The 55175-nt window shown below is 68.2% G+C and carries 55 protein-coding genes (2 of these 55 only partly in view); 20 read left to right on the top strand and 35 right to left on the bottom strand.

The genetic code is table 11. The annotated features are described in order from the left end of the window. Nucleotides 1-135: the 3' end of a LysE family translocator gene (locus ACGLHS_RS20465; protein ID WP_394482703.1), read on the top strand. It extends 498 nt beyond the left edge of the window; 135 of the gene's 633 nt are visible here — the last part of the coding sequence; its start codon lies off the left edge, out of view; it ends in the stop codon at nt 133-135. 9 nt (nt 136-144) lie between these two features. Here the strand turns inward: ACGLHS_RS20465 and recG are convergent, their stop codons facing one another. From recG to ACGLHS_RS20480, 3 genes are read right to left on the bottom strand one after another with little or no spacing between them, the layout of a single operon-like run. Next, nucleotides 145-2286 (bottom strand): ATP-dependent DNA helicase RecG, encoded by a 2142-nt coding sequence (gene recG / locus ACGLHS_RS20470; RefSeq protein WP_394482705.1) that lies wholly within the window; start codon nt 2284-2286, stop codon nt 145-147. A gap of 11 nt (nt 2287-2297) precedes the next feature. Next, a complete protein-coding gene (locus ACGLHS_RS20475) occupies nt 2298-3791 on the bottom strand; it encodes a TIGR01777 family oxidoreductase (RefSeq protein WP_394482707.1) in 1494 nt (497 codons plus the stop codon). Next, complete coding sequence (locus ACGLHS_RS20480) at nt 3788-4462, bottom strand: DUF4166 domain-containing protein (RefSeq protein ID WP_394482709.1); 675 nt, start codon at nt 4460-4462, stop codon at nt 3788-3790. The genes ACGLHS_RS20475 and ACGLHS_RS20480 overlap by 4 nt, the downstream gene beginning before the upstream one ends. A 147-nt stretch (nt 4463-4609) precedes the next feature. Here ACGLHS_RS20480 and queA point away from each other — a divergent pair, with 147 nt between their 5' ends. Beyond that, entirely contained in the window at nt 4610-5653 is a 1044-nt protein-coding gene (queA, locus tag ACGLHS_RS20485; RefSeq protein WP_394482711.1) for a tRNA preQ1(34) S-adenosylmethionine ribosyltransferase-isomerase QueA, read from the top strand. Nucleotides 5654-5658: 5 nt separating this feature from the next. Continuing rightward, nucleotides 5659-6831 carry a tRNA guanosine(34) transglycosylase Tgt gene (gene tgt, locus ACGLHS_RS20490; protein WP_394482713.1) on the top strand — a complete coding sequence of 391 codons (1173 nt, stop codon included), beginning with the start codon at nt 5659-5661 and terminating at the stop codon, nt 6829-6831. On the opposite strand, the gene ACGLHS_RS20495 is transcribed toward tgt, so the two are convergent. Further along, nucleotides 6828-7205 (bottom strand): hypothetical protein, encoded by a 378-nt coding sequence (locus tag ACGLHS_RS20495; RefSeq protein ID WP_394482715.1) that lies wholly within the window; start codon nt 7203-7205, stop codon nt 6828-6830. The genes tgt and ACGLHS_RS20495 overlap by 4 nt on opposite strands. Before the next feature lie 136 nt (nt 7206-7341). Here ACGLHS_RS20495 and ACGLHS_RS20500 point away from each other — a divergent pair, with 136 nt between their 5' ends. Next, nucleotides 7342-8124, top strand: coding sequence for an SDR family NAD(P)-dependent oxidoreductase (locus ACGLHS_RS20500; protein WP_394482717.1), 783 nt, complete (start codon nt 7342-7344; stop codon nt 8122-8124). Between the two features lie 93 nt (nt 8125-8217). Here the strand turns inward: ACGLHS_RS20500 and ACGLHS_RS20505 are convergent, their stop codons facing one another. The 6 genes from ACGLHS_RS20505 to ACGLHS_RS20530 all read right to left on the bottom strand — a co-directional run bounded on the left by ACGLHS_RS20505 (nt 8218) and on the right by ACGLHS_RS20530 (nt 14167). Continuing rightward, nucleotides 8218-8604 (bottom strand): DUF3597 domain-containing protein, encoded by a 387-nt coding sequence (locus ACGLHS_RS20505; protein ID WP_093242810.1) that lies wholly within the window; start codon nt 8602-8604, stop codon nt 8218-8220. Between the two features lie 193 nt (nt 8605-8797). After that, complete coding sequence (locus ACGLHS_RS20510) at nt 8798-9862, bottom strand: serine endopeptidase (protein ID WP_394482720.1); 1065 nt, start codon at nt 9860-9862, stop codon at nt 8798-8800. 19 nt (nt 9863-9881) lie between these two features. Continuing rightward, nucleotides 9882-10679, bottom strand: coding sequence for a DUF2145 domain-containing protein (locus ACGLHS_RS20515; protein WP_394482722.1), 798 nt, complete (start codon nt 10677-10679; stop codon nt 9882-9884). Next, entirely contained in the window at nt 10676-11191 is a 516-nt protein-coding gene (locus tag ACGLHS_RS20520; protein WP_394482724.1) for a hypothetical protein, read from the bottom strand. The genes ACGLHS_RS20515 and ACGLHS_RS20520 overlap by 4 nt, the downstream gene beginning before the upstream one ends. A gap of 151 nt (nt 11192-11342) precedes the next feature. Beyond that, nucleotides 11343-13298: an MFS transporter gene (locus tag ACGLHS_RS20525; RefSeq protein WP_394482726.1), complete on the bottom strand. Its 1956-nt coding sequence runs from the start codon at nt 13296-13298 to the stop codon at nt 11343-11345. Between the two features lie 14 nt (nt 13299-13312). Beyond that, nucleotides 13313-14167, bottom strand: a complete 855-nt coding sequence (locus tag ACGLHS_RS20530; RefSeq protein ID WP_093242802.1) for a hypothetical protein — start codon at nt 14165-14167, stop codon at nt 13313-13315. A 142-nt stretch (nt 14168-14309) separates the two neighbouring features. Between ACGLHS_RS20530 and ACGLHS_RS20535 the strand changes: the two genes are divergently transcribed. Next, the gene (locus ACGLHS_RS20535; RefSeq protein ID WP_093242799.1) at nt 14310-15044 is read left to right on the top strand and encodes a helix-turn-helix transcriptional regulator; all 735 of its coding nucleotides are present in this window, start codon (nt 14310-14312) and stop codon (nt 15042-15044) included. Nucleotides 15045-15151: 107 nt separating this feature from the next. Here ACGLHS_RS20535 and pyrF read toward each other — a convergent pair whose 3' ends face one another. The 5 genes from pyrF to ACGLHS_RS20560 all read right to left on the bottom strand — a co-directional run bounded on the left by pyrF (nt 15152) and on the right by ACGLHS_RS20560 (nt 18953). Continuing rightward, nucleotides 15152-15973, bottom strand: coding sequence for an orotidine-5'-phosphate decarboxylase (gene pyrF / locus ACGLHS_RS20540; protein WP_394482729.1), 822 nt, complete (start codon nt 15971-15973; stop codon nt 15152-15154). 32 nt (nt 15974-16005) lie between these two features. Further along, on the bottom strand, nt 16006-16806 hold the full coding sequence (locus tag ACGLHS_RS20545; protein WP_394482731.1) for a uracil-DNA glycosylase family protein: 801 nt from the start codon (nt 16804-16806) through the stop codon (nt 16006-16008). Further along, nucleotides 16803-17345, bottom strand: a complete 543-nt coding sequence (gene rimI / locus ACGLHS_RS20550; RefSeq protein ID WP_394482733.1) for a ribosomal protein S18-alanine N-acetyltransferase — start codon at nt 17343-17345, stop codon at nt 16803-16805. The genes ACGLHS_RS20545 and rimI overlap by 4 nt, the downstream gene beginning before the upstream one ends. Beyond that, nucleotides 17342-18070 (bottom strand): tRNA (adenosine(37)-N6)-threonylcarbamoyltransferase complex dimerization subunit type 1 TsaB, encoded by a 729-nt coding sequence (gene tsaB, locus ACGLHS_RS20555; RefSeq protein WP_394482735.1) that lies wholly within the window; start codon nt 18068-18070, stop codon nt 17342-17344. The genes rimI and tsaB overlap by 4 nt, the downstream gene beginning before the upstream one ends. A 115-nt stretch (nt 18071-18185) precedes the next feature. Further along, a complete protein-coding gene (locus tag ACGLHS_RS20560; RefSeq protein WP_394482737.1) occupies nt 18186-18953 on the bottom strand; it encodes a DeoR/GlpR family DNA-binding transcription regulator in 768 nt (255 codons plus the stop codon). 80 nt (nt 18954-19033) lie between these two features. Here ACGLHS_RS20560 and ACGLHS_RS20565 point away from each other — a divergent pair, with 80 nt between their 5' ends. The 3 genes from ACGLHS_RS20565 to ACGLHS_RS20575 all read left to right on the top strand — a co-directional run bounded on the left by ACGLHS_RS20565 (nt 19034) and on the right by ACGLHS_RS20575 (nt 22798). Continuing rightward, on the top strand, nt 19034-19621 hold the full coding sequence (locus ACGLHS_RS20565) for a GDP-mannose pyrophosphatase (RefSeq protein WP_093242788.1): 588 nt from the start codon (nt 19034-19036) through the stop codon (nt 19619-19621). A 7-nt stretch (nt 19622-19628) separates the two neighbouring features. Further along, the gene (gene dacB / locus ACGLHS_RS20570) at nt 19629-21059 is read left to right on the top strand and encodes a D-alanyl-D-alanine carboxypeptidase/D-alanyl-D-alanine-endopeptidase (RefSeq protein ID WP_394482740.1); all 1431 of its coding nucleotides are present in this window, start codon (nt 19629-19631) and stop codon (nt 21057-21059) included. A 137-nt stretch (nt 21060-21196) separates the two neighbouring features. Further along, complete coding sequence (locus ACGLHS_RS20575; protein ID WP_394482742.1) at nt 21197-22798, top strand: alpha/beta hydrolase family protein; 1602 nt, start codon at nt 21197-21199, stop codon at nt 22796-22798. On the opposite strand, the gene ACGLHS_RS20580 is transcribed toward ACGLHS_RS20575, so the two are convergent. Genes ACGLHS_RS20580 through purE form a run of 3 tightly spaced genes read right to left on the bottom strand, consistent with a single transcriptional unit; the run spans nt 22799 to nt 25535 of the window. Then, the gene (locus ACGLHS_RS20580) at nt 22799-23800 is read right to left on the bottom strand and encodes an L-threonylcarbamoyladenylate synthase (protein ID WP_394482744.1); all 1002 of its coding nucleotides are present in this window, start codon (nt 23798-23800) and stop codon (nt 22799-22801) included. Further along, on the bottom strand, nt 23797-24987 hold the full coding sequence (locus ACGLHS_RS20585) for a 5-(carboxyamino)imidazole ribonucleotide synthase (RefSeq protein ID WP_394482746.1): 1191 nt from the start codon (nt 24985-24987) through the stop codon (nt 23797-23799). The genes ACGLHS_RS20580 and ACGLHS_RS20585 overlap by 4 nt, the downstream gene beginning before the upstream one ends. Continuing rightward, entirely contained in the window at nt 24984-25535 is a 552-nt protein-coding gene (purE, locus tag ACGLHS_RS20590) for a 5-(carboxyamino)imidazole ribonucleotide mutase (protein WP_394482748.1), read from the bottom strand. Before purE ends, ACGLHS_RS20585 begins: the two co-directional genes overlap by 4 nt. Before the next feature lie 36 nt (nt 25536-25571). Between purE and ACGLHS_RS20595 the strand changes: the two genes are divergently transcribed. Beyond that, the gene (locus ACGLHS_RS20595; RefSeq protein ID WP_394482750.1) at nt 25572-26492 is read left to right on the top strand and encodes a tetratricopeptide repeat protein; all 921 of its coding nucleotides are present in this window, start codon (nt 25572-25574) and stop codon (nt 26490-26492) included. Between the two features lie 172 nt (nt 26493-26664). Beyond that, the gene (locus tag ACGLHS_RS20600; RefSeq protein WP_394482752.1) at nt 26665-27102 is read left to right on the top strand and encodes an META domain-containing protein; all 438 of its coding nucleotides are present in this window, start codon (nt 26665-26667) and stop codon (nt 27100-27102) included. Nucleotides 27103-27136: 34 nt separating this feature from the next. Here ACGLHS_RS20600 and ACGLHS_RS20605 read toward each other — a convergent pair whose 3' ends face one another. The 4 genes from ACGLHS_RS20605 to ACGLHS_RS20620 all read right to left on the bottom strand — a co-directional run bounded on the left by ACGLHS_RS20605 (nt 27137) and on the right by ACGLHS_RS20620 (nt 30728). After that, nucleotides 27137-28042 carry a phosphoribosylaminoimidazolesuccinocarboxamide synthase gene (locus tag ACGLHS_RS20605; protein ID WP_394482754.1) on the bottom strand — a complete coding sequence of 302 codons (906 nt, stop codon included), beginning with the start codon at nt 28040-28042 and terminating at the stop codon, nt 27137-27139. A 104-nt stretch (nt 28043-28146) separates the two neighbouring features. Further along, on the bottom strand, nt 28147-29211 hold the full coding sequence (fba, locus tag ACGLHS_RS20610; RefSeq protein WP_093242768.1) for a class II fructose-bisphosphate aldolase: 1065 nt from the start codon (nt 29209-29211) through the stop codon (nt 28147-28149). Nucleotides 29212-29277: 66 nt separating this feature from the next. After that, nucleotides 29278-30207 (bottom strand): alpha/beta hydrolase, encoded by a 930-nt coding sequence (locus ACGLHS_RS20615; RefSeq protein ID WP_394482757.1) that lies wholly within the window; start codon nt 30205-30207, stop codon nt 29278-29280. Nucleotides 30208-30242: 35 nt separating this feature from the next. After that, complete coding sequence (locus ACGLHS_RS20620) at nt 30243-30728, bottom strand: Lrp/AsnC family transcriptional regulator (protein ID WP_093242762.1); 486 nt, start codon at nt 30726-30728, stop codon at nt 30243-30245. 135 nt (nt 30729-30863) lie between these two features. Between ACGLHS_RS20620 and ACGLHS_RS20625 the strand changes: the two genes are divergently transcribed. After that, on the top strand, nt 30864-31880 hold the full coding sequence (locus tag ACGLHS_RS20625) for a 1-aminocyclopropane-1-carboxylate deaminase (protein ID WP_394482760.1): 1017 nt from the start codon (nt 30864-30866) through the stop codon (nt 31878-31880). A 57-nt stretch (nt 31881-31937) separates the two neighbouring features. Here ACGLHS_RS20625 and pyk read toward each other — a convergent pair whose 3' ends face one another. The 3 genes from pyk to ACGLHS_RS20640 all read right to left on the bottom strand — a co-directional run bounded on the left by pyk (nt 31938) and on the right by ACGLHS_RS20640 (nt 35943). Next, a complete protein-coding gene (gene pyk, locus ACGLHS_RS20630) occupies nt 31938-33386 on the bottom strand; it encodes a pyruvate kinase (RefSeq protein WP_093242758.1) in 1449 nt (482 codons plus the stop codon). A 102-nt stretch (nt 33387-33488) separates the two neighbouring features. Further along, nucleotides 33489-34682 (bottom strand): phosphoglycerate kinase, encoded by a 1194-nt coding sequence (locus ACGLHS_RS20635; protein WP_394482763.1) that lies wholly within the window; start codon nt 34680-34682, stop codon nt 33489-33491. Between the two features lie 355 nt (nt 34683-35037). Beyond that, nucleotides 35038-35943 carry a LysR family transcriptional regulator gene (locus ACGLHS_RS20640; protein ID WP_394482765.1) on the bottom strand — a complete coding sequence of 302 codons (906 nt, stop codon included), beginning with the start codon at nt 35941-35943 and terminating at the stop codon, nt 35038-35040. 85 nt (nt 35944-36028) lie between these two features. Between ACGLHS_RS20640 and ACGLHS_RS20645 the strand changes: the two genes are divergently transcribed. Genes ACGLHS_RS20645 through ACGLHS_RS20670 form a run of 6 tightly spaced genes read left to right on the top strand, consistent with a single transcriptional unit; the run spans nt 36029 to nt 41552 of the window. Then, a complete protein-coding gene (locus ACGLHS_RS20645; protein WP_394482767.1) occupies nt 36029-36583 on the top strand; it encodes a VOC family protein in 555 nt (184 codons plus the stop codon). Next, complete coding sequence (locus tag ACGLHS_RS20650; protein ID WP_394482769.1) at nt 36576-37697, top strand: alpha/beta hydrolase family protein; 1122 nt, start codon at nt 36576-36578, stop codon at nt 37695-37697. The genes ACGLHS_RS20645 and ACGLHS_RS20650 overlap by 8 nt, the downstream gene beginning before the upstream one ends. 7 nt (nt 37698-37704) lie before the next feature. Next, nucleotides 37705-39357 (top strand): FAD-dependent monooxygenase, encoded by a 1653-nt coding sequence (locus ACGLHS_RS20655; protein WP_394482771.1) that lies wholly within the window; start codon nt 37705-37707, stop codon nt 39355-39357. Then, the gene (locus ACGLHS_RS20660) at nt 39354-39560 is read left to right on the top strand and encodes a DUF2783 domain-containing protein (RefSeq protein WP_394482773.1); all 207 of its coding nucleotides are present in this window, start codon (nt 39354-39356) and stop codon (nt 39558-39560) included. The genes ACGLHS_RS20655 and ACGLHS_RS20660 overlap by 4 nt, the downstream gene beginning before the upstream one ends. Continuing rightward, a complete protein-coding gene (locus tag ACGLHS_RS20665) occupies nt 39557-40534 on the top strand; it encodes an MBL fold metallo-hydrolase (protein WP_394482775.1) in 978 nt (325 codons plus the stop codon). Before ACGLHS_RS20660 ends, ACGLHS_RS20665 begins: the two co-directional genes overlap by 4 nt. Nucleotides 40535-40577: 43 nt before the next feature. Next, nucleotides 40578-41552, top strand: coding sequence for a Bug family tripartite tricarboxylate transporter substrate binding protein (locus ACGLHS_RS20670; protein WP_394483526.1), 975 nt, complete (start codon nt 40578-40580; stop codon nt 41550-41552). A gap of 4 nt (nt 41553-41556) precedes the next feature. Here ACGLHS_RS20670 and ACGLHS_RS20675 read toward each other — a convergent pair whose 3' ends face one another. The 5 genes from ACGLHS_RS20675 to def are packed head-to-tail and all read right to left on the bottom strand — an operon-like array spanning nt 41557 to nt 44615. Continuing rightward, nucleotides 41557-41895, bottom strand: a complete 339-nt coding sequence (locus ACGLHS_RS20675) for an AzlD domain-containing protein (protein WP_093242741.1) — start codon at nt 41893-41895, stop codon at nt 41557-41559. Further along, complete coding sequence (locus tag ACGLHS_RS20680) at nt 41892-42632, bottom strand: AzlC family ABC transporter permease (RefSeq protein WP_394482778.1); 741 nt, start codon at nt 42630-42632, stop codon at nt 41892-41894. The genes ACGLHS_RS20675 and ACGLHS_RS20680 overlap by 4 nt, the downstream gene beginning before the upstream one ends. Then, nucleotides 42632-43588, bottom strand: coding sequence for a methionyl-tRNA formyltransferase (gene fmt / locus ACGLHS_RS20685; RefSeq protein WP_394482780.1), 957 nt, complete (start codon nt 43586-43588; stop codon nt 42632-42634). The genes ACGLHS_RS20680 and fmt overlap by 1 nt, the downstream gene beginning before the upstream one ends. Next, nucleotides 43585-44091, bottom strand: a complete 507-nt coding sequence (locus ACGLHS_RS20690) for a hypothetical protein (protein ID WP_394483528.1) — start codon at nt 44089-44091, stop codon at nt 43585-43587. Before ACGLHS_RS20690 ends, fmt begins: the two co-directional genes overlap by 4 nt. Before the next feature lie 5 nt (nt 44092-44096). Next, on the bottom strand, nt 44097-44615 hold the full coding sequence (def, locus tag ACGLHS_RS20695) for a peptide deformylase (protein WP_093242733.1): 519 nt from the start codon (nt 44613-44615) through the stop codon (nt 44097-44099). Nucleotides 44616-44774: 159 nt separating this feature from the next. Between def and ACGLHS_RS20700 the strand changes: the two genes are divergently transcribed. Genes ACGLHS_RS20700 through ACGLHS_RS20710 form a run of 3 tightly spaced genes read left to right on the top strand, consistent with a single transcriptional unit; the run spans nt 44775 to nt 47745 of the window. After that, nucleotides 44775-45992, top strand: coding sequence for a LysM peptidoglycan-binding domain-containing protein (locus tag ACGLHS_RS20700; protein WP_093242731.1), 1218 nt, complete (start codon nt 44775-44777; stop codon nt 45990-45992). Nucleotides 45993-46022: 30 nt separating this feature from the next. Beyond that, nucleotides 46023-47180 (top strand): DNA-processing protein DprA, encoded by a 1158-nt coding sequence (gene dprA, locus ACGLHS_RS20705; protein WP_394482783.1) that lies wholly within the window; start codon nt 46023-46025, stop codon nt 47178-47180. 46 nt (nt 47181-47226) lie between these two features. After that, nucleotides 47227-47745 carry a DUF494 family protein gene (locus ACGLHS_RS20710; RefSeq protein ID WP_093242728.1) on the top strand — a complete coding sequence of 173 codons (519 nt, stop codon included), beginning with the start codon at nt 47227-47229 and terminating at the stop codon, nt 47743-47745. 110 nt (nt 47746-47855) lie between these two features. Here ACGLHS_RS20710 and ACGLHS_RS20715 read toward each other — a convergent pair whose 3' ends face one another. From ACGLHS_RS20715 to ACGLHS_RS20735, 5 genes are all read right to left on the bottom strand, one after another. After that, nucleotides 47856-50279: a DUF1631 family protein gene (locus tag ACGLHS_RS20715; protein ID WP_394482786.1), complete on the bottom strand. Its 2424-nt coding sequence runs from the start codon at nt 50277-50279 to the stop codon at nt 47856-47858. A gap of 159 nt (nt 50280-50438) precedes the next feature. Continuing rightward, nucleotides 50439-51389, bottom strand: a complete 951-nt coding sequence (gene secF / locus ACGLHS_RS20720; protein WP_093242724.1) for a protein translocase subunit SecF — start codon at nt 51387-51389, stop codon at nt 50439-50441. 18 nt (nt 51390-51407) lie between these two features. Further along, complete coding sequence (gene secD, locus ACGLHS_RS20725; RefSeq protein ID WP_093242722.1) at nt 51408-53291, bottom strand: protein translocase subunit SecD; 1884 nt, start codon at nt 53289-53291, stop codon at nt 51408-51410. 90 nt (nt 53292-53381) lie between these two features. Then, nucleotides 53382-53714, bottom strand: a complete 333-nt coding sequence (yajC, locus tag ACGLHS_RS20730; protein ID WP_093242720.1) for a preprotein translocase subunit YajC — start codon at nt 53712-53714, stop codon at nt 53382-53384. Nucleotides 53715-53997: 283 nt separating this feature from the next. Continuing rightward, nucleotides 53998-55175, bottom strand: partial view of an indolepyruvate ferredoxin oxidoreductase family protein gene (locus ACGLHS_RS20735; RefSeq protein ID WP_093242718.1) — the final stretch only. Its footprint extends 2431 nt past the window's final position; only the last 1178 of its 3609 coding nucleotides appear in the window; the start codon falls outside the window, past its right edge; the stop codon is at nt 53998-54000.

Here is a 55175-nt window from a genome sequence, read left to right on the forward strand (position 1 = left end):
TATGCGCTGCTCGGCGCGCGCATGCGCCGCATGGCCAACGGCAGCCGCGCGATGCGCTGGTTCAACCGCGTCAGCGGCAGCATGATGGTCGGCTTCGGGCTGATCCTGGCGTTCACGCGCCGCCCGGCCGGCTGACGACTGCCCTCAGGCCTTGAGGTACTCGGCCTTGGTGCCGAGCCAGCGGTCGATGTGGCGCTGGGCCAGGTCGGGGTGCTTCTTGAGCATCACGGGTGCCAGTTCGCGCGCCCAGTCGAGCAGCAGCGTGTCGGTCGTCAGGTCGGCAAAGCGCAGCAGCGGCGCCCCCGACTGGCGGGCACCGAGAAACTCGCCGGGCCCGCGAATCTCCAGGTCGCGCCGCGCGATCTCGAAGCCGTCGCCGGTCTCGGCCATCGCCTTGAGGCGCGCGCGTGCCGCCTCGCCCACGCGCCCGCTGTCGCCCGGCGCATAGAGCAGCACGCAGGCCGAGGCCGCCGCGCCACGGCCGACACGCCCGCGCAGCTGGTGCAACTGCGAGAGGCCGAAGCGCTCGGCGTGCTCGATCACCATCAGCGAGGCGTTGGGCACGTCGACGCCCACTTCGATCACCGTGGTGCTCACCAGCACCTGGATTTCATTCGCGGTAAAGGCCGCCATCACCGCCTGCTTCTCGGCCGTGGGCATGCGCGAATGCAGCAGGCCGACATGCACGGCATCGCCCAGCGTGTCGGCCAGTTCGTCGCGCGTCTCGGTGGCATTGCGCAGGTCGACCGCCTCGCTTTCCTCGATCAGCGGGCAGACCCAGTAGACCTGCCGGCCCTGCGAGATCTGCGCCTGGATGCGGTCGATCACCTCGTCGCGCCGATGGTCGGCCACCAGCTTGGTGACGATGGGCGTGCGGCCCGGCGGCAGCTCGTCGAGCGTGGACACGTCGAGGTCGGCGTAGTAGCTCATCGCCAGCGTGCGCGGGATGGGCGTGGCGCTCATCATCAGCAGGTGTGGTTCGAGATGACCGCCGGCCTTGCCTCGAAGCGCCAGGCGCTGCGCGACGCCGAAGCGATGCTGCTCGTCGATGATCGCCAGCGCGAGGTTCTTGAAGCGCACCTTCTCGGAGATGACCGCGTGCGTGCCGATGACCAGCGCGGCCTCGCCGCTTTCGACGGCGGCCGACATCGCATCGCGCTCCTTCTTCTTCTGGCTGCCCGTGAGCCACGCCACGCGCAGGCCACGCGCGGCCAGCAGCGGATCGAGCCAGCCGACCAGCTTGCCGAAATGCTGGGCCGCGAGAATTTCGGTCGGCGCCATCAGCGCGCACTGAAAGCCCGCGTCGATGGCGCGTGCTGCCGCCAGCGCGGCCACCACGGTCTTGCCCGAGCCCACGTCGCCCTGCAGCAGCCGGTGCATCGGGATTTCGCGGCCGAGGTCGCGCGTGATCTCTTCGCCCACGCGTTGCTGCGCGCCAGTCAAGCCGAAGGGCAGCACCGCGAGCAACTGCGCATGCAGCGAACTCGCCACCGGCTCGGCGGACGCAGGCAACACGGGCGCGCGCTGCGCCGCGCGTTCCAGCCGGGCTTGCAGCTGCGAGAGCTGTTGCGCCAGCAGCTCTTCGGCCTTGATGCGCTGCCACGCCGGATGGCTGTGGTCTTCGAGCGTGGCCATCGCCACGTCGGGCGTGGGGTAGTGCAGGAAGGTGAGCGAGGCGCGCAGGTCCCACGCGCCGCGCAGGCCGATCTGCACGGGGATCGTTTCGTCGAGCACGGCGCGCGCAAGGCCCGAGCGCACCTCGCGCCGCAGCACCGGTTGCGCCAGGCCCGCGACGGTCGAGTAGACCGGCGTGAGCGCGTTGGGCAGCGCAGTGCCCGCCGCCTTCACCGTGGGATGCATGATCTGCCGCCCCACGAAGCCGCCGCGCATCTCGCCGCGCACGCGCACCCGCGCGCCGACCGCGAGCTGCTTTTGCTGCGAGGGATAGAAATTGAAGAAGCGCAGCTGGCAGGTGTCGCTGCCGTCGTCGATGGTCGCGATGAGCTGGCGGCGCGGGCGGTACACCACCTCGCATTCGGTGACCACACCCTCGACCTGCGCCATGTCGCCGTCGCGCGTGTCGGCCAGCCGCACGATGCGCGTCTCGTCCTCGTAGCGCATCGGCAGGTAGAGCGCGAAGTCGATGTCGCGCACCAGCCCGAGCTTGCGCAATGCGCGCTGCACCAGGCTCAGGCCGGTGCCGGGTGGTTGCGGCGGCAGCGCTGCAGCTGGCGTTGCAGGGGCTGCGCCAGCTGCGGGTGGGGACGGGGCTTTCTTGGGCGGCACTGGCAGGGTTTCTAGCGCGGGCGGCAAAGGTCCGTCAAGGCGCTGCGCGCATCGGGGAACGCGAAGCGGAACCCGGTCTGCAGCAGGCGCGCGGGCACCGCGCGCTGCCCTTCGAGCAGCAGGTCGGCCTGCTCGCCCAGCAGCAGCTTGACCGGCGCGGCGGGCGTCGGCATCCAGCAGGGGCGGTGCATCACGCTGGCGGCGACGCGGGTGAATTCTTCCTGCGTGAGCGCACCGGGCGCGGTGAAGTTGAAGACCTGCGCGGCCGCACCGTCGCCGGCCTGTTCGGTCAGCGTCCACACATGCGCCATCGCGCGAATCACGTCATGCACGTGCACCCACGACAACCACTGCCGCCCGCTGCCCAGGCGACCGCCCATGCCGAGCGCCACGGGCAGCAGCAGTTGCGGCAGCGAACCCTGGTGGCCCAGCACGAAGCCGAAGCGCATGCAGGCCACGTGCACACCGTGCGCCACGGCGCCATGGGCCGCCTGTTCCCAGCCCTGGCACAGCGTCGACATGAAGATGTCCTGCGGCGGCGCGTCTTCCGCCAGCTCGGCGGTGTCGCCCTGCGGCTGCACGCCGTAGTAGCCGATGGCCGAGCCCGAGAGCAGCAGCCATGGCTTGCGCGGCCGCGTGGCGATCCATGCGACCAGCGTGTTCGTCAGGCCCGCGCGGCTTTGCATCAACTGGCGCTGGCGCCGCTCGCTCCAGCGCTGGCCGAGGATGCGCGCGCCGGCCAGGTTGATGACCACATCGACATCGTCCGTCGCCGGGATCTGTTCGAGCGCCTGCACGCAGCGCACCGCGCCACCGAAGCCCCAGGCGGCCGAGCGCGCATCGCGCGTCCACACCGTGACCGCATGGCCGTCGGCCACAAGATGGCGCACCAGGAGCTGGCCGATGAAGCCGGTGCCGCCCGTCACCAGCACGCGCTGCGGCTTGCCGCCGAAGCGCAACGGCGCATCGACCGCGCGCTGTTCTTCCTGCGCGGTGCGGCGGAACAGCGCACGCGCCGCCAGCCCGTCGCGCAACCCCGAGATGCCCACGCCCACGCCGCACAGCGCAAGGAAGGCACCGAGCCAGCCTTGCGGCTGCCACACCAGCGCCGTCGGCTGCGCGGCCCAGTCCACCGCGTTCATGGCGAGCAGCGCGATGAACGCGCCGGCATTGATGGCCAGCACCGTGTGCGTGACGCGCTCGGTGGGCGGCAGCAGGCGGCTGCCGTCTTCCACCACGAAGTCCCACAGCGTGAGCACGATCTCGACGCCGAACACCGCGAGCAGCACCCAGGCCCACGCGCCGTGCCAGGCCCACGACGACAGCCCGATGAACATGGCGCAGTAGATCGACGAGCGCACCGCATGGATGGACAGCTCGCGCCGCGCGGTGTTGCGCTGCGCCAGCGCCTCGGTGCCTTCGTGGTGATAGAGCGTGTCGAACGCGCCCATCAGCCCCTGCGCGGCCATGAGCTGCAGCGCCAGCAGGTGGGTGTCGATCGTCATGCGGCCACCGCCTTCGGCTCGGCGACTTCCTCGAACACGCCGACCTGGGTGAAGGTGGTGCCCATCAGCCAGTGCCGGATCTCGATGCGGATGTTGAAGCGCTCCGGCGTCTCGTTGTGGTGCCACAGGAAGGTCTTGCCGGGCGTGAACAGGCCAGGCAGCGGAATGCGCCAGCCCAGCACGTCCCAGAAGTAGCCGTCGCTCTGAAAGTGCAGGCTGCCGCTGGGTTCCACGCTCAGCACCAGCTTCATGCCCAGGCCCATGCCGACGTACTCCAGCACCTCGCCGCGCTCGCTCTCGCGCATGAAGCTGGTGAACTGGATCGGCTTGCGGCCATGCAGGCGGTAGATGCGCTGCTTGTAGATGGCCGGGTCCTGCGGCTTGGCATAGACCTGGATCTCCACCGGGAAGTTGGCGTCGCTGTAGGGAATGAGCGCGCCCTGGATCATCGGCTGCGTCAGGTGCCCCAGCAGCTTGCCGAAGCGCGAGCAGCGCAACTCGCTGAGCGCGCCGAGGTAGTGCAGCGCCTTGCCCGGCAGCGGGTTCTTGTCGAAGCGCCGGCGGATGTCGGGGTGCAGGCCCTGCCACTTGCTCCCCAGGATCTTCTTGAAGAGCTCGCCTTCGGAGGGGCCGGGCTGGGGTGCGATGCGCGCGGCATGTGAATCAGGCATCCGTCGATTCTGCCTTGGCAACACGGCCGCGATACCCCCGTGTCGATGCCCTGTTTTCCGGCCATGGGACAATCCCGCCCGCTTCCGGTTTTCTCTGTCCCTTTCCCCACGCCTCCTTGGCACGGGCCCGTCCGGCCCTCAAGCACCATGCGCGCCTTCACGCTTTCCGATTTCGATTTCGCCCTGCCACCCGAACTGGTGGCGCAACACCCGGCCACCGAACGCACATCCTCCCGTCTGCTCGACGGCACAGGCGACGCCCCGGTCGACCGCATCTTCAAGAACTTGCCCTCGCTGCTGCGCGCGGGCGACCTGCTGGTCTTCAACGACACGCGCGTGGTCAAGGCGCGCCTGTTCGGCGAGAAGCCGACCGGCGGCAAGCTCGAGCTGCTGGTCGAGCGCGTGCTGCAGGGCCAGGAGGTGGTGGCGCACATGAAGGTGAGCAAGAAGCCGCCGGTGGGCACCACGCTGCAGATGGTCGGCGGCTTTCGCGCCACGCTGCTGGGCCGCTGGCCCGAGGAAGACGGCGCGCTGTTCCGCTTCGGCTTCGAGAGCGACGCCGGCGAAGACCCGTATGCGCTGATGTCCCGCTGCGGCCACGTGCCGCTGCCGCCCTACATCACGCACACCGACTCGGCCGACGACGAGAGCCGCTACCAGACCGTGTTCGCGCGCGTGCCCGGCGCGGTGGCCGCACCGACCGCCGCACTTCATTTCGACGAAGGCCTGCTGGCCGAACTCGAAGCGCGCGGCGTGCAGCGCGCCAGCGTCACGCTGCACGTGGGCGCGGGCACCTTCCAGCCGGTGAAGACCGAAAACATCGCCGAGCACACGATGCACGCCGAGCGTTACGAAGTGCCCGAGGCCACGCAGCGCGCGATTGCCGAGTGCAAGGCGCGCGGCGGCCGCGTGGTCGCGGTGGGCACGACCACGGTGCGCACGCTCGAATCGTGGGCCAAGAGCGGCGAGGCCACGGGCGACACGCGCATCTTCATCACGCCGGGCTTTGCGTTCGAGCACATCGACCTGCTGGTGACCAACTTCCATTTGCCCAAGAGCACGCTGATGATGCTGGTCTCGGCCTTCGCGGGCTACGAGCGCGTGATGGCGCTGTATGCCCACGCCATCGCCCATCAATACCGCTTCTTCAGCTACGGCGACGCCATGCTGCTCGCACGGACCAAGGACTGAACGACATGCTGAACTTCGACCTCCTCAAGACCGACCCCGACAGCCACGCGCGACGCGGCACGCTCACGCTCAACCACGGCAAGGTGCAGACGCCGATCTTCATGCCCGTGGGCACCTACGGCACCGTCAAGGGCGTGATGCCTCGCAGCCTCGAAGAGATGGGCGCGCAGATCATCCTGGGCAACACCTTCCACCTGTGGATGCGCCCCGGCCTCGACGTGATGGCCAGCTTCGGCGGGCTGCACCAGTTCGAGAAGTGGGACAAGCCCATCCTCACCGACTCGGGCGGCTTCCAGGTGTGGTCGCTGGGCGCGATGCGCAAGATCAGCGAAGAGGGCGTGAAGTTCGCGTCGCCCGTCAACGGCGACAAGCTGTTCCTCACGCCCGAGGTGTCGATGCAGATCCAGACGGTGCTCAACAGCGACATCGTCATGCAGTTCGACGAGTGCACGCCCTACGACACCAACGGCCACATCACGACCGAGGCCGAGGCACGCAGCTCGATGGAGCTGAGCCTGCGCTGGGCCAAGCGCTGCCAGACGGAATTCGCGCGGCTCGAAAACCCGAACGCGCTGTTCGGCATCGTGCAGGGCGGCATGTTCGAGAACCTGCGCGAAGAGTCGCTCGCCGCGCTGGTCGACATGGACTTCCCCGGCTACGCCATCGGTGGCGTGAGCGTGGGCGAGCCGAAAGAAGAGATGCTGCACATCATGGGCCACACGCCGCACCGGCTGCCCGCGAACAAGCCGCGCTACCTGATGGGCGTGGGCACGCCCGAAGACCTGGTGCAGGGCGTGGCCGACGGGGTGGACATGTTCGACTGCGTGATGCCCACGCGCAATGCGCGCAACGGCACGATGTTCACGCGCTTCGGCGACCTGAAGATGCGCAACGCGCGCCACAAGACCGACCCGCAGCCGGTGGACCCGAGCTGCACCTGCCACGCCTGCGCGGGCACCTCGGGCGTGAGCTGGAACGACGGCGGGCGCGAAGGCTTCAGCCGCGCCTACCTGCATCACCTGGACCGTTGCGGCGAAATGCTCGGGCCGATGCTGTGCACCATCCACAACCTGCACTACTACCTGAACCTGATGCGCGAGATCCGCGAGTCGCTCGATGCGGGCACGTTCACGGAATTCCGCGCACGCTTCAAGGCCGAGCGCGCGCGCGGCGTCTAGGGTTTTGCGGCGGCGCCCGGCGGCTTGACCGGCAGCGGGGTCGCATAGGGTTCGAGGCGCAACAGCTCGTTCTTGAAGATCACGACCTGCTTGAGCGGCGCCTGTACCAGCGCCCCGCCCGCGTCGTGCTGCGACGCGTACTGCCAGAGCGTGAGCTGCCCCTTGTCGGCCAGCATCGCGGCCAGGCGCTGCACGGGCGGCGTCGTGCCCGCGCCGAGCTGGGCCGATTCGATGCCCACGACGATGTCGTCGCGCGGCGAAACCGCCTTGAAGAGCAGCACCGGCGCCGATGCCTGCGCACGCACCCGCCGCGCCACGAAGGCGGCGGGGAGAAACAAGAGGCCGAAGGTGGCGCGGCGGCGGAAGGGGTCCATGACGACGTAGCGTAGCCCTGCCGGGCCCGCCTGCCCACAGGCCGGAAGCCATACGCCGGTCGGCGGGCCCATTCACGCCGGAAGCGGATATCCGGTACGCTCGCCGACTGCCTTTGTCGCTGTTGTCTTCATCCTCATGACCAACGCTTCTCCCTCCACGGCCTACACCGCCCGCTACCCTTCCCTGGCGGGCCGCACCGTCTTCATTTCCGGTGGGGCCAGCGGCATCGGCGAGGCGCTGGTGCGGGCCTTCCACGCGCAGGGCGCGAAGGTCGGCTTCTGCGATCTCGACACCGCCGCCGGCACGGCGCTCGCGGCCCAGTTGCAGGGCGAGCATCCGGCGCTGTTCCTAGCCTGCGACGTGACCGACACGCAGGCACTGGCCGCCGCCATCGCCGCGGTGCGCGCGCGCTTCGGGCCCATCGGCGTGCTGCTGAACAACGCGGCCAACGACCGTCGCCACGAGATGGCCGACGTCACGAGTGAAGATTTCGACCGCCTCGTGGCCGTCAACTTCAAGCACCAGTTCTTTGCGGCGCAGGCCGTGGCCGACGACATGCGCGCGCTGGGCGGCGGCTCGATCATCAACTTCGGCTCGATCAGCTGGATGATCAAGGGCCGGGGCTACCCGGTCTACCAGGCCTGCAAGGCGGCGGCGCGCGGCCTCACGCGTTCGCTGGCGCGCGACCTGGGCAAGCAGAATATCCGCGTCAATTCGGTGGTGCCGGGCTGGGTGATGACGGAGCGGCAGATCAAGCTGTGGGTGAAGCCCGAATCGGGCGCCGAGATCGATGCGGCCCAGTGCCTGCCGGGCCGGGTGATGGCCGAGGACATCGCGGCGATGGCGCTGTTCCTCGCCGCCGACGATTCGCGCATGTGCACCGCGCAGGACTACGTGGTGGACGCGGGCTGGACCTGAAGCCTTCGCCTTCCTTTCTCCTCTTCTTCGAGGCAGAAAGCAAAAAAGCCCGGCATGGCCGGGCTTTTTTGTGGGCGCGGTCCGGAGACCGGATCAGTCGCGCAGTTCGGCTGGCAGCGTGCCGCCATTGGCGGCGATGCGGCTCATCACCTGCTTGTGCAGGCCGATGTTCCATTCGGCCGAACCCGGCTCGCCGTCGCTGAAGAGAATTTCGCCGGCCAGTTCCTTGCGCGCGGCAAGGCTGCTGTCCAGGCCCAGCAACTTGAGCAGGTCGACGATCGAGGTGCGCCAGTTCAGGTCGGCAGCACCAGGCATCGCGTCCAGGATGGCAGGCACGTCGCCCAGCGGGATCGAGGGCGGCGGTGCCGCAACGGCCGGTGCGCCTGATGCGTCCGGTACAGCCGCCGGCGGTGCGGCGACGACTTCAGCGGCGTTGGCCGACGGAAAAATCTTGGAAAAAATCTTGCCGAAAAAGCTCATGGAAGGAGGTCCTCGTCGTGTGTGGTGGGGGCCGGGCGCCGCATGAAAGTGAACGCCGGCTGCGTGCGAAATGCAGCGCAGGCCAAGGTTCTAACACTTTGCGGCGACAGCTTCACCAAAGATGGCCACACAGCGTGCGAAATACCCCGCTTGCACTAGAGAGATGCGAGAGATGCGGTGCCTCGGCGCCCCCTCAGGCCGGCGCCGTGGCGTCACCGGACCCCGCATGCGCCGAGGTGCCGCAGGCATGGCAGAACTTCGAGAAGGCGCTCTTGCGTGTCTCGCACTGGCCGCAGTGGTCGAACAGGCCGATGCCGCAGTGCGGGCAGAAGTCGATCTCGTCGTTCTTCAGGTCCACCGGCCGCTCGCAGCCGGGGCACACGCTCTTGCCGAGCCGCGCCAGCGCGACGTCGTAGCTCAGCTCCTCGCGGCGCACCTGGTCGGGCTGCTGCTCGGCCAGCTTCTGGCGCGCCAGGTAGGCATTGAGCGCGACGATGGCATAGCGCCCCACCAGCACCGTGAGCACGATGCCCACCACGTAGCGCACATAGCCGCCGTAGCTCGGCAGGTAGGGCACCAGCTCGACGAAGAAGGCGAACAGCGCGAAGAAGATGAAGCCCCACACGAAGGGCCAGTAGGTGCTCTTGCGCTTCTTCGCGAACAGCCAGCCCGCCACCACCAGCAACGGCAGCGTGAGCGCAAGGCGATAGAGGAACACGCGCAGCTCCACGCGGCGGTATTCGGCATCGAGCTTGACCTGCGCGTCGCGCTCCAGCACCGACATGGCTTCGCGCGCACGCTGCTCCGCCTGACGCGCGTCCAGCACGATCTGGCGCTGCGCGTTGACCTGGCGCTGCACCTCGTCTTCCTTCTGCTTGAACGCATCGAGCGCCTTGGTGCGCGCGACCAGCTCCGTGTCCTGGTCGGGCTGCGCGGTGGCGCGGCGGGTGGCGATCCAGTTGCCGAAGGTCTCGCGCGCATTGGCGCTGGCCTGTTGCGCGGCATTGAGCTGCAGCTGGATCTGGTCGAGGTCGCGCGAAGCCTGCAGCTCGGCCGCCTCCGAGGCCTTGATCGTGTCGCGCAGCGGCGCGGCCGCGGGCTTGTCGATGAAGTCCTCGAGCTGGCGCATGCGTTCGACCTGCGGCAGGTCGTTCACGACCGTGCTGCCCAGCCCGATGAGAAAGCTCGCGAACACCAGCGCCACGAGCCAGAGGCCGCGGCGGAACCATTTTTCGGAAAGGCGCAGGGATTTGCTCATTTCATTTCTTCCTTGTTTTTCATTGCAGCCTGAGCTGTACCGGTGCCGCGCCCAGCCCCGCGCGCGGCAGCCATGCGAACACCGAATCGACCGTCACCGTCTCGATGCGGTCCGAAAAGCGCTTGTCGTTCGGATGGTCGTCGAAGGCGATGTTGGCCGAAGTCACGCGCCCGCCCAGGCGGGTCAGCGGGCCGAGCTTGAGCGTGGTCGGCTCGTAGCCCTTGAACTGCATCCAGGCCTGCGCCTGCGCGCGGTTGCCGATGGTGGCGGGCTCCATGGCCGCGGCCAGGGTCTCGACGGCCCACTGGTTCGACTGCTGGTACTTCTGGCCCCAGGCGTAGCTCACGAGGCTGTAGGGCGCGACGTTCATGCGCGTGATGCGCGCGGGCGACTCGCCGAGCGCGGCCATCAGCTGTGCCTGCACCTGCGGCGTGGGCACGACCCAGGCGGCCTCGTAGCGCCACAGGTCGTCGAGGAAGAACTCGCCGAGCCCCTGCCGGTAGACCGAGGCCACCGCCGTGCCGCATTCATTGAGCTTGTGCACCACGCGCCACGGGCCTTCGTCGGTCTTGTAGGCGATGCCCAGGTGCGAATAGCGCAGGCCGTACTTGCTCAGGTCCTGCCCGGCACGCGCAAGGATCACCACGCGGGCGCCGCTGGCGTCGAGCGCCTGCGAGGTGCGCTCGGCCAGTTCCATGCCCTTGACGATCAGCGCGGGCGTCGGCTTGACCTGCTCGCACGAACGGCCGGCGTGGGCCTGCAGCGGCAAGGCCAGCGCGAGCGCCAACAGCGCGGGAACGACGGCGGCGAGTTTCACGACAGCCTCTCGTTGTGAAGCAGCGTGCGGCCAACGGCGTTGGGCACGAAGGCCAGCACCTCGCCGGCGGCCGACAGCACGACACCGGTGCCGATCACGCTGACCAGCACGCTGGTGCCCACGGCCTTCGACACGCCATCGGCGGCGCGGCCGGCCACCTTGATGCTGGCGCGGGCGCCGTCGGAGGCGCGTTCGAGCACGTACACCGTGCCATCGGCCGAGGCCTCGACCGCCATCACCGTGAGCGTCGAGCCACCCACCGACAGCGCCGCAGGCACCTCGACCACGGCGTTGGCCGAAGCCCCGACCGCCGAGGCGCCGACCAGCACCGAGGCCACGGGCATCAGCGACAGCGCGGCGGAGGCGTCGCTCTGTGCCCGCGCCTGCAGGGGCAGCGTGGCGCCCGCGAAGACGGTGCAGGCGGCCAGCACGGCTGCGGCCATCGACTTGCGGAATTTCCAGGACCGCGCATCGCGGTGAATGGAAACGGTCGAGGAGGAGAAGGTTTGCATGAAGGCCTCGCGGCGCAGTGAAGGTGGGCGAATGATGGTTCGCTTCCGCACCGCGAGGCTCGAATGCTTCAACCAGTCCTGACTTGTGGCGCCACGGGTATCTGCATTCGATACTTCTCGGTGCGAGCCGCACCGGGAAGAGAGGCGCGCGTCAGGTGCCGAGCAGGCCGCTCACGCGCTGGCGCAGCGACTCGGGCTGCACCTCGGCCGGCGGCACGGCATGGCCAACGTTCAGGCCCACGCGGCTGAAGAAGCCGCGGCGAAAGGGCTTGGCCATCGCGACCTGTTCGCCGCCGCGCAGCTCGATGCGGCTGAAGTACGAGCCCCACAGGTTGGTCAGCGCCATCGGGATCACCGGCGGCTCGATGCCCTCGGCGCGTGCGCTCTCCACGATCTTCATCACGCCGCCCTTGAAGGGCTGCAGCGCGCCGTCGCGGGTGATCGAACCCTCGGGGAAGATAGCGAGCAGGTCGCCCTCGCGCAGCACGTCGAGTGCCTTGGCAAAGGCCGCTTCGTAGGCCGCCGGGTCTTCCTTCTGCGGCGCGATCGGAATCGCCTTGGCCAGCTTGAACAGCCAGCCCAGCACCGGCACCTTGAAGATCCGGTGGTCCATGATGAAGCGGATCGGGCGCGGGCTGGCCGCCATCAGCAGCACCGCGTCGATGAAGCTCACGTGGTTGCACACCAGCACGGCGGCGCCCTCGGTCGGGATGTGCTCGTCGCCCTTGATGTCGAAGCGGTAGACGAAGCGCGACAGCACCCAGGCCACGAAGCGCAGCATGTACTCGGGCACCAGCATGAAGATGTAGAACGCCACCACCGCGTTGGCGATGCCGGTGAACAAAAAGATCTGCGGAATGCTGAAGCCCGCGCCGAGCAGCGCGCCCGCCAGGATCGAGCTGCCGATCATGAACAGCGCATTGAGGATGTTGTTCGCCGCGATGATGCGCGCGCGGTGCGTGGGCTGGCTGCGCAGCTGGATCAGCGCATACATGGGCACGCTGTACAGGCCCGCGAATAGCGACAGCAGCGCCAGGTCGGCCATCACGCGCCAGTGGGCGCTCTGATGCACGAAGGTGCCGATGCCCATCTCCGCCACCTTCGGCAGGCCGCGCGAGGCAAAGTACAGGTCGATGGCGAACACGCTCATGCCGATGGCGCCCAGCGGCACCAGGCCGATCTCGACCTGCCGGCGGCTCAGCGTCTCGCACAGCAGCGAGCCGACGCCGATACCCACCGAGAACACCACCAGCAGCAGCGACGCCACCTGCTCGTCGCCGTGCAGCACTTCCTTGGCGAAGCTGGGGAACTGGCTCAGGAACACCGCGCCGAAGAACCACATCCACGAAATGCCCAGCAGCGAGCGGAACACCACGACGTTCTCGTGCGCCAGCTTCAGGTTGCGCCAGGTTTCGCTGAAGGGGTTCCAGTTGATGACCAGGCCGGGGTCGGTGGCCGGGGCCGGCGGAATCGCCTGTGCCACGCCGCGCCCCACCAGCGCCAGCAGCACGCAGGCCACCGCCACGCTTGTATGGCCGATCTGCGGCACCGCCACCAGCAGGCCGCCCGCCACCTGCCCCAGCAGGATGGCGACGAAGGTGCCCATCTCGACCATGCCGTTGCCGCCCGTGAGCTCGCGTGCGTCGAGCACCTGCGGCAGGTAGGCGAACTTGACCGGCCCGAACAGCGTGGAGTGCAGCCCCATGAGGAACACGCAGCCCAGCAGGATCACCGCGTCGGCCCGCACGAAGCCCCAGGCCGCGAGCAGCATGATGACGATCTCGAGATTCTTGACGAAGCGGATCATCTTCGTCTTGTCGAACTTGTCGGTGAGCTGGCCCGAGGTGGCCGAGAACAGCAGGAACGGCAGGATGAACAGCGCACCGATCACCAGGCCCGCCATGGCCGGCGGCATCCAGCTCAGCTGCAGCTGGTAGGTCACCATGACGGTGAAGGCGAACTTGAAGAGGTTGTCGTTCGCCGCGCCCGAGAACTGGGTCCAGAAGAAGGGCGCGAAGCGCCGCTGCTTGAGGAGGGCGAACTGGTTGGCGTGGGCGTTCGCTTCGTGGACCACGGGGGTGGCTGCGGCAGCGGCGGGGGTTGTCATTCGAAGAATTCTCCTCAGGCCGCCATCGCGGCTGCGGCTGGATTGTGCCGCAGCGCCGCCTGCCAGCGCATCTCGAGCTTGTGCAGGGCCCACAAGACCGGCAGGCCCGCCAGCGCGGCCGTGATGTGCTTGAGCGTGTGGCCCGAAATCGTGTGCTGCGTGAACGCGTAGATCTGGTGGTCGGTCAGCTCGAAGACCTTGGCCAGCACGTAGAAGCCGATCACCCAGCCGAGCTTCAGTCCCACCCCGCCGCGCATCGGCGTGGACAGCGCCATCGTGACCACCAGCGCCATGCCGCCGAACTGCACCAGCGCCCAGGGCAGGACGTTGCCGGTTTCCTGGAACACCTCGGCCGCCAGCAGGCCGGCCGTCAGCACGAACCAGGCGACGGGCCAGCCGGCGCGCTGGCTGACGCGTTCGCACACCGCCACACCCATCAGCCCCGCGAAGGCCACCGCCATGCCGGCGCGGTCGGCCGCGAGCCGGGGCGCGTCGGGCACGAGGTGATAGAAGGCCGAGCCGGCGGCGGTGGCAATCAGCCCCGCGAAGAACAGCCAGGCGCAGTCGAGCGAGTTGTCGGGCGGGTCGCTGGCGGGCGGTGCCAGCGGAAACACCGACAGCGCCTGCTGGTGCGAGCGGTCGATGCGGTTCAGCCGGTACAGGCCCCAGAAGCCGACCAGCACGAAGGGCAGGTTGCTCAGCACGTCCATGGCGTTGGGCAGGCCATGCCAGGCGCGGTCGTCGGCGAACACCGAGGCGATGGCGACGTCGGCCGCCGGCAGGGCGGGGCCGAAGACGGCGATCAGCGTGAGCAGAGCGAAGGTGAAAAGCAGCCCGCGTTCGCGGCGGCTGAGGGAGGGCAGAAGCATGGCGTTCCTCGGTGGTGGGTGACGAGCGGCGGAATTTAGTGGCCGGCCTCCCCATGGGCATCGAAAATCGATACGAGGTACCAATTCACTCCTTTCGGTATCCGCTTTCGATACTCCTTCGCGCCCGTGTACGCTTCAAACCATGAGCACCACCGTCGACCTCGTACTCGCCCTCAAGAACGAACTCAAAAGCGCCCGCATGACCTACGCCGATCTGGCCCGGTCGCTCGACATGGCCGAATCCAGCGTCAAGCGGATGCTGGCCAAGAGCGACATGCCGCTGTCGCGCGTCGATGCCATCTGCCGTGCGCTGAAGATCGATTTCGCCGAACTGGCCCGCCGCGTGGCCGACGCCCAGCCGCTGCTGAAGGAACTGACGCACGAGCAGGAAAAGGCCGTGGTCAAGGACAAGAAATTGCTGCTGGTGGCCATCAGCGTGCTGAGCCAGTGGACGCTGGAGCAGATCGTGGCGGCCTACCGGGTGAGCGAGGCCGAGTGCATCGGCTTCCTGGCGCAGCTGGACCGCATCGGCATCATCGAGCTGCGCCCGCTGAACCGGTATCGCCTGAAGCTGGCCAAGACCTTCCGCTGGCGGCCACACGGGCCGGTGATGGAGTTCTTCCGCGAGAACGTGGTGCTCGACTACTACAACGGCGGCTTCGACGGCCCGGCCGAAGGGCTGCTGCTGGTGCACGGCCAGATCAGCCGCTCACTGGCGCCGGCTTTTCTCGAACGGCTGCAGCGCGTGGCGCAAGACTTTGCGCAGCAGCACCAGACCGACCAGAAGCTGGCCGCGAAGGACCGCGAGGGCTATACGCTGCTGCTGGGGATGCGCAATTGGGAGTTCGAGGCGTTCACCCGTCTGCGCCGGGCCTGACCCTCAATCCAGGAACACCGAGGAACCGGCTTCGCCGGGCCTCTGGTGTTGCCTCCGGTAGGGGGTTGGCGAAGCGACACGAAGTGCGCGTAGCCTGGGGGCGAGCCCTATTTGGCTGCTTCGAGGGCGTCGCGTGTAGCCCGCGCGGCGTTCTTGGCCGCATCGGCGAAGTCTTCGCCGGACGACGCGTAGCAGATCGCCCGCGACGAGTTCACGATGATCGGTGCATCGGCGCGCCAACCCGCGCGCACCGTGGCCACCGCATCGCCGCCCTGGGCGCCGACGCCCGGGATCAGCAGCGGCACCGTCGGCGCCAGCGCGCGCACGCGCTCGATCTCGGCCGGGTAGGTCGCGCCCACCACCAGCCCGAGCTGGCCGTTGAGGTTCCACGGCCCCTGCGCCAATCTGGCGACGTGCTCGTAGAGGAAGGGCTGGCCGTCGATGTCCGCCAGCCGCTGGCCCTGCAGGTCGGAGCCGCCGGGGTTGCTGGTGCGGCACAACAGGAAGGCGCCCTTGCCCTCGTGCTTGAGGTACGGCGCCACCGAATCGAAGCCCATGAAGGGCGACAGCGTCACCGCGTCGGCGCCATAGCGCTCGAAGGCTTCGAGGGCGTACTGCTCGGCGGTGGAACCGATGTCGCCGCGCTTGGCGTCGAGGATCACGGGCACGTGCGGCGCGTTGCGGCGCATGTGCTCCATCAGCTGTTCGAGCTGGGCTTCGGCACGATGGGCCGCGAAATAGGCGATCTGGGGCTTGAAGGCGATGACCAGGTCGGCCGTCGCGTCGACGATGCGCGCGCAGAAGTCATAGATGCGGCTGGCGTCGTCCCTGTATCCCCCGGGGAACTTGGCGGGCTCCGGATCGAGCCCCACGCAGAGCAACGAGCTGTTTTTTTGCTGTGCAGCGGCCAGCTTGTCGAGGAAAGTCATGGGCCGTGATTTTAGGCGGCCGCTCCCGGCGCTCAATCCGGGGTGGGTGTGTGCTGCTCGGCCGCGAGGCAAAGGTCGGCCCACGCACGGGCCTTGTCGGCGGGGTTGCGCAGCAGATACGCCGGGTGATACGTCGCCACCACCGCCGCGCCACCGGCCGACGCCAGCGGCACGACGCGGCCGCGCAGCTTGCCGAGCGGGTCGCCGCTTTGCATGAGGCTCTGGGCGGCCAACGGGCCCATCGCCAGCACGACACGGGGGGCGAGCACCGCCGCGTGTTCGTCGAAAGCCTCGGCCATGGGACGCGGGCTGCCGGGCTGGCCGGCGGCCACGCCGCGATGGGTGCGCACCAGATGCACCGGCGTCTTGCCGTCGTGCAGCTTGAGGGCGCGCAGCATGTTGTCGAGCAGCTTGCCAGCGTCGCCCGCGAAGGGCTCGCCGTGGCGGCCGTCGGCTTCGGGCGGCATGTCGGCCACGACCAGCCAGCCGCCTTCCACCGATGCCAACGGATCGACGGCGTCGCCGTAGAGGCGGCGCGGGGTTTCGACGAGGACGGCGGCGCCATGCGTCGCGGGGGCGGCGGGTGCGGGGCGGGCGACCGGGGCGGGCGAGGCGGCGGGCCGTGCGGCTACAGGCGCGGGGGCCGGGGCCGGCGGCGCTTCGGCAACGAATCGCTCGCTCACGGGCGCCTGTTCTTCGACAGCCGGTACCGCTTCAATGGCAACAGGCGCCTCTTCGACCACTTCAGGCATCGGCCACCAGACCTTCACGCCCATCTCGTCGAGCATCGCGCGCTGGCGGGCGTCGAGCTTCAGTGTCTGCACGGCGCTCATCGCAAGGCTCCCCAGGCGGTGCCTGTTTCATTCAATCGGAGGCTCATGACGACCGCGTCTTCACGCTTGCCTTCATGCGCGGGGTAGTAGCCCTTGCGCACGCCGACGCTGCGAAAGCCTTGGCGCACGTAGATGTCGAGCGCGCGCTGGTTGCTCTGGCGCACTTCGAGCCAGAGCCACTGCGCGCCCTCGCCGCGCGACCAGCCGGTCAGCGCTTCGAGCATGAGCGGCGCCCAGCCCTGGCGCTGGAAGGCCGGCGCCACCGTGATGTTGAGCAGGTGCACCTCGTCCACGCCCTTCATGGCGACGAAATAGCCGATGAGCGTTTCGCCCAGGCTGGTGACCGGCGTGTCCACGCCGGGGCTGGACACTGGCGCCAGCAGGCACTGGCAGTGGTAGCCGACGGCCATGGAATCGGTGAAGTTGGCGCGCGTCCACGGGTGGCTGTAGGCCGTCAGCTCGACCGCGCAGACAGCGTCGATCCGCTCGATGGTGAGCGGTTCGAGGCGGGCTTCGACGGGCTGGAGGACGGCGCTCATGCGTGGGTGGGTGGTACCAGGGCTGCTGCGGTGGCGGCCGCCTTGATGGCTGCGCGCTCTTCGGTGGTTTGCGCCACTTTATCGCGAACGTACAGCGGCCAGGCTTGTGCGGCGGGCACGGTGCGCCCAGCCGCGAGCAGCGCGGGCGCCAGCCGCAGCATGGCGGCGGCGGTCGGCAGCACCTCGTGGCGGGCCGTGGCCGGCGCCAGGCGCGGGCCGTAGGCGGCGAAGGCGTTGCCGGCCAGCGCCCAGCCGGCGGGGACGTCGAGCGCCTCGGGCGACAGCAGCAGGGGCTCGTCGTCGCCGCCCAGCGGGCCGGCGGTGTCGAAGTCGTAGCGGGCGGCGTAGAGCTGGTCCATGCGGGCGTCGAGCACCGCCACCACCCGGCGCGCGCCGAAGGCATGGCGGGCCTCTTCGGCCACGGCGAGCAGGGTGTCGACCGGCAGCAGCGGAACATTGGCGCCGAAGGCCAGCCCCTGCGCCACCGAGCAGGCGGTGCGCAGGCCGGTGAACGAGCCGGGGCCACGGCCGAAGGCGATGGCGTCGAGGTCGGCCAACGCCAGCCCGGCGTCGGCCATCAATTGCTGGATCAGCGGGAGCAGGGTGGTCGAGGCCTGCGCGCCGCCGGCGCCGCTGTGGGCCAGCAGCCGGTCGCCGTGGCGCACGGCCACCGACAGGTGCTCGGTGCTGGTGTCGAAAGCCAGCAGCTTCAGGGTTTCAGACATGGACGTGACGCCCCGGGGCCGCACCGATGCCGGATGTGCGGGGAAAGAAGCGGGACGCAATAGGCATCCCCCGATTATCGAGGGCACCCCGCGCACCCGTCCCCAGGTCGGGCAATCACCCGCCGTGATCGCTGCGCAGGATCGTCAACCCGGCCTTGCGCAGCGGCGCCAGCGCCTTGGCCGGCGCCTCGGGCGAGACCAGCAGGGTGGTCGCCGCCGTCACCGGGTTGACCACCCAGGCCGAGGCCACGCCGAGCTTTTCGGACGACGCCAGCACGACTGTTTCGGCCGCCGAGGCCATCAGCGCGCGCTTGATCTCGGCCTCTTCGAGGTCGCCCGTGGTCAACCCGGCTTCGGCGTGCACGCCCGTGACGCCCATGAAGTAGGTGTCGGCGTGGATGCGCGCGATGGCGCCCATGGCCGCAGCGCCCACCGCCACCACCGAGTGCTTGAAGAGCCGCCCGCCGATCAGCACCACCTCGAGCTGCGTGTGCGCGGCCAGCTCGACCGCCACCGACGGGCTGTGCGTGACCACTGTGGCCTGCAGGGTGCGCGGCAGATGGCGCGCCAGTTGCACGGCGGTGGTGCCGCCATCGACGAACACCACCTGCCCCGGCCGCACCAGCCGCGCGGCGGCACGGCCGATGAGCACCTTCTCGTCCGACGCGAGCTGCTGGCGGCTCGCGAAGTCGGCACCGGCCGGCGCCAGCGGCAGCGCACCGCCGTGCACGCGCTGCAGCAGGCCTTCGGCCGCCATCTCGCGCAGGTCGCGGCGGATGGTGTCTTCGGACAGGCCGAGCGCTTCGCTGAGCGACTTCGCGACGACGTTGCCGTCGCGCTGCAGGGCCGAGAGGATGTGTTGTTTGCGCTGGCTGGTGAGCATGGCCCGATGGTATCGGCCTCCTTCATCGATTGCACGAATTTTCTTGATAATGCACGAATTTGCACATATGCTCGCCACCCATGACCCTTCAAGACCGCGTCCGGGTGCACGAAGTCACCCTCCTTTCCGACAACTGGTTCGTGCTCAAAACCACCCGGCTGGACTGGTTGCGCAACGACGGCCAGTGGCAGCCCATGCACCGCGAGACCTACGACCGCGGCAACGGCGCCACGCTGCTGCCCTACAACCTGGCGCAGCGCACGGTGCTGCTGGTGCGGCAGTTCCGCTACCCGGTGTTCGTCAACGGACATGACGACCTGCTGATCGAGGCCGCGGCCGGCCTGCTCGACAACGCGGCGCCCGAGGAGCGCATCCGCGCAGAGGTCGAGGAAGAGTTGGGCTACCGGCTCGGCACGGTCACGAAGATCTTCGAGAGCTTCATGAGCCCCGGCTCGGTGACCGAGAAGCTGCACTTCTTCGTCGCGCCCTACGAGCCCTCCATGCGCATCGGCAGCGGCGGCGGGCTGGCGGAAGAGGGCGAGGACATCGAGGTGCTCGAGTTGCCCATCGACGAGGCGCTGGCCATGGTGGCCGACGGCCGCATCGTCGACGCCAAGACGGTGATGCTGCTGTACCACGCGAAGCTGCACGTTTTCCCGCCGGGATAATGGCCGGATGCGTTTTGCCACCCGCCTGATCCCTTCCTCCCTTTTCTTCCTCTCGCTCGCCACGCTGGCTTCGGCCAGCGCCTTCGCCCAGCAGGCGTTGCCGCCCCAGGTCGAAGCGGCCCTGGCGCGCGCCAAGGTGCCGCGCGAGACGGTGACGATGCTCGTGGCCGAGGCCGACGGCTCGCGCCAGCCGCGCCTGGCCTGGCGCACGCAGGCGCCGGTGAACCCGGCGTCGATCATGAAGCTGGTCACCACCTACGCCGCGCTCGACATGCTGGGCGCGGCCTACAACTGGACCACGCCGGTCTACGTCGACGGCACGGTCAGCAACGGCGTGCTCAACGGCAACCTGTACATCAAGGGCCAGGGTGATCCGAAGCTGGTGCTGGAGCGCGTGTGGCTGCTGCTGCGCCACGTGCAGGGGCTGGGCATCACCACCGTGGGCGGCGACATCATCATCGACCGCAGCGCCTTCGAGAACACGGTCGAGGGCGACCCCGCCGCCTTCGACGGCGAGCCGCTGCGGCCCTACAACGCCTCGCCCGACGCGCTGCTGGTCAACTTCAAGTCGGTCAACATGACCTTCGTGCCCGACCGCGCCGGCCAGATCGCGCGCGTGAGCTACGAGCCGCCGCTGGCCAGCGTCGCCATGCCGACCACCGTGGCGCTGACCCCCGGCGAATGCGGCGACTGGCGCACCGCGCTCAAGACCGACTTCAGCGACGTCAACCGCATCCGCTTCAACGGCAGCTTTCCGGCCGCCTGCGGCGAGAAGAGCTGGGCTGTGGCGTACGGCGATCCGCGCACCTACAGCCTGCGCGCCATCGGCGGCATGTGGGCCGAGATGGGCGGGCGCGTGGGCGGCCAGATGCGCGAAGGGCGCGTGCCGGCGGGGCTGAAGCCGGCCTTCGAGTTCGAGTCGCCGCCGCTGGCCGAGGTGGTCCGCGACATCAACAAGTACAGCAACAACGTGATGGCGCAGCAGTTGTTCCTCACGATCGGGCTGACGCAGAAGAGCCGCGGCACCTTCGAGGCCTCGCGCACCGCGCTGGGCCAATGGTGGCGCGAGCGCATCGGCACCGGCGAGGCGCAGCCGGTGTTCGAGAACGGCTCGGGCCTGTCGCGCGACGAGCGCATCAGCGCGGCCGCCCTCGGCAAGATGCTGCAGGTGGCGTGGCGCTCGCCGGTGATGCCGGAGCTGATGTCCTCGCTGCCGGCCATGGGCGTGGACGGCACGCTCAAGAAGCGCACGCTGCGCTCGGGCGGCTCGGCCCACCTGAAGACCGGCACCCTGCGCGATGCTTCGGGCGTGGCCGGCTACGTGGACGGCACGAGCGGCCGACGGTATGTGCTGGTGGCCATCGCCAACGGCGAGAACGCGGTGGCGGCACGCGCCGCCTTCGACGCGCTGGTCGATTGGGCTTCGCAGGACAACTGAGGGCCGCTCGCCGGGCTCGCCAGCCGGGCATGTACTGAAATCTTCTGACGGGAAACGCGCGCTTGCGCGCGGACATGGCGCTGCACAGAATCGGACGCTCGTTCTATTTAGTGCAAAACCAACGCAGGAGACATGCCTTGAAAAAGCCACAACAACATCCCGCCACTCTTCTGCTGCGCCGGCCGGCGGCGTTCGCGGTCCTCGCAGGCGCAACGCTGTTGCTCGGGGCCTGTGGTGGCGGCGGTGACGGCGGAGGTGGCTTCGGTTTCGGTGGCGGCACGCCGCCGGCCGGCGACACCGGCCGCGGCTCGGTCGTGACCAACCCGCCCCAGCAGTCGGCCAGCCTGTCTTCCGACCAGTTCAAGGCCAGCCTGCAGTCCAGCGACCAGGGCAAGGCGCTGCTGCAGGTGGCGGGCACGCCCAAGTGCGGCATCGACATGCGTTACCTCGAATACCGCACCATCGGCGCCAAGAACGAGGCCACCAACGCCACCGCCGCGATCATGGTGCCCACCGGTACCGACGTCGCCTGCAGCGGCGCGCGGCCGGTCGTGCTCTACGCGCATGGCACCACCGCGGCGAAAAACTACAACCTCGCCCAATGGACCGACAGCACTCAGCCGGCCGCCGGCGAGGGCCTGCTGATCGCCGCCATGTTCGCGGCGCAGGGCTTCATCGTGGTGGCGCCCAACTACGCGGGCTACGACAAGTCGACGCTGCCCTACCACCCGTACCTGGACGGCGACCAGCAGGGCAAGGACATGGTCGATGCGCTGACGGCCGCGCGCAAGACCTTCTCGAACATCAACGCGACGGACGCGGGCTCGCTGTTCATCACCGGCTATTCGCAGGGTGGCTATGTCGCGATGGCGGCGCACCGCGAGATGCAGGCCACGGGCAAGGCGGTGACGGCCTCGGCGCCGCTGTCGGCGCCCTCGGCCATCAGCCTGCTGACCGACTACAGCTTCCTGGGCTGGCCGGCGCTGGGCAGCACGCTCTTCGTGCCGCTGCTCACGACCAGCTGGCAGCAGCAGTTCGGCAATGTCTACAAGGCCACCTCCGACGTGTACGAAGACCAGTACGCCCCCGGCATCGACACCCTGCTGCCGAGCCTGACGCCCGTCAACACGCTGTTCGCGACCGGCAAGCTGCCGCAGCTGGCGCTGTTCCCGGCCAATGCGAAGCCCGGCCCGGTGAACTCGCAGCTGTCGATCTTCTACGGCGCCAACAACCTGATCCGCCAGAGCTACCTGACCCTGACGGCGGGCGACATCCAGTCGAACGGCTGCTCGGGCAATGCGCTGCCCGCCACGTCGGCCTCATTGGCCTCGACCACGCCGCTGGACTGCAAGCCGACGGTGGGCTTTCGCCAGGCGGCGCTCGCCAACGACCTGCGCAACTGGGTGCCGACCCGCCCGATGCTGATGTGCGGCGGCGCCAACGACCCGACCGTGAACTTCGTGAGCACGCGCGCCACCACCGGCTACTTCCTCGCCAAGGGCATGCCGCCGGCGCTCCTGAGCGTGGTCGACCTGGAAGACGGCGCCGCGGTCGACGCCTACTCGAACGCGCGCGCCGGTTTTGCGCAGGCCAAGAGCCTGCTGGCGCAAAACACCTCGGGCAGCGCGTCGGACAAGGCGCAGGCCGTCACGCTGGCCTACCACGGCACGCTGGCGCCGCCGTTCTGCCTGGCGTCGGCCCGCGGTTTCTTCCAGGGCGTGCTGGCCGCCGGGGGCTGATCAGGCCGCCGAGGCGCGCTGGAGGCGGTCTTTCACGCCTTCCCACTCGGGGGTGTCGGGCGGGGTTTCGACCCAGATCAGCTTGACACCCTGTGCGTCGAATTCGCGCAGCACCGCAAACAGCTGCTGCGCGCTGGTGGCCGCGTCGTCGGGCATGCGCCGCTGCAGCACGCGCTGCGAGCGGCAGCGGATCGCGGCGCGCGACCACACGGCCAGGTGCGCCGCGTTGGCGCCCAGCACGTCAAGGCCGGCCTGGATGGCCTTGGCGTCCATCAGCCGCAGCTTGGCGTTGGGTGCGTAATGCGCTTCGAGCGTGCCCGAGGCGCGCGGGTCGGGGGTTTCGAGCACTTCGCGGTCGGCCAGCTTCTCGCCGCAGGCGGCCTCGATCTGCGCGCGCGTGATGAGGCCGGGGCGCAGCAGCACGGGCGCGCCGCGGCTGCAGTCGACGATGGTCGATTCGATGCCGACCTCGCACGCGCCACCGTCGATCACCAGCACCGCATCGCCGAACTCGTCGTGCACGTGCTGGGCGGTGGTGGGGCTCACGCGGCCGAAGCGGTTGGCGCTCGGCCCCGCGAGGCCGGGCACGCCCTGCTCGGCGCAAGCCTCCAGCAGCGCCTGTGCCACGGGGTGCGAGGGGCAGCGCAGGCCGATGGTGTCCTGCCCACCGGCCGCCGCCGCGCCCACGCCGGGCTGGCGCGTGACGATCAGCGTCAGCGGGCCGGGCCAGAAGGCCTGCACCAGCTTCTGCGCGAACGGCGGCAGCGGCTGGGCAAAGCGCGACAGCGACTCGGTGCCCTTCATGCCGGCCGCCACATGGACGATCAGCGGATGGTCGGCCGGCCGGCCCTTGGCCTTGAAGATGCCGGCCACGGCGGTGTCGCTGCTCGCGTCGGCGCCCAGGCCGTAGACGGTCTCGGTCGGGAACGCGACCAGCCCGCCCGCGCGCAGCACGCGCGCTGCTTCGGCGATGGCCTCGGGAGATCGGCCGTCGAGGATCATGAGAGCCCGGTCACGGCGACCGCCGGCAGGCCCAGCAGCACGGCGGCCTGCGTGGCCGTGGCGCGCACGCCTTCGAGCGTGGCGCCGGTGAGGGTCAGGTGGCCCATCTTGCGGCCGCGCCGGGGTTCCATCTTTCCGTAGAGGTGCAGGTGCACGCCGGGCAGCGCGAGCACTTCGGCCCACGGCGGCGAGGCCGGCTTGTCGGCACCGGCCGGAAACCACAGGTCGCCCAGCAGGTTCAGCATGATCGCGGGGCTGTGCTGGCGCGGCGCGGCCAGCGGCAGGCCGGCGAGCGTGCGCACCTGCAGCTCGAACTGCGACACGTCGCAGGCTTCCATCGTGTAGTGGCCGCTGTTGTGCGGGCGCGGCGCCATTTCGTTCACCACCAGCGAGCCGTCGGCCAGCGCGAAGAACTCGACGCACAGCACGCCCACGTAGTTCAGGCCGTTGGCGATGCTCTTGGCGGAGTTGATCGCGCCCTGCGCCACGGTCTTGGGCATGTTCAGCGGGTGCACCTCGGTCACGGCGAGGATGCCGTCGCGGTGCAGGTTGCGCTGCGGCGGAAAGTGCACCAGTTGCCCGTCGCGGCCGCGCGCGAGGATCACCGAGCATTCGAATTCAAGCGGCAGCAGCTTTTCGAGCACGCAGGGCACGCAGCCCGTGGCCTGCCAGGCATCGACCAGCTCGGCGCGCGTGCTCACGCGCTGCTGGCCCTTGCCGTCGTAGCCCATTCGCGCGGTTTTCAGGATGCCGGGCAGCAGGTGGTCTTCGACGGCGGCGAGCTGCGCTGCCGTTTCGATGGCGGCGTAGGGCGCGCAGGGCACGCCGCAGCGGGTGAAGTGGGCCTTCTCGGCAATGCGGTCCTGCGCGATGGCGATGGCCGAGGCGCCCGGCGACACCGGCCGCGCCACCGCCAGGTGCTCCAGCGACGGCGCCGGCACGTTCTCGAACTCGGTCGTGACCGCGTCGGCCAGGCCGGCCAGGCGCGCCAGGCCGTCGACGTCGGCGTAGTCGGTGTGGATGTGGTTGTGGCTCACGCGGCCGGCGGGGCTGTCCGCATCGGGGTCGAGCACCACCGTGAAGTAGCCCATGCGCTGGGCCGCGTGGGCGAACATGCGCCCCAGCTGGCCGCCGCCGAGCACGCCGAGCGTGGCGCCCGGCAGAACGGGCAGGTCGCCGTTGCTCACAGGGCACCCCCGCCTTGCGGCGAGAACGGAGACACGGCGGGCGCTTCGCCGGCCGGGGCCGGCGGCAGCGTCATGGCTTCGGCGGCCGCGGTCTGCGCCGTGCGGAAGGCGTCGAGCTTCGCGCGCAGCGCGGGGTTGTTCACCGCCAGCATCGCCACCGCGAACAGCGCCGCATTGGCCGCGCCCGCGTTGCCGATGGCAAAGGTGGCCACCGGCACGCCCTTGGGCATCTGCACGATGCTGTAGAGCGAATCGACGCCCTGCAGGTGGCGGCTGGCCACCGGCACGCCGAGCACCGGCACCGTGGTTTTCGACGCCAGCATGCCCGGCAGATGGGCCGCGCCGCCCGCCCCCGCGATGATCGCGGCAAGGCCGCGCCCGGCGGCGCTTTCGGCGTACGCAAAGAGCGCATCGGGCATCCGGTGGGCCGAGACCACCTTCGCTTCGTGGCTGATTCCGAATTGCTGGAGAATCTCGACCGCGTTGCGCATCGTCTCCCAATCGGAGCTCGAGCCCATCACTACACCGACCTGAATGGTTTCGTTCATGGTTTCAATTTTACGTTTCACCCCCAGTTGGTTCCGATGATCGACATCACTCTCGAAAATTTCCAGGCCGAACTGGTCGAAGGCTCCGTCGCCACGCCGGTGCTGCTCGACATCTGGGCCGAATGGTGCGGACCCTGCAAGCAGCTCGGCCCGGTGCTCGAAAAACTCGAGGTGGAATACGGCGGCCGCTTCACGCTGGCCAAGCTGGACGCCGACAAGGTGCCCCAGATTTCGTCGCAGCTGTCTGAAATGTTCGGTGTGCGCAGCATCCCGTTCTGCGTGATGTTCAAGGACGGCCAGCCGGTCGACGGCTTCGTCGGCGCGATTCCGGCCGACAAGGTCCGCGAGTTCCTCGACAAGCACGTGCCCGGCGCCGACGAGGCCGAAGCCGCTTCCGAAGGCGCTGCCGCCCAAGAGGCGCTGGCCGAGGGCGACACCCTGGGCGCGCTCGAAAAGCTGCAGCACGCGGTCGCCACCGACCCGGCCAACGACGACGCGCGCTTCGACTACATCAAGCTGCTGCTGCAGGAAGGCCGCGTCGACGACGCCAAGGTCGCCTTTGCACCGGTGATCGCCAAGACCTCGCTGGTGCGCCGCTTCGATTCGCTCCAGCGCTGGATGGATGCTATCGATTTCGCAGCACCTGTCGCAGGCACGGCGCCCGCCATGGCCGATTTCGACGCCAAGATCACCGCCAACAAGCGCGACTTCGACGCCCGCTTCGGCCGCGCCCGCCTGCTGATGGCCGCCCAGCGCTGGACCGACGCCATGGACGAGCTGCTCGACATCCTCATGCGCGACAAGAGCTGGAGCGAAGACCTTGCCCGCAAGACCTACATCGCGATCCTCGACCTGATCGAGCCGCCCAAGGTGAAGGTGGCCGACGGGCAGATCCCGCCGGACGATCCGGTCGTTGCCACGTACCGCCGCCGCCTGAGCAGCATCGTGCTGAGCTGATTCGGGCTGGCGCCTGCGCTTCGATGCGCTGGTAAATGAAAGCAAGCGACCTGCGGGTCGCTTTTTTCTTGGCCCGCCCGCACCGAGGGCTACGCCGCGTTGGCGGCCACCGCGGCGTCGAATACGATCACGCCCGATTCAACTTGTTGCAGATTGAAAAGGAAGACTGGCCATGCGTTCCTTCACCCGCCGTATCGCACTCCCTGCCCTTGCCACGACGGCGCTGCTGGCGGCCCTGACCGGTTGCGGCAGCGGCATCAGCCTGGACGAACCGATCGAAGGGCCTGTCTGGCGGCTGGCGCAGCTGGGGGACGAGCCGGTCGGGCAGAGCGAGGCGCAGATCCAGTTCGACCGCAGCAGCGGGCGGGTCAGCGGTTCGGGCGGGTGCAACCGGGTGTCGGGCAGCTTCACGCGCAGCGGCGTCACGCTGAAGATCGGCCAGTTGGCCTCGACGCGCATGGCCTGCGCCGACCCGACGCGCGGCGCCAATGAAGCGCAGTTTCTTTCGGCCCTGCAAAGCACCACGAGCTACCGCCTCGCACCAGGGCGGCTTGCACTGCTCGACGCTGGCGGGCGGACCGTGGCGATCCTGAGTTCGGGAAGCCGCTGAGCGCAGGCGGCTTCTTCTCCCTCTTTTTCTTTTGTCAGCCGGCGAGGCGTTCCAGCGCCTCGCGGTACTTGGCGGCGGTCTTCTCGATGACTTCCGCCGGCAGGCGTGGCGCGGGCGGCGTCTTGTCCCAGGGCTTGCCGTTGATCTTGGTGGCTTCGAGCCAATCCCGCACGAACTGCTTGTCGTAGCTCGGCGGGTTGGCGCCGGCGGCCAGCGCGGCCTGGTAGCCCTCGACCGGCCAGTAGCGCGAGCTGTCGGGCGTGAGCACCTCGTCCATCAGCACCAGCGTGCCGGCCTCGTCGAGACCGAACTCGAACTTGGTGTCGGCAATGATCATTCCCTTGGCCAGCGCGATCTGCGCGGCGGTTTCGTAGATCGCGATGCTGGTCTCGCGGATCTGTTGCGCCAGCTTGGGCCCGACGATCTCGACCACGCGCTCGTAGCTGATGTTCTCGTCGTGCTCGCCGGCCGCAGCCTTGGCAGCGGGCGTGAAGATCGGGCGCGGCAGCTTGCTCGCGTTGGTCAGGCCCTCGGGCAGCGGCACGCCGCAGACCGAACGCGACTCCTGGTATTCCTTCCAGCCGCTGCCGGCCAGGTAGCCGCGCACCACGGCCTCGACCGGGATCGGCTTCAAGCGCTTGACCAGCATCGAGCGGCCGGTGACCTGCGGCACCTCGTCGGCCGTGACCACGCTCTCGGGCGCATCGCCGGTCAGGTGGTTGGGGCACAGCTGGCCCAGCCGCTCGAACCACCACAGCGCCATCTGCGTGAGGATCTCGCCCTTGCCGGGAATGGGCTCGCCCATGATCACGTCGAAGGCGCTGAGCCGGTCGCTCGCGACCATCAGGATGCGGTCTTCGCCGACGGCGTAGTTGTCGCGCACCTTGCCGCGCGCAAGCAGGGGCAGGCTCTGGATGGAGGAGGTGTGGACGGTGGTCATGGAACAGGTGCTCTGGGGAACGGGAAAACGGGTGACGTGGAAAACGGATTGTGCGCGCAGAAAAAAGCCACCGCGAACGGTGGCCTTCGAATCGCGGGGAAGTTTTAGACGACTTCCTGAGCCAGTTCGCCCTTGGCGTACTTGGCGGCAACCACCTGCAGCGTGTCGCCCTTGATCTTGGCGCCCTGGCCTTCGCAGCCGAACTCGATGTAGCGCTGCTTGCAGATCTGCTTGGCGGCTTCGCGCGCGGGCTTGAGCCATTCGCGGGCGTCGAACTTCTCGGGGTTCTCGAAGAGGAACTTGCGCACCGCGCCGGTCATGGCCAGGCGGATGTCGGTGTCGATGTTGATCTTGCGCACGCCGTGCTTGATGGCTTCCTGGATTTCCTTGACGGGCACGCCGTAGGTTTCCTTCATGTTGCCGCCGTACTGGCGAATGATGGCCAGCAGCTCCTGCGGCACGCTCGACGAGCCGTGCATCACCAGGTGGGTGTTGGGAATGCGGCGGTGGATTTCCTTGATGCGGTCGATCGCCAGGATGTCGCCGGTGGGCTCGCGCGTGAACTTGTAGGCGCCGTGGCTGGTGCCGATGGCAATGGCCAGCGCGTCGATCTGGGTGCGCTTGACGAAGTCGGCGGCCTGCTCGGGGTCGGTCAGCAGCTGCTCGCGCGTCATGGTGTCGTCGGTGCCGTGGCCGTCTTCCTTGTCGCCCTTCATGGTTTCGAGCGAACCGAGGCAGCCGAGCTCGCCTTCGACGGTCACGCCCAGGCGGTGGGCCATGTCGGACACCTTCTTGGTGACGTCCACGTTGTAGTCGTAGCTGGCGATGGTCTTGCCGTCGGCTTCGAGCGAGCCGTCCATCATGACCGAGCTGAAGCCCAGGTCGATGGCGCCCTTGCAGACGTCGGGGTTCTGGCCGTGGTCCTGGTGCATGACCAGCGGGATGTTCGGGTACTGCTCGATGGCGGCCTGGATCAGGTGCTTGATGAAGGCTTCGCCGGCGTACTTGCGGGCGCCTGCGCTGGCTTGCAGGATGACGGGCGCGCCGGTTTCCTTGGCGGCCTCCATCACGGCTTGCACCTGTTCGAGGTTGTTGACGTTGAAGGCCGGGATGCCGTAGCCATTGGCTGCGGCATGGTCGAGCAGTTCGCGCATCGAGACGAGTGCCATGGGGAAATACCTCGCGGGAATTAGGGAAAGAAGAAGGCGGAAAGACGAGAGAAAACTGCCCCAATTCTACCGAGCCCCCTTGTGGGACGGCACTGACGCCAACCCGAGGAAGCCCATGACCGGCGGCAGCACCGGACCGCCCAGCCACTGGATCGGCCTGGCGAAGGCGCCAATCAGCGTGACATGGCTCAGGTTGTCGAACAGCTGCACCTCCACCGGCACGCCGGCGGCGCGCAGTGCGGCGGCCATCTGGCCGGTGTTGCGGTCGGGGTAGACCAGCTCGTCCTTGGCGGCCGCCATCAGCAGCGCGCGGGGCGCCGCCGACGTGACATGCGCCAGCGGCTGCGAGTCGGGCGGCGTGTCCGGCCAGTTGAAGGCGACCTGCGCCTGCGGGTCGCCGATGGGCAGGAAGTCGTAGGGGCCGGCCAGGCCGATCCAGCCCGCGAGCTGCTTCGGGCTGGCGCCCACCTCGGCCAGCCAGCGATCGTCCAGCGCCACCATCGCGGCGTTGTAGCCACCCGAGCTGTGGCCCATCACGTAGACCTGCTTCGGGTCGGCGCCCAGCTGCGCGGCGTTGTCGAGCGCCCATTTGACGGCGAGCGCGCTGTCGCGCACGAAGACCGGATAGGTGAAGACGGGCGACAGGCCGTAGTCGGGAATCACCACCACCGCGCCGCGGGAGGCCAATGCCTCGCCGACGAACTTGTAGCTGGCGCGGTCGCCGTTCGTCCAGGTGCCGCCGAAGAAGAACACCACCAGCGGACGAGCGCCCCGGGCGGGCGGGGTGGACGGCAAGGGCTGGTACACGTCGAGCATCTGGCGCAGGGCCTTCCCGTAGGCGATGCCGCCCTGGAACTGGTAGGTGTCGGCAGGCACCAGGCCATTGAGCACCTTGATCGGCGAGCAGGCCGACAGCGCAGCGGCGGCGACGACGGTGAAAGCGGTGAAGAAGGCGCTGCGGCGCCGGCGAAATGACGCGAAGGTGGAACGACTCATCGCAACAGTACGCGCGCGAGCGCGCACCGGTTTCGTCAGATGGGAAGCTGCGTGGTCGACAGCACCTGCTTCAAGACGACGAAGGTGCGGATCTGCCGCACGCCCGGCAGGTACAGCAGCTGCTCGGCATGCAGGCGATTGAAGCTGTCGTTGTCGCGGGTGCGCACCAGCATGAAATAGTCGAACTCGCCCGAGACCACATGGCATTCGAGGCAGCCCGAGACCTTCTGCGCGGCCTTCTCGAAATCGGCGAACGAGTCGGGCGTGGAGCGGTCGAGCACCACGCCGATCATCACGAGCATGCCGAGGTCGAGCGCGTCGGGGTCGAGCAGCGCCACGACACCCTTGATGAGCCCCGCCGCCTTGAGCCGCTCGACGCGGCGCAGGCAGGCCGGCGCGCTGAGGTTCACCTTGGCCGCCAGCGCCACGTTCGAGACCGAGGCATCGCGCTGCAGGGCGCGAAGGATCGCCCGGTCGGTGCGATCGAGTTCCGGGGCAACACGCAATTTTGTTGTGCTCATCTGCTCGTCTTCGGATTGAAAGTTAAAGCAATTTCCATCCTGCCTTCTTTTGATCCGCAGATCCAGAAAACTTCGCAAGCACGTTGCGAGCCCTTCTTCCTACGATAGCTGGCACCAACCCCTGGAGCCACGCTGATGAACCTGAAGAAGTTTCCCCGTCACGCCCTGACCTTCGGCCCGACGCCGATCCATCCGCTCAAGCGGCTGAGCGCGCACCTGGGCGGCAAGGTCGATCTCTATGCCAAGCGCGAGGACTGCAACAGCGGCCTGGCCTTCGGCGGCAACAAGACGCGCAAGCTCGAATACCTGATCCCCGAGGCGCTCGAAGGCGGCTACGACACGCTGGTGTCCATCGGGGGCATCCAGTCGAACCAGACGCGGCAGGTGGCGGCGGTGGCCGCGCACCTGGGCCTGAAGTGCGTGCTGGTGCAGGAGAACTGGGTCAACTACTCCGACGCGGTGTACGACCGGGTGGGCAACATCGAGATGTCGCGCATCCTCGGCGCCGATGTGCGGCTCGATGCGGCGGGCTTCGACATCGGCATCCGCAAGAGCTGGGAAGAGGCCATGAGCGATGTGCGCAAGGCCGGCGGCAAGCCGTTTCCGATTCCGGCGGGTTGCTCGGAGCATCCGCGCGGCGGCCTCGGCTTCGTCGGCTTTGCCGAGGAAGTGCGGCAGCAGGAGGCCGAACTGGGCTTCAAGTTCGACTACGTGGTGGTCTGCTCGGTCACCGGCAGCACGCAGGCCGGCATGGTGGTGGGCTTCGCGGCCGATGGCCGGGCCGATCGCGTGATCGGCATCGACGCCTCGGCCAAGCCGCAGCAGACCTTCGAGCAGATCGTGCGCATCGCGAAGAACACGGCCGAGCTGGTCGAACTGGGCCGCGACATCACCGAGAAAGACGTGGTGCTGGACCGCCGCTTCGGCGGGCCCGAGTACGGGCTGCCGAACGACGGCACGCTGGAGGCGATCCGCCTGTGCGCGCGCTTCGAGGGCATGCTGACCGACCCCGTGTACGAGGGCAAGTCGATGCACGGGATGATCGAGAAGGTGCGGCTCGGCGAGTTTCCAGCCGGCTCGAAGGTGCTGTATGCGCACCTGGGCGGCGTGCCTGCCCTGAACGCCTACAGCTTCCTCTTCAGGAACGGCTGAGCAGGACCGCGAAACAAAAAAGGCCGGCATGTGCCGGCCTTTTTGCTGCGAACGTGCTCAGCTCGCTCTGCAGATCTTCAGCATGTTGGTGCCGCCCGGCGCACCCATCGGCTCGCCGCAGGTGATGGCGTAGACGTCGCCGCTCTGCACGATGCCGCGCTTCTTCAGATGGGCTTCGGCCTGTTCGAGCGCGGTGTCGCGGTCGGTCTGCGAATCCATCAGCAGCGGGCGCACGTTGCGGTACAGCGCCAGCTTGCGCTGCGTGGCCAGGCGCGAGGTCAGGGCGTACATGGGAATGTGCGCGCGGTGGCGGCTCATCCACAGCATCGTGGCGCCCGATTCGGTCAGCGCCACGATGGCCTTGGCGCCCAGGTGGTGCGCCGTGAACAGCGCGCCCATGGCGATCGACTGGTCGATGCGGCTGTAGGTCTTGCCGCTGAAGTCGGCGTCGAGCGTCTTGTCTTCGGCGGCCTCGGCGGCTTCGCAGATGCGGCTCATCTCCTGCACGGTCTCGAGCGGGTAGCGGCCCGAGGCGGTTTCGGCCGAGAGCATCACGGCGTCGGTGCCGTCGAGCACGGCGTTGGCCACGTCGCTCACCTCGGCGCGGGTGGGCACGGGGTTGGTGATCATCGACTCCATCATCTGGGTCGCGGTGATGACCACCTTGTCCATGTCGCGCGCCATGCGGATCATCTTTTTCTGCAGCGCGGGCACGGCGGCATTGCCGACTTCAACGGCCAGGTCGCCGCGGGCGACCATGATGCCGTCGCTGGCGCGCAGGATCTCTTCGAGCTTCGGAATGGCTTCGGCGCGTTCGATCTTGGCGATCATGCCGGGCTTGTGGCCGTACTCGGCTGCCGCCACGTTGCACAGCTGGCGCGCCATTTCCATGTCGGTGGCGTTCTTGGGAAAGCTCACGGCCACGTAGTCGGCCTGGAAGCTCATCGCGGTCTTGATGTCTTCCATGTCCTTTGCCGTCAGCGCGGGCGCCGTGAGGCCGCCGCCCTGCTTGTTGATGCCCTTGTTGTTCGACAGCTCGCCGCCCAGCTTGACGGTGGTGTAGACGGCTTCGCCCTTGACGGCATCGACGGTCAGCACGATCAGGCCGTCGTTCAGCAGCAGCTTGTCGCCGGGCTTCACGTCGCGCGGCAGGTCCTTGTAGTCGAGGCCCACGGCATCGACGTCGCCCAGCTCGGTGCGCGAGGCGTCGAGCACGAACTTGGCGCCCGGCTCCAGCCAGACCTTGCCCTGCGCGAACTTGCCGACGCGGATCTTCGGGCCCTGCAGGTCGGCCATGATGGCCACTTCGCGGCCGGCCTTGCGGGCGGCTTCGCGCACCATGGCGGCGCGGTCGATGTGGTCTTGCGCCGTGCCGTGGCTGAAGTTGAGGCGGACCACGCTGACCTTGGCCAGGATCATCTGCTCCAGCAGTTCCGGCGTGCTGGATGCCGGGCCGAGCGTGGCAACGATCTTGGTGGCGTGGCGGGGGATGCGGTCCGTGCTCATGAAGGTAGTCTCCGTTTTGTATTCGCTACTGTATACACTTTGTGTGTCTGGCGGAAGTCACCCCACGGGTTTTCCCGCCGCCACGGCCAGCCTCCGCCCGGGTCAGCCGGCCGCGCGCTTGGACAAAATCTCGAAGGCCGGCAGGGTCTTGCCTTCCAGCACTTCGAGAAACGCGCCGCCGCCGGTCGAGATGTAGCCAACCTGCTTTTCGATGCCGTACTTGGCGATGGCGGCCAGCGTGTCGCCGCCGCCGGCGATCGAGAAGGCGCTGCTTTCGGCGATCGCCTGCGCGATGGCCTTGGTGCCGCCCGCGAAGACGTCGAACTCGAACACGCCCACCGGACCGTTCCAGACGATGGTGCCCGCTTCGCGCAGTTGCGCGGCCAGGATCGCGGCGGTCTTGGGGCCGATGTCAAGGATCAGGTCGTCGTCGGCCACGTCATCGGCGGCCTTGACGGTGGCGGCCGCGTCGGCCGCGAAGGTCTTGGCCGTGACCACGTCCACCGGGATCGGCACATCGGCACCGCGCGCACGCATGGCATCGATCACCGCCTTGGCTTGGTCGACCAGGTCGGGCTCGGCCAGCGACTTGCCGATCTTCAGACCGGTCGCCAGCATGAAGGTGTTGGCGATGCCGCCACCGACGATGAGCTGGTCGACATTCGCCGACAGGCTCTTGAGGATGGTCAGCTTGGTGCTGACCTTCGAGCCCGCCACGATGGCCACCAGCGGCCGCTTGGGCTGGGCCAGCGCCTTGGTGATGGCGTCGATCTCGGCGGCCAGCAGCGGGCCGGCCGCGGCAACCTTGGCGAACTGCGCGATGCCGCAGGTGGTGGCTTCGGCGCGGTGCGCGGTGCCGAAGGCGTCGTTCACGTAGATGTCGGTGAGCGCGGCCAGCTTGCGGGCCAGCGCTTCGTCGTTCTTCTTCTCGCCCTTGTTGACGCGGCAGTTCTCGAGCAGCACGACCTGGCCGGGCTTCACGTCGACGCCGTCGACCCAGTTGGCGACCAGCGGCACTTCGCGGCCGAGCAGTTCGCCCAGGCGCTTGGCCACGGGGGCGAGCGAGTCTTCGGGCTTGAATTCGCCTTCGGTCGGGCGACCCAGGTGCGAGGTGACCATCACGGCCGCGCCGGCGTCGAGCGCCAGCTGGATGCAGGGCACCGAGGCGCGCACGCGCGTGTCTTCGGTGATGTTGCCGGCGTCGTCCTGCGGCACGTTGAGATCGGCGCGGATGAAAACGCGCTGGCCGGCGGCCTTGCCCTGCGCGCAGAGGTCGGTGAATCGAATGACGTTCATGGATCTGGAGGTGATGGAAGACGGGTCGGCCTGCATTGTAGGTTTCGCCCTGCCGCGCCCCTGTGCTTCCCTTGCACCTGGCTGATGCTTTTAGGGCCTGTTCACCCTACGCAAGGGGTCGCGTTGTTTCGCAAAGGGGCTGGCTGCAAGGCGCCCGGGCGCAGCAAGGCTGAAGCCTTGCAAGCGCGGGCAACGCCGCAGACGGCCCCTTTGCGAAACAACCCGAAGGGAAGCTCGCCACAGCCCGCCCCTCGGCGTTGCGTTCCTTGTGCGTGCGAACGCACGCACGGCGTCACGCGCCTTGATGGGCGGGCTGCGGCGAGCTTCGCGACCCCTTGCGTAGGGTGAACAGGCCCTAGCCCTTTTGCTGGGCCTTGGCGAAGCGTTCGAGGATCTCCACGAAACTCGCCGCGGCAGGCGACAGCACGCGCCGCGCGGCGCTGTAGACGCACACCTCGCGATGAAAGTCCGGCGACTCCAGCCGCACCATCTGCAGCCCGTGGGCGCGCACCAGCGGGGCCGAGTAGGTCGGGCACACCGTCAGCCCGAGCCCCGACGCCACCATGCCCAGCGCGGTCGTCATGTACGACACCTCCTGGGTGCCGGGGCGCAGCATGTACGCGCGCTCGGCCGGGGCCAGCTCGGGCAGCACGCGCTGGCGGAAGTCGCGCGTGGGCGCGATGAAGGTGTACGGCTCGAGCTCATGCCAGCGCACCTTGCGGCGCTTGGCGAAGGCGTGCCCGGGCGGGCAGATCAGCCAGTGGCGATCACGAAAGAGCGTGCGGCGCTCGACGGCGCTGTCGACCGCCACGTCCTGCCCCACCGCCAGTTCCACGTCGCCGGCCATCACGCCGGTGAGCAGGTGCTCGGGCAGGGTGTCGGCCAGCCGCACGTCGACGTCGGGATAGGCCTCGCGATAGACCGCGATCACGCGCGGCATCAGCGTGCAGGCCATGAGCTGCGGCGCCGCAAGCCGTAGCAAGCCTTTCTTCTTGTCACGCAGATCGGTCACGCCCGCCACCGCGCTCGTGAGATCGCCCAGCAGCCGGTGCACCGAGGGCAAAAACTCGCGCCCCGCCTCCGACAGCTGCACGCTGCGGGTGTGGCGGTCGAGCAGCTGCACGCCCATCTCGCGCTCGAGTTCGCGCACCAGCACGCTCAGCGCCGATTGCGTGAGGTGCAACTGCTGCGCCGCGGCGGTGAAGCTGCCGGCTTCGGCCACGGCGGCAAAGGCGCGCAACTGGCGCAGGGTCAAATTCATATGGTTATTTCATCAATCGATGAATTAATTTCGATTGCATCATAAGACGCGGCATCGCCCAATCACGGCTTACCGGAGACAAGCCATGCCGACGACTGCCCCCACGGCACCCCCACCACCCGTTCGCGGGTTGCATCACTTCGCCTGGCGCTGCCGCGACAGCGAAGAGACCCGCCATTTCTACGAAGACCTGCTGGGCCTGCCGCTGGCCCACGTCATCAAGAGCGACCACGTACCGAGCACGGGCGAGTACTGCCCCTACGTGCACATCTTTTTCCAGATGCGCGACGGCTCGTACATCGCCTTCTTCGACCTGGGCGACGACATCGCCGCGCTGCCTTCCCCCAACACGCCCGCGTGGGTGAACCACATCGCGCTGCGGGTCGATTCGGTGGCCGACCTGCTGGCTGCCAAGGCGCGGCTCGAAGGCGCCGGCATCGAGGTGCTGGGCGTGACCGACCACCACATCATCGAATCGATCTACTTCTTCGACCCCAACGGCATCCGCGTGGAACTGACCACGCCGACCGTGCCGCAGGCCGAGATGGACGCGCATGCGCTGCGCGCCCATGCCGACCTCGACGCCTGGACCGCGCGCAAGGCCGAGCTGCGCGCGGCAAGGGGTGCGTCGAATGCCTGAGATGCAACTCGCCGTCATCGACGTCAAGCCCGGCGCATCGATGGAAAGCCAGTCGGGCCTGCAGCTGCTGCGCCCGCGCATCTACGGCGCCTACCGGGCACCAGCGGGGCCGAAAAAGATCGCGGCCATCGTGATGCACCCGACCAGCAACTTCATGGGCCACTACCTGATCGGCCCGCTGGCCGAGCGCGGCATCTGCTGCATGGGCCTGAACTCGCGCTTCGTGGGCAACGACACGGTGCTGCTGATGGAGCGCGCCATTCAAGACCTGGGGGCGGGCGTGCAGTACCTGCGCGGGGCCGGCTACGAGAAGGTGTTCCTCGTTGGCAACTCGGGCGGCGCCGCACTCTCGGCCTTCTACCAGGCGCAGGCCGAGAAGCTCACCGCCACGCACCTGCCCGACGGCGACCCCACGCACCTGCACCCCGACGACCTGCCGCCCGTGGACGGCATCGCGCTGTGCGCCGCGCACCTGGGCCGCACGCGGCTGATGCGCGACTGGATCGACCCCTCGGTCACCGACGAGCACGACCCGCTTTCGGTGGACCCCGAACTCGACATGTACGACCCGCGCCACCGCATGCCCTACGAGCCCGCATTCCTCGCGCGCTTCAGCGCGGCGCAGAAGGCGCGGCTGGACCGCATCGAGCAGTGGGCCATCGACCGCCTCGCGCTGCTGCGCAGCACGCCGGGCGCGCCGCGCGACCAGACCTTCGTCGTCTATCGTACGCACGCCGACCCACGCTGCGTGGACCTCTCGCTCGATGCCAACGAGCGCCTGCCCGGCAGCGTGTGGGGCGATGCGCGGCAAGTGAACTATTCGGCCAACGCGATGGGCCGCACCACCTCGCTGACCGCCTTCCTGTCGCAGTGGTCGTCGCGCTCGCAGGCCGACGGGCCCACCAATCTTGCGCGCACCACGGTGCCGAAACTGCTGCTGACCTACACGGGCGACCAATCGACTTTTCCGAGCACACGCGACGCATGGATGGCCGCGGGCGGATCGCGCATCCGCAATGTCGACATCGTGGGCGGCAACCACTACCTGGCAGGCCAGCCGCACCTGATTCCACAGGCGGCCGACGCCATCGCCGAGTTCGCGCACGCGCTGTAGAAGAGACATGGAAAACTTTGCATTCGCACCGGCCTACGAGCTGCCGGTCTGGCCCTTCACGCCACCGCCCGAACTGAGCAGCGCGACCGTGGTGCGCCACCCGATCGTGATCGTCGGCGCGGGGCCATCCGGCCTCACGCTGGCCTGCGACCTCGCGCAGCGCGGCGTGCATGCGGTGCTGCTCGACGAAGACGACACCGTCGGCGTGCGCGGTGCTTCGTCGCGCGGCATCTGCTACGCGCAGAAGAGCCTGGAGATCTTCGAGCGCCTCGGCATCTACGAACGCATTGCAGCCAAGGGCATCACCTGGTCGTTCGGGCGCACCTTCTCGGGCGAGCAGGAGGTCTACAACTTCAACCTGCAGGCGAACAGCGTCTCGAAGCAGCCGCCCTTCATCAACCTGCAGCAGTTCTATGTCGAGTGGTTCCTGGTCGAACGCATCCTCGAACTCGGCATGACCGATGTGCGCTGGAAGAGCCGCGTGACCCGCGTCGAGCAACTGGGCGACGGCGTGCGCCTCGACATCGAGACGCCGGCCGGCAGCTACACCATCGAGGCCGACCACCTGATCGACGCCACGGGCGCCAACAGCCCGATCCGCACGCAGCTCGGCATCGAGGCACACGCCTCGCGCAGCACCGACCGCTGGTGCATCAGCGACGTGCGCTTCAAGAAGCCGCTGCCCATCGAACGCTGGACCTGGGTCGATGCCCCCTTCAACGAAGGCCGTGGCGTCTGGCAGCACCTGATGGCCGATGGCGTGTGGCGCATCGACTACCAGATGCCCGAAGACTGCGACACGGCCCACATCAGCAAGCCCGAAGTGGCGGGCGCGCGGCTGCGCGAGCAGCTCGGCCCCGGCGTGGAGTTCGAGTTCGTGTGGATCGGCCCCTACGGCTACCGCGACCACCTGCTCGACAGCTTCCGGCATGGCCGCGTGTTCTTCATCGGCGATGCCGCCCATGTGGTGAGCCCGTTCGGCGCGCGCGGCGGCAACAGCGGCATCCAGGATGCCGCCAACCTCGGCTGGAAGCTCGCGCTGGTGGCACAAGGGCAGGCCGGCGACGCGCTGCTCGACAGCTACGACGCCGAGCGCCAGCCCGCCGCCGCGCAGAACCTGCAGGTGACGAGCCGCTCGGCGCGCTTTCTCGCACCGCGCTCGCCGGCCGAGCACACGCTGCGCCGGGCGGTGGTGGCACTCGCCGCGCGCCATCCGTTCGCGCGGGCGCTGGTGAACACCGGACGCATGTCGGTGGCCAACGACTACCCGGCGGCGGCGCAACTGCCCGAAGGCGGCCGCACGGTGCAGAACCTGCCGCTGCGCTGGGCCGGCGACGGACGCGAGACGACGCTGATGCAGCTGCTGGCCGAGGGCACGCAATGCATCGGCCTGTGGTTCGCGCCGACACGCGATCGGGCCCGCGCCGCCATCGACGCCACGGCCTCGCTGCCGCTGCGCCTGCTGGCCGTGGGCGGCGACAGCGGCTTGCCCACGCTGCAGCCCGACGAACAGCTCGCGCGCCATCTCGGCATCGGCGACGCGGGCAGCTTCGTGCTTGTGCGGCCCGATGCCTACCGCGCCGCCGTGCTGACGCAAGCCACGCCCGAAGCCATCGCCGCCGCATTGCGCACCGCACTCGCCCACGACACCGCCCCATGAACACAGCGCCCCATATCCCCGACCCCGACGGCTTCTACGCCGCGCTGCTGGCCGCGCACGAAGGCCTGAGCGAGCCTCAAAGCGCCGACCTCAATGCCCGCCTCGTGCTGCTGCTGGCCAACCAGTGCGGCGACCAGGCCGTGCTGCTGGCCTGCATCCGCGCGGCGGCCGAAGACAACCCCACGACCACCCACGCCCCATGACTGCCAACGTCTCTTTCGCTTCTGCCTCGGACACCCGCGAGCAGAAGCCCCAACTGCGCGAACTCGCCCCCGATGCCTACGGCTACATCAGCGACTTCGATCCCAACTGCGGCTTCGTCGTCGGCGACGAGCACGTGGTGCTGATCGACACGCGCCCCACGCCGCGCATGGCGCGCGACTTTCTCGCGGCCATCCGCACGGTGACCGACAAGCCGATCAAGACCATCGTGCTCACCCATTACCACGCGGTGCGCGTGATGGGCGCGAGCGCCTTCGATGAGGTGGAACAGATCATCGCGAGCAATGGCACGCTCGACTGGGTCCGCACGCGCGGGCAGGCCGATTTCGATTCGGAGGTCGGCCGCTTTCCGCGCCTGTTCGCGGGCGTGGAAGAGATCCCGGGCCTGACCTTCCCGACGATGAGCTTCGATCGCCAGATGAGCCTGTGGCTCGGCCCGCGCCCCGGCACGGGCCGCGAGCTGCGCCTGATGGCGCTGGGCCGGGGCCATTCGAGCGGCGACACCGTGGCGTGGCTGCCCGACTGCGGCGTGCTGTTCTCGGGCGACGTGGTCGAGAACCACTGCGGCGTGTACGCGGGCGACGCCTACATCGGCGACTGGGCCGGCACGCTCGACGCGGTGCACGCGCTGAAGCCGCGCGTGCTGGTGCCCGGACGCGGCGCGGTGCTGCAAAACGAAGCCGCATGCGCCGAGGCCATTGGCCTGACGAAGGCGTTTCTTTCGACGCTGCTCGACAGCGTGCGCGCCGGCATCGCCGCGGGCGAAACGCTGCGCGGCTGCTTCGCGCGCGCCGAAGCAGCGATGACGCCGCGCTTCGGCCACTGGCCCGTGTTCCAGCACGTGCTGCCCTTCGACGTGTCGCGCGCCTATGACGAGCTGCGCGGCATCGAGCACCCCGTCATCTGGACGGCGGAGCGCGACCGCGAGCTGTGGCAAACGCTGCGCGGCGAATGAGCTGAACCGATTTCAAAACAGGCAACGGAGACAAAAGACGATGATGAAACGCTTCCTTCCCCTGCTGGCCGCGGCCCTCGCGCTGGCCACCAGCCCCTTCGCGTCCGCGCAACCGGCGGCCTACCCGAGCCAGCCGGTCAAGTGGATCGTTCCGTACTCGGCGGGCGGCGGCACCGACAACCTCGCGCGCTCGCTGGCCGAGGCGATGCAGCCTTCATTGGGGCAACCGCTCATCATCGACAACCGGCCCGGTGCATCGACCAACATCGGCGTGTCCGTGATGATGCAGGCCAAGCCCGATGGCTACACGATCATGCAGGCCGAGAACGCGGCGCTGCTCTTCAACGAGCACATGTTCACCAAGCTGCCCTACAAGCCGGCGACCGACTTCACCTACATCGGCACCATCGGGCGCTTTCCGGTGGCGCTGGTGGTGCACCCCGACTTTCCCGCGAAGACCGTGGCGGAGTTCGTGCGCTACGTGAAGGCCAACCCCGAGAAGGTCAGCTATGCCTCGCCGGGCAACGGCTCGCCGCATCACATGGCGATGGAGCTCTTCAAGCAGAAGGCCGGACTGAGCATCGTGCACGTGCCGTACAAGGGCGCCGCGCCTGCGATGTCCGACGTGATGGGCGGCCAGGTGCCGGTGATGATGCTCGACCTGGCCTCGGGCCTGCCGATCATCCGCTCGGGCAAGGTGCGGGTGCTGGCCATTGCATTGCCGCAGCGCGCGACCGCATTGCCCGACGTGCCGACCTTCGTCGAGGCGGGCTTTCCTGACGTCAATGCCTATGCCTTCCACGGCCTGATCGGCCCGGCCGGCATGCCGCCTGAAGCGGTGGCACGGCTGAACGCCGAACTGCACAAGGCGATGAAGGCACCGAAGGTGGTGAAGCTGTTCGCGGACTTCGGCTTCGAGGCGCTGCCGGGCACGCCGCAGGATTTCTACAAGCTCTCGCGCGCCGAGAGCGAGCGCTGGGGCAAGATCATCAAGACGGCCGGCGTGAAGCTGGAATAACCAGCTACCAGCCCAGCCACAGGTGCAGCGGCAGGTACACCGCCATGCCCGCGAGCATCGTGCCCAGCACACCGCGCCGCCAGTAGAAGTACGCCGCACCGACGACCGCCGCATAGAGGCGGGCGTCGTGCAGCGTGGTGATGAGGTGGCCCTGCGTCATCACGATCTCGGGTGCGATCACGCCGGCGAGCGCCGCGGCCGGCGCGTAGTGCAGCGCACGATGGGCCCAGTCGGGCAGGCCCCAGGGCCGGTCGAGGATGAAGAAGAAGCAGCGCGTGAGCACGGTGACGAGCGCCAGCCCGACGATCACGCCCAGGGTCCACAGGTCGGTGGTTCCGCTCACTTGTCGTCCTCCGCCGTGGGGTCGAGCCCGAACTGCTTTTCGAGCCAGAAGCACAGCAGCACGGCCACGCCGATGGCCACGACGATGTTGAGCTTGAGCGGCAGCGAATAGGCCGCCACGGCCGTGGCGCCGGCGATCAGCCCGGCCAGCACGCGCAGCCGCGTGGTCGCCATCGAGCAGACGATGGCCACCAGGCTCAGCACGCCCGCAAAGCCCAGGCCCCAGGTCTGCGGAATGAAGTTGGCCAGCGCGATGCCCAGCAGGCTCATGCCCATCCAGGCGCTCCAGGTCACGAAGTAGTTGCCGGTGAGGTAGGCCTCTTGCGCCTCCCGTTCGGCGGTGGTGACCGGGGGCTTCGGGTACTGCTTGGTGAAGAGCGCGTAGCTCATGTCCGCCGTGAGGTAGCCGTGCACCATGCGGCGCCAGCGCGGCATGTGCATGAGGTAGGGCCGCAGGTGCAGGCTGAACACCACGAAGCGCAGGTTGACGCAGAAGCCCGTCGCCAGGATCACCCAGGCCGGCGCGCCCGCGAACAGCAGCGGAATGGCCGCGAGCTGCGAGCTGCCCGCGTAGACCAGCAGGGTCATCGCGACCGCCTCGATCAGGCTCATGTCCGACTTGACCATGGCCACGCCGGTCATCAGGCCCCAGGCGCCGATGCCCATGGCCACCGAGGACATGTCGCGCACGCCCACGCGGAATTCGGGGCGGCGGCGGATGTCTGCGGAAAGAAACATCAGCCGAACACCTGCCCGGCCTTCAGGTCGAAGCCGCGCAGGAAATCGGCCACCGCCAGGCGCTTGCCGCCGGGACGCTGGAGCTCGGTGAGCATGACGGTCGAGCCGGCCGCCGCCACGGCGACGCCGGTGTCGGCAACGGCCAGGATGGTGCCCGGCGCTGCGGACGCATCGGTGGCGGGCGCCGCATGAGCGGTCCAGAGCTTGATGGTCTCGCCATCGAGCGGACTGTTGGCGCCCGGAAAGGGATCGAAGGCCCGCACGCGCCGCACGATGGCGTCGGCCGGCTGGGCCCAGTCGATCAGCGCTTCGTGCTTCTCGACCTTGCTGGCGTAGGTGACGCCTTCGGCCGGCTGTGGCGTGCGGGTGAGGGCGCCGATGTTCGCCAGCGCTTCGACGATCATGCGGCCGCCCAGTTCGGCCAGACGGTCGTGCAGGCGGGCGGTGTTGTCGTCGCCGATCTCGATGACTTCGCGCAGCAGCATGTCGCCGGTGTCCAGGCCCGCGTCCATCTGCATGATGGTGATGCCGGTCTGCGTGTCGCCGGCCTCGATGGCACGGTGGATGGGCGCGGCGCCGCGCCAGCGCGGCAGCAGGCTGGCGTGGATGTTCAGGCAGCCGTGCTTCGGCAGGTCGAGCACCCACTGCGGCAGGATCAGCCCGTAGGCGGCGACCACCATCACATCGGGCTGCACGGCCAGCAGGGTGTCGCGCGCGGCCGTGGCCTCGTCGGGATACTTGCCGTCGAGCCGCAGGCTGCGCGGCTGGGCCACCGGCCAGTTGCTGGCAACGGCGCATTGCTTGACGGGCGAGGCCTGCAGCTTCATGCCGCGACCGGCGGGCCGGTCGGGCTGGCTCATCACCAGGACGATGTCATGGCCGGCGGCCGCAATGGCTTCCAGCGCGACGCGCGCGAACTCGGGCGTGCCCGCGAAAACGACCTTGAGCCGGCTCAATCCCGCAGCCGATCGAATTCGAGATCGTCCCCCGTGTGATAGCGACGGACCACGCCGGTCGGGTCGATGTAGATATAGAGCATGCGGCGTTCGTTCACGGCCTTGTAGCGCCAGGTCCAGACGACGCCGTCGAAAGAGCTGACGCGGGAGATTTCATACGGCCGGCCATAAAAGGCCATCACGTCGTTCTGGCGCCACTGGTTGACCTTGATGTCCTGGTCGAAGCGCGCTTCGCTCAGCACCTGGGTGGCCGAGACGACCTTGCCCGCCGCGTCCACGTCGATGTCGATGACTTCGAAGCCCGCCGGCATGCGCGAATACTGGAGCCGCTCGCCGCCACCGTTGAGCGGGTAGCGGCCGGTGGGCGCGCCCAAGCGCTGCAGGGTTTCGGCGGCGGTGGTGCCGGGCTGGATGCGGGTGGGGTCGTTGGCGCAGCCGGCGAGCACCAGCGCCGACAGCGCGATTGCCGCCAGCGTTGCCAGGGAGCCGGCGCGGCGCGTCATGGCGGTCAAGCCCGCTCCCGCAGTTCTTCGCGCTGCTGCTTCAGGAGCTTGCTCTTGATCCGGTTGCGCTTCAGGGGCGAGAGGTATTCGACGAACACCTTGCCGAGCAGGTGGTCGAGTTCGTGCTGGATGCACACGGCCAGCAGGCCGTCGGCCTCGATGGTGCGCATCTCGCCGTTTTCGTCGAGCGCCTGGACCTTGACCGCCGTCGAGCGCATGACGCCGTCGTAGATGCCGGGCACCGAGAGGCAGCCTTCTTCGTTCAGCACCTTTTCGTCGCTGGCCCAGGTGATCTCGGGGTTGATCAGCACGATGGGTTCGTTGCGTTCTTCGGACACATCGATGACGACCAGCCGTTCGTGCACGTCGACCTGGGTCGCGGCCAGACCAATGCCGTTGGCGTCGTACATGGTTTCCAGCATGTCGGCAACCAGGGTCTTGATGCGCGCGTCGACGCCTTGCACCGGTTTGGCCACGGTGTGCAGGCGTTTGTCCGGGTAACTCAGAATGATTCGTTTGGCCATGAAATCGGGGGGAAGTTGTGGCTATTTTCGCCAATTCCGCGACGCGACGGGCCGCGCGGGGCCGAAAACGTTGCCCTCCCAGGGGCTTCAGCGCAGAATTCGTAGCAAATTGTGAGATTCGTATGCGCAGCGATACGTCGCACGCTCACCCATCCAGACATGAAAAAGCTCAGATCCACTGAACGCCAGCGCCCCTCTTTCCTAGCAACCTTGACGGCCCTCGCGGTGATCGGCGGTTGCGGCGCCACGACGGCCTGGGCTCAAAACTACCCTGTCACGCCCCAGCAGCGCGCCACGGCCCAGCAAACCGCCCAGGCCGGCGTTCCGCTGAGCGAGCTGGCGCCCAGGGCGCCCGACGAATACACGATCAAGCCCGGCGACACGCTCTGGGCCATTTCGCGCCTGTACCTGCTGCACCCCTGGCGCTGGCCGGAACTGTGGGGCATGAACATCAACGAGATCGCGAACCCGCACCGCATCTATCCCGGCCAGGTGCTGTACCTGGACAAGAGCGGCGGCCGCGCGCGCCTGACCACCCGCCGCGGCGGGTTCAGCGGCGACGGCGGCACCATCAAGCTGTCGCCGCGCACGCGCTTCGACTCGCTGTCGGGCATGGCGCTGCCCACGCTCAACCCGAGCCTGATCGAGCCCTTCCTGAGCGAACCGATCGTGGTGGACGCCAACACGCTCGAGAGCGCGCCGCGCATCGTGGCCGGCAACGACAGCCGCGTGCTGCTGTCGCGCGGCGACCGTGCCTATGCCCGCGGCAACGCCGACGCCCCGCTGGTCGAAGTGCCGGGGCCGGTGCAGCACTTCCGCGTCTTCCGCAATGCGACGCCGCTGAAAGACCCGGGCACGGGCGAGATCCTCGGCTACGAGGCGCAGTACCTGGGCAAGGCCCAGCTGCAGCGCGGCGAGTCGACCACCATCGAGACGGTGGACAACAAGGACCTCATCACGGTGGTGCCCGCGAGCATCGACATCATTGCCTCGCGCGAGGAAATGCGCGCCGGCGACCGCCTGCTGCCCGAGCCCCCGCGCCAACTGCTGAGCTACGCGCCGCGCGCGCCCTCCACGCAGGTCGATGGCCGGATCATCTCGGTCTATGGCAACGCCGTGCAGTTCGCCGCCCAGAACCAGGTCGTGGCCATCAACAAGGGCACGCGCGACGGCATCGACAGCGGCCATGTGCTGGCCATTCTGAAGAACGGCGAGACCATCCTCGACCGCACCGGCGCCCGCAAGGAAACCATCAAGCTGCCGAATGAACGCATCGGCCTGCTGATGGTGTTCCGCACCTTCGAGAAGGTTTCCTACGCGCTGGTGCTCGAAATCAACGACACTCCGCGCGCTGGCGACTTCCTCGTCAACCCCTGACCTGCGGCTCCAGCTTTCACGCACTCTCGTTTGGAACGCGCAGAACTCGCAGGCTGGCTGCGACTTTCATTGACGCCGGGCATCGGCGACAGCACCACGCGACGCCTGCTCGCGGCCTTCGGGCTGCCTGAAGGCGTTTTCGCGCAGTCGGAGGCCGCGCTGCGCGAAGTCGTCGGCATGGCCCAGGCCGCAGCCCTGCTGCAGGTGCCCGCCGGCCTGCAGGCGCAGGTCGACCAGGCCTGGCAGTGGCTGCATGCCGGCGACAGCAGCAACGGCAACGGTGTCTCGCGCCGCATCGTGACGCTCGGCGACGCCGGCTACCCCACGTCGCTGCTCGAAATGGCAGACCCACCGCCCATGCTCTATGTGCTCGGTGCCGCCGACTTCGACCTGACGCAGCTCGGCCACAGCATCGCGGTGGTGGGCAGCCGCAATCCCACGCCGCAGGGCGCCACCAACGCGCGCAGCTTCGCGCGGGCGCTCGGCGAAGCGGGGTTGCCGGTGGTGTCGGGGCTGGCGCTCGGTGTCGATGGCGCCGCACACCAGGGCGCGCTCGAAGCGGCGGGTAACGCGCCACGGCTGGCCACGGTGGCGGTGGTGGGCACGGGCCTCGATCGCGTCTACCCCGCGCGGCACCGCGACCTGGCGCATCGCATCACCCTGCAGGGCCTGATCGTGAGCGAGCTGCCGCTCGGCACGCCGCCACTCACGCAGAATTTTCCGCGGCGCAACCGGCTCATCGCCGGGCTGGCGCGCGGCACGCTGGTGGTCGAGGCGGCGCTGCAGTCGGGCTCGTTGATCACGGCGCGGCTGGCGTCGGAGCAGGGCAAGGAAGTGTTCGCCATTCCGGGCTCGATCCACTCGCCGCAATCGCGCGGCTGCCATGCGCTGATCCGTCAGGGCGCCAAGCTCGTGGAATCGGTGAACGACATCCTCGAAGAGCTTCCGCCGCTGCGCGCCGCCGGCGCGGCCTCGCCCGCACACCAGGACGAAGACGCGCCCCAGGGCGACGCTTCCGAAGACCCGCTGCTGGAGGCCCTCGGCTTCGATCCCGTGAGCCTCGACGCACTGAGCGCGCGCACCGGCTGGAGCGCGGCCGCGTTGCAAGCAAAGATGCTTGAACTGGAGCTGGACGGCCACGTCTCGCGCCTGGCCGGCGGGCTCTTTCAACGAATGGCTTCCACCTAGGCGCAGTTCACACCCGCCCTGCATGAACGTCGGCTATATTGGGCCCATGTTCGAAGTGCTCGTTTTTGTCTACGAAAACTATTGGCGCGGCGATGCTTGCCCCGAACCCGAACAGCTGGGCCGCAAGCTCAGTGCGCACGGCTTCGAGGCAGAAGAGATCCGCGATGCCCTGCACTGGCTCGACGGCCTGAGCCTTGCAACGCAGGGCATGCAGATCGAGCGTCGCACCGACGACGAAGCCGCCGCCACGGTCATCCTGCGCGGCGCGCCCGAAGCGGCCCTGCCTCAATCGGATGGCGCCATGCGCGTCTATTCACAGGCCGAACAAGAGCACCTCGGCGCGGAGTGCCTGGGCTTCATCCGCTTTCTCGAATCGGCGAACGTGCTGCCCTGCGGCCTGCGCGAGATCGTCATCGAGCGTGCGATGGCTGCACCGGGCGATCCGGTCGCGCTCGACGAACTCAAGATCATCGTGTTGATGGTGCACTGGAGCACCGGCATCGAGCCCGACGCGCTGGTTCTTGACGAGCTCTGCGAGAGCCGCGAAGGCCGTACGGCGCACTAGCTGCTCTCCCTCGGGCTGCGCGCACTTCGTGCCGCTGCGCCAGCCCTTCCAGGGGCAACACCTGCGGCCCGGCGAAGCCGGTCCCGCGGTGCTCCAAGAAAACACCCCGCCTAGTTCAGCAGCCGCTCGGGGTTGGCATCCAGCTTGGCCAGCGCCTCGCGCGTGGCACGCACCGTGAGCGTTTCTTCTTCGGCCGGCACCAGCAGGCCTGCCTGCAGGTAGGTCGCCAACCGTCCCGCCTGGATCAGGAAGCTGCGCCCGTCCGACGACGCGAACAGGTGCAGTCGCTTGCGGTCGCTGCGCCACACGAACTGGACCTGGCTCACGCGATCGTTGTGGTCGAGCATGAACCAGTTGCCCACCTGCAGCTCGTGCGCCCAGCCGAGCATCTCGTCCGACACCTTGCTGCCGGCGGCGTCGGGGATCACCTCGATCGATGCCGCATCCACGCCGAGCAGCAGCTCGATGCTGTGGGCGTCGAGCGGCAGGTCGGACGCGCCGCCGTCGTCGCTCACGAAGTCTTCCAGGTGCGCGAGCCGCTCGGCCATGGCCTCGATCTTGGCCTGGGGAATGGCTTCGGTCTTCGACAGGAAGGCATCGGACAGCGTGGCGCCGATGATCTTGATGTGTGCCTCTTGCGGCTCGTCGACGATGCCCAGCAGGGCCATGCCCTGGCGCAGCCGCTGCAGCAGTTGTGGCAGGTCTTGAATGACGCGCGCGCGATCGGTGCGGTTGGGCTTGGCACTTGCGGCCCAGACCAGCTCGGAGGCCACGCGCTTGAGCATCACCGTCTGCTCGCCCTGCGCGCCATAGCGCAGCGCGGCAATGGCCAGCACCTCTGCCCAGACCTTGAACAGGAACTCGCGGATCTCGTCGCGCACCGGCATGTCGTTGAGCATCTTGCGCAACTCGATGGTGTACTGGATCGCCATCGTTTCCTTCTGCTCGACCTGCTGCGCGACGCTCATCACGCGCTGCGTGCTGTCGCTCTGCGTGAGGTAGCGGCTGAGGAAGGCCACGAACTCGTCGAACACCAGCTTGAACACGCGCTGGCCGGTCTCGGGGTATTGCTCGATCACCTGCACGACGCGCCGGATCTCGCCTTCGAGCGCGCTGCCCGTGATGGCGGCGGCGTCGAAGCCCATCACGCAAGAGCCCATGCGGTCGATCAGCATGCGCGCAGGGTGCTGCAGCGTGCCGAAGAATTCGGGCTCGGCGATGGCCACGCGCAGCACCGGCATCTGCAGCCGCGCGAACCACACGCGCGCCGAGAACGGAATGCGTTCTTCCGCGAGGATGGCCTGGAACATCAGCGCCACGATCTCGACCGTGGCCTTGTCGGCGGTGGTGGGCGCGCGCTTCTTCAGTTCGGCGCTGCGCCGGCGCAGGTCGACCGAGGTCTGCTGGAGCAAGGTGGCCTGCTCGCCCGAGCCGTCCATGAATTGCGTGGCGGCCATGCGGTAGGCCACCTCGGCGTCGGCGATGGCGCCGGCGAAGGTCCGAGAGAAAACCCGGGGCGCGCCGCCGGCCGCACCGCCACCCGCGTGGCCGCCAGGGCCGCCGGTCGCGGTGCCCGGCACCGATTGCGGCGCCGACGCGCCGAGGTCGCCGCCGATGCGCGCGGTCACGAAGCGCTTGAGGCTCAGCAACGCGGTCTGCGCACGCTGCCGCGCGATCATCAATGGCGAGCCGCCAGTGGTCGACGAAGGCGCCACGGTCGACGGCACCGAGGCCGGTTGCCCGTCGAATCCGAAGCCGGGGCGTTGCGCGCTGTGCGGCCCGCCCGACATGGTGCCGGGCCCCATCGGTGCGTTCGACGATGTCGCGGCGCCCATGGACGAGGCGCTGCTCGCGCCGCTGCCGCCGCCACCGCCCGCGCTGCCCGTGCGGCGCACGAAACTCTTGAGGTCGATCTCCGGCATCACGCCGTTGGCGATAAGAAAGGCGTTGGCGCTTTCATAAGCCTTGACGACCCCGTCGACCAGCGCCAGTTGCACCGCGTCCTGTACACGGGTCCAGAGCCCGCGGCTCAGGCCGGCGGCCAGCCATTGCTCCACCAGCAGCTTGGCGAGCGTCTCGGGCTTGAGCACGTCCTTGGAATCGAGTTCACTGGTGCCCTCGAGATGCTGGATGCGCAGGCGCAGGTCGCTCAGCTCGAAGCTGGCCTTGTCATGGATCAGCTGCGCCAGGCGCGAGGAAAGGATGTTGCTTTCCACGACCTCGTCGCCGATCAGTTCGAGCCGCAGCGCCGCCGACGACGTGGTCGATGGCGCGCCGCCGGTCGACGAAAGCAGCGCCTTGCGCCAGCCGGTCTGGGCCAGCGAGATCCATTGCGAGCCCTGCCCCTGGAACGCGACGAAATCGTCGCGGTGCTCCTGCATGGCGCGGGCATTGCCGGCTTCCGAGGACAGCGATGTCAGCCGATCCCGGATCGCTCGCGCCAACGGCACGATCACGCCTTCCGTGGCCGATACGAAGCGCTCACGCGTCTCGCGTGCGAGCTGCAGGGAAGAAGCGGACCGCGCAATGCTCATTGAAAGATCGGGAAAACCAAGGTAAACGATTCGTCAGCAACAACCGCGAGCTTGCATCGGGATGCGCAACCGCACAAGTATCGACAACGCCCGGCGTTGCATGCGAACCGCGGCGCGGCCCCTGCGCCGCCGCCGCTTTGTTTGACCCTGAAGTATCCGTCAGACCACCGCGCCGGCGTTCGGGTCGTCTTCGGATTCGCCGTCGCGCTTGGTCGGACCCTTGATCAGGTCTTCGCGCTTCACGCCCAGCCACATCGCGATCGCGGCAGCCACGAAGCACGAGGAGTAGATACCAAAGCAGATGCCGATGGTCAGCGCCAATGCAAAGTAATGCAAAGTCGGGCCGCCGAAGAAGAACATCGACAGCACCACGAGCTGCGTGGAGCCGTGGGTGATGATCGTGCGGCTGATGGTCGAGGTGATCGCGTTGTCGATGACCTCGCTCGTGGACAGCTTGCGGTAGCGGCGGAAGTTCTCGCGGACCCGGTCGAAGATCACGACCGATTCGTTCACCGAGTAGCCCAGCACCGCGAGCACCGCCGCCAGCACCGCCAGCGAGAACTCCCACTGGAAGAAGGCGAAGAAGCCCAGGATGATCACCACGTCATGCAGGTTGGCCAGAACGGTAGCCAGCGCAAACTTCCATTCGAAGCGAAACGCCAGGTAGATCATGATGCCGACCACCACCATCCCCAGCGCCTTCAGGCCGTTGCTGGTCAGCTCGTCGCCCACCTGCGGTCCGACGAATTCGTTGCTGCGCAATTCGACCTCGGGCTCGACCGCCTTCAGCGCGTCCATCACCTGGGCGCTCTGCTGGGTCGAGTTCATGCCCTTTTGCACCGGCAGGCGAATCTGCACCGAGGTGCCGAAGCTCTGGACCTGCACCTCCTGGTAGCCCAGCTTGGCGACGACCTCGCGCACCTTGCCGACGTCGGCCGATTGCTTGTAGGCCACTTCCATCACCGTACCGCCGGTGAACTCCACCGACAGGTGCAGCCCGCGGTGGAACAGGAAGAACACGGCCAGCGCGAAGGTGACGACGGAAACGATGTTCAGCACCACCGCGTGGCGCATGAACGGAATGGTCTTGTGGATTCGGAAGAATTCCATGGCGCTTGTCCTTGGCCTTTACTTGGTTTCGGCCACAGCCGTGCCGTCGGAATTCGGACGCCAGACCGTGCCGATCGACACGCTCTTGAGCTTCTTCTTCTGGCCGTACCAGAAGTTCACGAGACCGCGCGAGAAGAACACCGCAGAGAACATCGAGGTGACGATGCCGATGCAGTGCACCACCGCAAAGCCGCGCACCGGGCCCGAGCCGAAGGCCAGCAGCGCGATGCCCGCGATGAGCGTGGTCACGTTGGAGTCGAGGATGGTGCCCCAGGCGCGCTCGTAGCCCGCATGGATCGCCGCCTGTGGCGACGCGCCGTTGCGCAGCTCTTCGCGCACGCGCTCGTTGATCAGCACGTTGGAGTCGATGGCCACGCCGATGGCCAGCGCCATGGCCGCGATGCCGGGCAGCGTGAGCGTGGCCTGCAGCATCGAGAGGATGGCCACCAGCAGCATCAGGTTGACCGCCAGCGCGATCGACGAGAACATGCCGAACAGCGCGTAGTAGAGGCACATGAACACCATGATTGCGGCAAAGCCGTACATCACGCTGTCGAAGCCCTTCTTGATGTTCTCCGCACCCTGCGTCGGGCCGATGGTGCGTTCCTGGATGATCTCCATCGGTGCGGCCAGCGAGCCGGCGCGCAGCAGCAGCGCGAGGTCGTTGGCTTCGCTCACGGTCATCGAGCCCGAGACCTGAAAACGATTGCCCAGTTCGCCGTTGATCGACGGGGCCGTGAGCACTTCGCCCTTGCCCTTCTCGAAGATCAGCATGGCCATGCGCTTCTTGTAGTTCTCGCGGCTCACATCACGCATGATGTTGCCGCCCTTCGAGTCCATGGTCAGGTCGACCTTGGGCTGGTTGCTCTGCTGGTCGAAGCCGGGTTGCGCGTCGGTGAGGTTCTCGCCGGTGACGAGCACCTGCTTCTTCACGATCACGGGGCGGCCCGAACGGTCGAGGAATTTCTCGGAGCCGAAAGGCACCGGGCCACCGCCCATTTCGGCCGCGCGGCCTTCGGCGCTTTCGTCCACCAGGCGCATTTCGAGCGTGGCGGTGCGGCCGATGATGGTCTTGGCCTGGGCCGGGTCCTGCATGCCGGGCAGCTGCACGACGATGCGGTCGATGCCCTGCTGCTGGATCACCGGTTCGGCCACGCCGAGTTCGTTGATCCGGTTGTGCAGCGTGGTGACGTTCTGCTTGAGCGCTGCGTCCTGGAAGCGGCGCGCGGCTTCGGGCTTGATGCTCGCCACGATGCGCCAGTCGGTGCCCTGCTGGCTCTCGACCGTGGTGAGGTCGGGCATCTGGTCCTGGATCAGGCGACGGGCCGTTTCCAGGCTGGCGGCGTCGCGCAGCGTGACCTCGACGGTCTGGCCGTTGCGGTTCACGGCGCTGCCGCGCACCTTCTTGTCGCGAAGGCCGGTGCGGATGTCGCCGGCGAAAGACTCGGCCTTCTTGTCGAGCACGCCGCGCATGTCGACCTGCAGCAGGAAGTCGACGCCGCCGCGCAAGTCCAGGCCCAGGTACATCGGGAAGGCATGCAGCGCGGTCAGCCACGAGGGAGAGCGCGACACCAGGTTCAGCGCCACCACGTAGGAGGCCTCGTCCGCATTCGGCACCAGGGCTTGCTGCAGCGCGTCGCGTGCCTTGATCTGGTCGTCGGTGGTGGCGAAACGCACACGCACCGCGGTCGGCTCCAGCGTCAGCAGGTCGGGCGTCAGGCTGGCTGTCTTGAGCACTTCCTCCACCCTGGCCTGGGTCGACGCATCGATCTTGACGGTGGACTTGGCCGCCGACACCTGCACAGCAGGCGACTCGCCGAAGAAATTGGGCAGGGCATAGATGAGCCCCACGAGCAACACGATCACGATGATCGTGTACTTCCAGACCGGGTAACGGTTCATGAGCGCGCGCTTTTCACAAACTTTTCAGAGATGGAGTCACGGCGTGACTTGAGGCCTCACGCCGCAAAGCGCAAGGATCAGCTCACGCTTTTATTTGACGGCGCCCTTGGGCAGCACCTGAACCACAGCACTGCGCTGCACCTTGATCTCGACGCCGTTGGCGATTTCGAGGCCCAGGTACTGGTCGCCCAGCGAGGTGATCTTGCCGAGCACGCCGCCGGCGGTGGCGACTTCGTCACCCTTGGCCAGCGCCTCGATCATGGCGCGCGCTTCCTTCTGGCGCTTCATTTGCGGGCGGATCATGACGAAATACAGCACCACGAACATCAGCACCAGGGGCAGCATGCTGCCGAGCGAGGACAACATGTCACCGCCGCCGGCGGCTGCGGGCGCGGTCTGGGCGAAAGCAGAGGAAATGAACAAGAGAGTCTCCAGCAGAGGGAAGAGAAATCGAGAGGAGCGCGGACCGGGGCCCGTCGTTCCATCTCTTCGCGGCCACAAGGAAAGCGGGCCGCAAATCAAAGCGTGGCGGGACTTGGCCGCGCACAGCACCGGGCATTGTATTCGGGGCTGGTGACGCCTCCACGCGCTTATCCGGCGGGGTGAGGAGGGCTTTCCGGCCATTCGGCGCCCGACTGAATTGCTACGCTTTCAATAGCAAAAGGCGCCCACAGGGCGCCCTTTGCGAATGGAACGGCTCCGAAAATCAGGCCGCCGCGCGCTGCGCCTGCGGGTTGCGCCACTTGGCCAGCAGTTCGCTCCAACGGGTGCGCGCCGCCGCGAGGTTGCGCTCCTTGACGTGGCCATAGCCCCGGATCTGCTCGGGCAGCCCGGCGATTTCCAGCGCCAGGGCGTGGTTGTCGGCACGCAGGGCGCCGATCACTTCCTCGATGCTGGCGCGGTACTCGCCGATCAGCGCGCGCTCGGTCTTGCGCTCCTCGGTGCGGCCGAAGATGTCGAGCGCCGTGCCGCGCACGCCCTTCAGCTTCGCAAGGAACCTGAAGCCCGTGAGCATCCAGGGGCCGAACTTCTGCTTCTGCAGCTGGCCCTTGGCGTTCTTCTTGGCCATGAGCGGCGGCGCCAGGTGGTAGTTGAGCTTGTAGTCGCCCTCGAACATGCCTTCGACGCGGTCCAGGAAAGTCCGGTCGGTGTGCAGGCGCGCGACTTCGTACTCGTCCTTGTAGGCCATCAGCTTGAACAGGTAGCGGGCCACCGTTTCGGTCAAAGCCGTCTTGCCCAGCGCCGATTCGGCCTGCTGCACCTTGCCGACGAACTGCTTGTACTGCTCGGCGTAGGCGGCGTTCTGGTAGCCGGTCAGGAATTCGGCGCGGCGCGCCACGATGGCCTCGACCGTCTCGCGCTTCTTGAACTCGATGACCTGGCCCGGGCGCACGCGCTTTTGCAGCTCCTCGGGGCGCACGGCCGCCTGGCGGCCCCACTCGAAGGCGGTCTTGTTGTTCTCGACGGCCACGGCATTCAGCTCGATGGCGCGCATCAGCGACTCGTGCGCCAGCGGAATCCAGCCCTTCTGCCAGGCGTAGCCCAGGATCATCGGGTTGACGTAGATGCTGTCGCCCATCAGCGTGGTGGCGGCGGCATCGGCGTCGAAGGTGCCCATGCCGTCGATGCCCACGGCGCGCGCGATCTCGGCGGCACAGGCGTCTTCGGGGTTCTGCCAGTTGGCATTGCGCACGAAAGCGGCGGTGGGCGAACTGTGGCTGTTGAGCGCCACGTGCGTGCGCCCTTCGCGCATGCGCGCCATGGTCTCGCCGTTGATCGTGACCAGCGGATCGCAGGCCAGGATCAGGTCGGCCGCCGCGGTGCCGACGCGCGTGGTGCGGATGTCGTCCTGCGTGTCGCCGATCAGCACGTGGCTCCAGGTGG

It is taken from the genome of Variovorax sp. VaC1 (genome assembly GCF_043658315.1).
GTDB lineage: Bacteria > Pseudomonadota > Gammaproteobacteria > Burkholderiales > Burkholderiaceae_C > Variovorax.

Bases quoted from the DNA above. Each gene is read 5' to 3' on its own strand.
- ACGLHS_RS20640 (WP_394482765.1), bottom strand. From the start codon at position 35,943: ATGAATTTGACCCTGCGCCAGTTGCGCGCCTTTGCCGCCGTGGCCGAA.
- ACGLHS_RS20650 (WP_394482769.1), top strand. From the start codon at position 36,576: ATGCCTGAGATGCAACTCGCCGTCATCGACGTCAAGCCCGGCGCATCG.
- ACGLHS_RS20565 (WP_093242788.1), top strand. From the start codon at position 19,034: ATGACCCTTCAAGACCGCGTCCGGGTGCACGAAGTCACCCTCCTTTCC.
- rimI (WP_394482733.1), bottom strand. From the start codon at position 17,345: ATGAGCGCCGTCCTCCAGCCCGTCGAAGCCCGCCTCGAACCGCTCACC.
- ACGLHS_RS20510 (WP_394482720.1), bottom strand. From the start codon at position 9,862: ATGAGCAAATCCCTGCGCCTTTCCGAAAAATGGTTCCGCCGCGGCCTC.
- ACGLHS_RS20560 (WP_394482737.1), bottom strand. From the start codon at position 18,953: ATGCTCACCAGCCAGCGCAAACAACACATCCTCTCGGCCCTGCAGCGC.
- ACGLHS_RS20710 (WP_093242728.1), top strand. From the start codon at position 47,227: ATGTTCGAAGTGCTCGTTTTTGTCTACGAAAACTATTGGCGCGGCGAT.
- ACGLHS_RS20600 (WP_394482752.1), top strand. From the start codon at position 26,665: ATGCGTTCCTTCACCCGCCGTATCGCACTCCCTGCCCTTGCCACGACG.
- ACGLHS_RS20595 (WP_394482750.1), top strand. From the start codon at position 25,572: ATGATCGACATCACTCTCGAAAATTTCCAGGCCGAACTGGTCGAAGGC.
- ACGLHS_RS20700 (WP_093242731.1), top strand. From the start codon at position 44,775: ATGAAAAAGCTCAGATCCACTGAACGCCAGCGCCCCTCTTTCCTAGCA.
- purE (WP_394482748.1), bottom strand. From the start codon at position 25,535: ATGAACGAAACCATTCAGGTCGGTGTAGTGATGGGCTCGAGCTCCGAT.
- ACGLHS_RS20505 (WP_093242810.1), bottom strand. From the start codon at position 8,604: ATGAGCTTTTTCGGCAAGATTTTTTCCAAGATTTTTCCGTCGGCCAAC.
- ACGLHS_RS20545 (WP_394482731.1), bottom strand. From the start codon at position 16,806: ATGAGCGCCGTGCAGACACTGAAGCTCGACGCCCGCCAGCGCGCGATG.
- pyrF (WP_394482729.1), bottom strand. From the start codon at position 15,973: ATGACTTTCCTCGACAAGCTGGCCGCTGCACAGCAAAAAAACAGCTCG.
- ACGLHS_RS20715 (WP_394482786.1), bottom strand. From the start codon at position 50,279: ATGAGCATTGCGCGGTCCGCTTCTTCCCTGCAGCTCGCACGCGAGACG.
- ACGLHS_RS20670 (WP_394483526.1), top strand. From the start codon at position 40,578: ATGAAACGCTTCCTTCCCCTGCTGGCCGCGGCCCTCGCGCTGGCCACC.
- ACGLHS_RS20605 (WP_394482754.1), bottom strand. From the start codon at position 28,042: ATGACCACCGTCCACACCTCCTCCATCCAGAGCCTGCCCCTGCTTGCG.
- tgt (WP_394482713.1), top strand. From the start codon at position 5,659: ATGCTGAACTTCGACCTCCTCAAGACCGACCCCGACAGCCACGCGCGA.
- ACGLHS_RS20655 (WP_394482771.1), top strand. From the start codon at position 37,705: ATGGAAAACTTTGCATTCGCACCGGCCTACGAGCTGCCGGTCTGGCCC.
- secD (WP_093242722.1), bottom strand. From the start codon at position 53,291: ATGAACCGTTACCCGGTCTGGAAGTACACGATCATCGTGATCGTGTTG.
- ACGLHS_RS20615 (WP_394482757.1), bottom strand. From the start codon at position 30,207: ATGAGTCGTTCCACCTTCGCGTCATTTCGCCGGCGCCGCAGCGCCTTC.
- ACGLHS_RS20690 (WP_394483528.1), bottom strand. From the start codon at position 44,091: ATGACGCGCCGCGCCGGCTCCCTGGCAACGCTGGCGGCAATCGCGCTG.
- ACGLHS_RS20620 (WP_093242762.1), bottom strand. From the start codon at position 30,728: ATGAGCACAACAAAATTGCGTGTTGCCCCGGAACTCGATCGCACCGAC.
- ACGLHS_RS20495 (WP_394482715.1), bottom strand. From the start codon at position 7,205: ATGGACCCCTTCCGCCGCCGCGCCACCTTCGGCCTCTTGTTTCTCCCC.
- ACGLHS_RS20530 (WP_093242802.1), bottom strand. From the start codon at position 14,167: ATGCTTCTGCCCTCCCTCAGCCGCCGCGAACGCGGGCTGCTTTTCACC.
- ACGLHS_RS20680 (WP_394482778.1), bottom strand. From the start codon at position 42,632: ATGTTTCTTTCCGCAGACATCCGCCGCCGCCCCGAATTCCGCGTGGGC.
- secF (WP_093242724.1), bottom strand. From the start codon at position 51,389: ATGGAATTCTTCCGAATCCACAAGACCATTCCGTTCATGCGCCACGCG.
- ACGLHS_RS20580 (WP_394482744.1), bottom strand. From the start codon at position 23,800: ATGATCCTCGACGGCCGATCTCCCGAGGCCATCGCCGAAGCAGCGCGC.
- ACGLHS_RS20500 (WP_394482717.1), top strand. From the start codon at position 7,342: ATGACCAACGCTTCTCCCTCCACGGCCTACACCGCCCGCTACCCTTCC.
- ACGLHS_RS20660 (WP_394482773.1), top strand. From the start codon at position 39,354: ATGAACACAGCGCCCCATATCCCCGACCCCGACGGCTTCTACGCCGCG.
- dacB (WP_394482740.1), top strand. From the start codon at position 19,629: ATGCGTTTTGCCACCCGCCTGATCCCTTCCTCCCTTTTCTTCCTCTCG.
- ACGLHS_RS20520 (WP_394482724.1), bottom strand. From the start codon at position 11,191: ATGCAAACCTTCTCCTCCTCGACCGTTTCCATTCACCGCGATGCGCGG.
- def (WP_093242733.1), bottom strand. From the start codon at position 44,615: ATGGCCAAACGAATCATTCTGAGTTACCCGGACAAACGCCTGCACACC.
- ACGLHS_RS20635 (WP_394482763.1), bottom strand. From the start codon at position 34,682: ATGAACGTCATTCGATTCACCGACCTCTGCGCGCAGGGCAAGGCCGCC.
- ACGLHS_RS20645 (WP_394482767.1), top strand. From the start codon at position 36,029: ATGCCGACGACTGCCCCCACGGCACCCCCACCACCCGTTCGCGGGTTG.
- ACGLHS_RS20525 (WP_394482726.1), bottom strand. From the start codon at position 13,298: ATGACAACCCCCGCCGCTGCCGCAGCCACCCCCGTGGTCCACGAAGCG.
- ACGLHS_RS20535 (WP_093242799.1), top strand. From the start codon at position 14,310: ATGAGCACCACCGTCGACCTCGTACTCGCCCTCAAGAACGAACTCAAA.
- tsaB (WP_394482735.1), bottom strand. From the start codon at position 18,070: ATGTCTGAAACCCTGAAGCTGCTGGCTTTCGACACCAGCACCGAGCAC.
- ACGLHS_RS20665 (WP_394482775.1), top strand. From the start codon at position 39,557: ATGACTGCCAACGTCTCTTTCGCTTCTGCCTCGGACACCCGCGAGCAG.
- pyk (WP_093242758.1), bottom strand. From the start codon at position 33,386: ATGAGCACGGACCGCATCCCCCGCCACGCCACCAAGATCGTTGCCACG.
- queA (WP_394482711.1), top strand. From the start codon at position 4,610: ATGCGCGCCTTCACGCTTTCCGATTTCGATTTCGCCCTGCCACCCGAA.
- ACGLHS_RS20625 (WP_394482760.1), top strand. From the start codon at position 30,864: ATGAACCTGAAGAAGTTTCCCCGTCACGCCCTGACCTTCGGCCCGACG.
- ACGLHS_RS20480 (WP_394482709.1), bottom strand. From the start codon at position 4,462: ATGCCTGATTCACATGCCGCGCGCATCGCACCCCAGCCCGGCCCCTCC.
- fba (WP_093242768.1), bottom strand. From the start codon at position 29,211: ATGGCACTCGTCTCGATGCGCGAACTGCTCGACCATGCCGCAGCCAAT.
- ACGLHS_RS20475 (WP_394482707.1), bottom strand. From the start codon at position 3,791: ATGACGATCGACACCCACCTGCTGGCGCTGCAGCTCATGGCCGCGCAG.